At 70.1% G+C, this 55,433-nt stretch carries 57 protein-coding genes and 1 tRNA gene (1 of these 58 running past the window's edge); 18 read left to right on the top strand and 40 right to left on the bottom strand.

Annotated elements, in window-relative coordinates:
• On the top strand, positions 1–1,359 hold the 3' portion of the coding sequence (locus ACZ45T_RS16310) for a glycosyl hydrolase family 18 protein (RefSeq protein ID WP_468441669.1). Its footprint begins 540 nt before the window's first position; only the last 1,359 of its 1,899 coding nucleotides appear in the window; the start codon falls outside the window, past its left edge; its stop codon occupies positions 1,357–1,359.
• Positions 1,360–1,447: 88 nt separating this feature from the next.
• Here ACZ45T_RS16310 and ACZ45T_RS16305 read toward each other — a convergent pair whose 3' ends face one another.
• The 25 genes from ACZ45T_RS16305 to ACZ45T_RS16185 all read right to left on the bottom strand — a co-directional run bounded on the left by ACZ45T_RS16305 (position 1,448) and on the right by ACZ45T_RS16185 (position 27,694).
• Positions 1,448–1,894, bottom strand: a complete 447-nt coding sequence (locus ACZ45T_RS16305) for a DUF2550 domain-containing protein (RefSeq protein ID WP_468441667.1) — start codon at positions 1,892–1,894, stop codon at positions 1,448–1,450.
• A 159-nt stretch (positions 1,895–2,053) separates the two neighbouring features.
• Positions 2,054–2,425 (bottom strand): F0F1 ATP synthase subunit epsilon, encoded by a 372-nt coding sequence (locus tag ACZ45T_RS16300; protein WP_030008701.1) that lies wholly within the window; start codon positions 2,423–2,425, stop codon positions 2,054–2,056.
• 140 nt (positions 2,426–2,565) lie between these two features.
• Entirely contained in the window at positions 2,566–4,008 is a 1,443-nt protein-coding gene (gene atpD / locus ACZ45T_RS16295) for a F0F1 ATP synthase subunit beta (protein ID WP_468441665.1), read from the bottom strand.
• The gene (locus ACZ45T_RS16290) at positions 4,008–4,925 is read right to left on the bottom strand and encodes a F0F1 ATP synthase subunit gamma (RefSeq protein ID WP_468441663.1); all 918 of its coding nucleotides are present in this window, start codon (positions 4,923–4,925) and stop codon (positions 4,008–4,010) included. Before ACZ45T_RS16290 ends, atpD begins: the two co-directional genes overlap by 1 nt.
• 20 nt (positions 4,926–4,945) lie before the next feature.
• Positions 4,946–6,541 carry a F0F1 ATP synthase subunit alpha gene (gene atpA / locus ACZ45T_RS16285; RefSeq protein ID WP_401177804.1) on the bottom strand — a complete coding sequence of 532 codons (1,596 nt, stop codon included), beginning with the start codon at positions 6,539–6,541 and terminating at the stop codon, positions 4,946–4,948.
• Positions 6,542–6,671: 130 nt separating this feature from the next.
• The gene (locus tag ACZ45T_RS16280) at positions 6,672–7,487 is read right to left on the bottom strand and encodes a F0F1 ATP synthase subunit delta (protein WP_468441660.1); all 816 of its coding nucleotides are present in this window, start codon (positions 7,485–7,487) and stop codon (positions 6,672–6,674) included.
• A complete protein-coding gene (locus ACZ45T_RS16275) occupies positions 7,484–8,023 on the bottom strand; it encodes a F0F1 ATP synthase subunit B (RefSeq protein ID WP_328927680.1) in 540 nt (179 codons plus the stop codon). Before ACZ45T_RS16275 ends, ACZ45T_RS16280 begins: the two co-directional genes overlap by 4 nt.
• A gap of 43 nt (positions 8,024–8,066) precedes the next feature.
• Positions 8,067–8,300: an ATP synthase subunit c family protein gene (locus ACZ45T_RS16270; protein WP_072483720.1), complete on the bottom strand. Its 234-nt coding sequence runs from the start codon at positions 8,298–8,300 to the stop codon at positions 8,067–8,069.
• Between the two features lie 81 nt (positions 8,301–8,381).
• The gene (gene atpB / locus ACZ45T_RS16265; protein ID WP_468441977.1) at positions 8,382–9,221 is read right to left on the bottom strand and encodes a F0F1 ATP synthase subunit A; all 840 of its coding nucleotides are present in this window, start codon (positions 9,219–9,221) and stop codon (positions 8,382–8,384) included.
• Between the two features lie 210 nt (positions 9,222–9,431).
• The gene (locus ACZ45T_RS16260; RefSeq protein WP_468441658.1) at positions 9,432–9,869 is read right to left on the bottom strand and encodes a hypothetical protein; all 438 of its coding nucleotides are present in this window, start codon (positions 9,867–9,869) and stop codon (positions 9,432–9,434) included.
• A gap of 274 nt (positions 9,870–10,143) precedes the next feature.
• Entirely contained in the window at positions 10,144–11,490 is a 1,347-nt protein-coding gene (locus ACZ45T_RS16255) for an MraY family glycosyltransferase (RefSeq protein WP_468441975.1), read from the bottom strand.
• A gap of 104 nt (positions 11,491–11,594) precedes the next feature.
• Complete coding sequence (locus ACZ45T_RS16250) at positions 11,595–12,824, bottom strand: serine hydroxymethyltransferase (protein ID WP_468441656.1); 1,230 nt, start codon at positions 12,822–12,824, stop codon at positions 11,595–11,597.
• Between the two features lie 261 nt (positions 12,825–13,085).
• Positions 13,086–13,742 (bottom strand): arsenate reductase/protein-tyrosine-phosphatase family protein, encoded by a 657-nt coding sequence (locus tag ACZ45T_RS16245; protein ID WP_468441654.1) that lies wholly within the window; start codon positions 13,740–13,742, stop codon positions 13,086–13,088.
• A complete protein-coding gene (locus tag ACZ45T_RS16240) occupies positions 13,739–14,386 on the bottom strand; it encodes an L-threonylcarbamoyladenylate synthase (RefSeq protein ID WP_468441652.1) in 648 nt (215 codons plus the stop codon). The genes ACZ45T_RS16245 and ACZ45T_RS16240 overlap by 4 nt, the downstream gene beginning before the upstream one ends.
• 49 nt (positions 14,387–14,435) lie before the next feature.
• Entirely contained in the window at positions 14,436–15,281 is an 846-nt protein-coding gene (prmC, locus tag ACZ45T_RS16235; protein WP_030295285.1) for a peptide chain release factor N(5)-glutamine methyltransferase, read from the bottom strand.
• A gap of 48 nt (positions 15,282–15,329) precedes the next feature.
• Positions 15,330–16,409, bottom strand: coding sequence for a peptide chain release factor 1 (prfA, locus tag ACZ45T_RS16230; protein WP_468441649.1), 1,080 nt, complete (start codon positions 16,407–16,409; stop codon positions 15,330–15,332).
• Between the two features lie 117 nt (positions 16,410–16,526).
• Complete coding sequence (gene rpmE, locus ACZ45T_RS16225) at positions 16,527–16,745, bottom strand: 50S ribosomal protein L31 (RefSeq protein ID WP_030708126.1); 219 nt, start codon at positions 16,743–16,745, stop codon at positions 16,527–16,529.
• Positions 16,746–16,941: 196 nt separating this feature from the next.
• Positions 16,942–18,042 carry an LCP family protein gene (locus ACZ45T_RS16220; protein ID WP_468441647.1) on the bottom strand — a complete coding sequence of 367 codons (1,101 nt, stop codon included), beginning with the start codon at positions 18,040–18,042 and terminating at the stop codon, positions 16,942–16,944.
• Positions 18,043–18,392: 350 nt separating this feature from the next.
• A complete protein-coding gene (gene rho / locus ACZ45T_RS16215) occupies positions 18,393–20,498 on the bottom strand; it encodes a transcription termination factor Rho (protein WP_468441645.1) in 2,106 nt (701 codons plus the stop codon).
• Between the two features lie 493 nt (positions 20,499–20,991).
• Positions 20,992–21,918, bottom strand: coding sequence for a homoserine kinase (thrB, locus tag ACZ45T_RS16210; RefSeq protein ID WP_030008669.1), 927 nt, complete (start codon positions 21,916–21,918; stop codon positions 20,992–20,994).
• 324 nt (positions 21,919–22,242) lie between these two features.
• The gene (gene thrC / locus ACZ45T_RS16205; RefSeq protein ID WP_468441643.1) at positions 22,243–23,313 is read right to left on the bottom strand and encodes a threonine synthase; all 1,071 of its coding nucleotides are present in this window, start codon (positions 23,311–23,313) and stop codon (positions 22,243–22,245) included.
• 6 nt (positions 23,314–23,319) lie between these two features.
• Positions 23,320–24,612, bottom strand: a complete 1,293-nt coding sequence (locus ACZ45T_RS16200; protein WP_468441641.1) for a homoserine dehydrogenase — start codon at positions 24,610–24,612, stop codon at positions 23,320–23,322.
• Positions 24,613–24,735: 123 nt separating this feature from the next.
• Complete coding sequence (gene lysA, locus ACZ45T_RS16195; RefSeq protein ID WP_468441639.1) at positions 24,736–26,127, bottom strand: diaminopimelate decarboxylase; 1,392 nt, start codon at positions 26,125–26,127, stop codon at positions 24,736–24,738.
• A gap of 19 nt (positions 26,128–26,146) precedes the next feature.
• Positions 26,147–27,124, bottom strand: a complete 978-nt coding sequence (nrtL, locus tag ACZ45T_RS16190) for an ArgS-related anticodon-binding protein NrtL (protein ID WP_468441637.1) — start codon at positions 27,122–27,124, stop codon at positions 26,147–26,149.
• Between the two features lie 72 nt (positions 27,125–27,196).
• Positions 27,197–27,694: a response regulator gene (locus tag ACZ45T_RS16185; protein ID WP_468441635.1), complete on the bottom strand. Its 498-nt coding sequence runs from the start codon at positions 27,692–27,694 to the stop codon at positions 27,197–27,199.
• Positions 27,695–27,777: 83 nt separating this feature from the next.
• Between ACZ45T_RS16185 and ACZ45T_RS16180 the strand changes: the two genes are divergently transcribed.
• From ACZ45T_RS16180 to ACZ45T_RS16150, 7 genes are all read left to right on the top strand, one after another.
• Positions 27,778–27,849, top strand: a tRNA-Arg gene (locus ACZ45T_RS16180).
• 146 nt (positions 27,850–27,995) lie between these two features.
• A complete protein-coding gene (locus ACZ45T_RS16175; RefSeq protein WP_468441633.1) occupies positions 27,996–28,385 on the top strand; it encodes a WXG100 family type VII secretion target in 390 nt (129 codons plus the stop codon).
• Between the two features lie 32 nt (positions 28,386–28,417).
• Positions 28,418–28,717, top strand: coding sequence for a WXG100 family type VII secretion target (locus ACZ45T_RS16170; protein ID WP_468441631.1), 300 nt, complete (start codon positions 28,418–28,420; stop codon positions 28,715–28,717).
• Complete coding sequence (locus ACZ45T_RS16165) at positions 28,717–30,432, top strand: RNase A-like domain-containing protein (protein WP_468441629.1); 1,716 nt, start codon at positions 28,717–28,719, stop codon at positions 30,430–30,432. The genes ACZ45T_RS16170 and ACZ45T_RS16165 overlap by 1 nt, the downstream gene beginning before the upstream one ends.
• Positions 30,433–30,447: 15 nt before the next feature.
• Positions 30,448–31,101, top strand: a complete 654-nt coding sequence (locus ACZ45T_RS16160) for a hypothetical protein (RefSeq protein ID WP_468441627.1) — start codon at positions 30,448–30,450, stop codon at positions 31,099–31,101.
• Positions 31,098–31,424 (top strand): RNase A-like domain-containing protein, encoded by a 327-nt coding sequence (locus tag ACZ45T_RS16155; RefSeq protein ID WP_468441625.1) that lies wholly within the window; start codon positions 31,098–31,100, stop codon positions 31,422–31,424. Before ACZ45T_RS16160 ends, ACZ45T_RS16155 begins: the two co-directional genes overlap by 4 nt.
• Before the next feature lie 10 nt (positions 31,425–31,434).
• Positions 31,435–32,070: a contact-dependent growth inhibition system immunity protein gene (locus ACZ45T_RS16150; protein ID WP_468441623.1), complete on the top strand. Its 636-nt coding sequence runs from the start codon at positions 31,435–31,437 to the stop codon at positions 32,068–32,070.
• A gap of 122 nt (positions 32,071–32,192) precedes the next feature.
• Here ACZ45T_RS16150 and ACZ45T_RS16145 read toward each other — a convergent pair whose 3' ends face one another.
• Positions 32,193–33,113 carry a DEAD/DEAH box helicase gene (locus ACZ45T_RS16145; RefSeq protein ID WP_468441973.1) on the bottom strand — a complete coding sequence of 307 codons (921 nt, stop codon included), beginning with the start codon at positions 33,111–33,113 and terminating at the stop codon, positions 32,193–32,195.
• Here ACZ45T_RS16145 and ACZ45T_RS16140 point away from each other — a divergent pair.
• The gene (locus ACZ45T_RS16140) at positions 33,112–33,498 is read left to right on the top strand and encodes a hypothetical protein (protein WP_468441621.1); all 387 of its coding nucleotides are present in this window, start codon (positions 33,112–33,114) and stop codon (positions 33,496–33,498) included. The genes ACZ45T_RS16145 and ACZ45T_RS16140 overlap by 2 nt on opposite strands.
• Before the next feature lie 340 nt (positions 33,499–33,838).
• Here ACZ45T_RS16140 and ACZ45T_RS16135 read toward each other — a convergent pair whose 3' ends face one another.
• The 5 genes from ACZ45T_RS16135 to ACZ45T_RS16115 all read right to left on the bottom strand — a co-directional run bounded on the left by ACZ45T_RS16135 (position 33,839) and on the right by ACZ45T_RS16115 (position 38,718).
• Positions 33,839–35,374 carry a phosphorothioated DNA-binding restriction endonuclease family protein gene (locus ACZ45T_RS16135; RefSeq protein WP_468441619.1) on the bottom strand — a complete coding sequence of 512 codons (1,536 nt, stop codon included), beginning with the start codon at positions 35,372–35,374 and terminating at the stop codon, positions 33,839–33,841.
• Between the two features lie 251 nt (positions 35,375–35,625).
• Positions 35,626–36,192: a hypothetical protein gene (locus tag ACZ45T_RS16130; RefSeq protein ID WP_468441617.1), complete on the bottom strand. Its 567-nt coding sequence runs from the start codon at positions 36,190–36,192 to the stop codon at positions 35,626–35,628.
• Positions 36,185–37,414: a hypothetical protein gene (locus ACZ45T_RS16125; RefSeq protein WP_468441615.1), complete on the bottom strand. Its 1,230-nt coding sequence runs from the start codon at positions 37,412–37,414 to the stop codon at positions 36,185–36,187. Before ACZ45T_RS16125 ends, ACZ45T_RS16130 begins: the two co-directional genes overlap by 8 nt.
• Positions 37,411–38,262: an ABC transporter ATP-binding protein gene (locus tag ACZ45T_RS16120; RefSeq protein ID WP_468441613.1), complete on the bottom strand. Its 852-nt coding sequence runs from the start codon at positions 38,260–38,262 to the stop codon at positions 37,411–37,413. Before ACZ45T_RS16120 ends, ACZ45T_RS16125 begins: the two co-directional genes overlap by 4 nt.
• Positions 38,263–38,280: 18 nt before the next feature.
• Positions 38,281–38,718, bottom strand: coding sequence for a hypothetical protein (locus tag ACZ45T_RS16115; RefSeq protein WP_468441611.1), 438 nt, complete (start codon positions 38,716–38,718; stop codon positions 38,281–38,283).
• Positions 38,719–39,034: 316 nt separating this feature from the next.
• Between ACZ45T_RS16115 and ACZ45T_RS16110 the strand changes: the two genes are divergently transcribed.
• Together ACZ45T_RS16110 and ACZ45T_RS16105 are read left to right on the top strand one after the other, a co-directional pair.
• Complete coding sequence (locus ACZ45T_RS16110; RefSeq protein WP_468441609.1) at positions 39,035–40,027, top strand: XdhC family protein; 993 nt, start codon at positions 39,035–39,037, stop codon at positions 40,025–40,027.
• A gap of 50 nt (positions 40,028–40,077) precedes the next feature.
• Positions 40,078–40,473: a DUF6479 family protein gene (locus ACZ45T_RS16105; RefSeq protein WP_468441607.1), complete on the top strand. Its 396-nt coding sequence runs from the start codon at positions 40,078–40,080 to the stop codon at positions 40,471–40,473.
• Positions 40,474–40,526: 53 nt separating this feature from the next.
• Here the strand turns inward: ACZ45T_RS16105 and ACZ45T_RS16100 are convergent, their stop codons facing one another.
• Complete coding sequence (locus ACZ45T_RS16100; RefSeq protein WP_468441971.1) at positions 40,527–41,411, bottom strand: ATP-dependent DNA ligase; 885 nt, start codon at positions 41,409–41,411, stop codon at positions 40,527–40,529.
• Positions 41,411–42,295 carry a non-homologous end-joining DNA ligase gene (gene ligD / locus ACZ45T_RS16095; RefSeq protein ID WP_468441605.1) on the bottom strand — a complete coding sequence of 295 codons (885 nt, stop codon included), beginning with the start codon at positions 42,293–42,295 and terminating at the stop codon, positions 41,411–41,413. Before ligD ends, ACZ45T_RS16100 begins: the two co-directional genes overlap by 1 nt.
• A 36-nt stretch (positions 42,296–42,331) precedes the next feature.
• Between ligD and ku the strand changes: the two genes are divergently transcribed.
• Complete coding sequence (ku, locus tag ACZ45T_RS16090) at positions 42,332–43,414, top strand: non-homologous end joining protein Ku (RefSeq protein WP_468441603.1); 1,083 nt, start codon at positions 42,332–42,334, stop codon at positions 43,412–43,414.
• 180 nt (positions 43,415–43,594) lie between these two features.
• On the opposite strand, the gene ACZ45T_RS16085 is transcribed toward ku, so the two are convergent.
• The gene (locus tag ACZ45T_RS16085) at positions 43,595–44,410 is read right to left on the bottom strand and encodes a nuclease-related domain-containing protein (RefSeq protein ID WP_468441601.1); all 816 of its coding nucleotides are present in this window, start codon (positions 44,408–44,410) and stop codon (positions 43,595–43,597) included.
• 185 nt (positions 44,411–44,595) lie between these two features.
• On the opposite strand from ACZ45T_RS16085, the gene ACZ45T_RS16080 reads away from it, so the two are divergent.
• From ACZ45T_RS16080 to ACZ45T_RS16070, 3 genes are all read left to right on the top strand, one after another.
• Positions 44,596–45,228 (top strand): hypothetical protein, encoded by a 633-nt coding sequence (locus ACZ45T_RS16080; protein ID WP_468441599.1) that lies wholly within the window; start codon positions 44,596–44,598, stop codon positions 45,226–45,228.
• A 118-nt stretch (positions 45,229–45,346) separates the two neighbouring features.
• Positions 45,347–46,084, top strand: coding sequence for a hypothetical protein (locus tag ACZ45T_RS16075; protein WP_468441597.1), 738 nt, complete (start codon positions 45,347–45,349; stop codon positions 46,082–46,084).
• On the top strand, positions 46,081–47,340 hold the full coding sequence (locus tag ACZ45T_RS16070; RefSeq protein WP_468441595.1) for a histidine kinase dimerization/phospho-acceptor domain-containing protein: 1,260 nt from the start codon (positions 46,081–46,083) through the stop codon (positions 47,338–47,340). The genes ACZ45T_RS16075 and ACZ45T_RS16070 overlap by 4 nt, the downstream gene beginning before the upstream one ends.
• Before the next feature lie 64 nt (positions 47,341–47,404).
• On the opposite strand, the gene ACZ45T_RS16065 is transcribed toward ACZ45T_RS16070, so the two are convergent.
• The 3 genes from ACZ45T_RS16065 to ACZ45T_RS16055 form a co-directional block, all read right to left on the bottom strand.
• A complete protein-coding gene (locus ACZ45T_RS16065; RefSeq protein ID WP_468441593.1) occupies positions 47,405–47,674 on the bottom strand; it encodes a hypothetical protein in 270 nt (89 codons plus the stop codon).
• A 10-nt stretch (positions 47,675–47,684) separates the two neighbouring features.
• On the bottom strand, positions 47,685–48,398 hold the full coding sequence (locus tag ACZ45T_RS16060; RefSeq protein ID WP_468441591.1) for a TetR/AcrR family transcriptional regulator: 714 nt from the start codon (positions 48,396–48,398) through the stop codon (positions 47,685–47,687).
• 137 nt (positions 48,399–48,535) lie between these two features.
• Positions 48,536–49,468: an AurF N-oxygenase family protein gene (locus tag ACZ45T_RS16055; protein WP_468441589.1), complete on the bottom strand. Its 933-nt coding sequence runs from the start codon at positions 49,466–49,468 to the stop codon at positions 48,536–48,538.
• A gap of 167 nt (positions 49,469–49,635) precedes the next feature.
• Between ACZ45T_RS16055 and ACZ45T_RS16050 the strand changes: the two genes are divergently transcribed.
• Entirely contained in the window at positions 49,636–50,742 is a 1,107-nt protein-coding gene (locus ACZ45T_RS16050; protein ID WP_468441587.1) for a ferritin-like domain-containing protein, read from the top strand.
• A gap of 86 nt (positions 50,743–50,828) precedes the next feature.
• Here the strand turns inward: ACZ45T_RS16050 and ACZ45T_RS16045 are convergent, their stop codons facing one another.
• The 3 genes from ACZ45T_RS16045 to ACZ45T_RS16035 are packed head-to-tail and all read right to left on the bottom strand — an operon-like array spanning position 50,829 to position 54,179.
• Positions 50,829–51,308, bottom strand: coding sequence for a DUF3291 domain-containing protein (locus ACZ45T_RS16045; RefSeq protein ID WP_468441585.1), 480 nt, complete (start codon positions 51,306–51,308; stop codon positions 50,829–50,831).
• Positions 51,309–51,351: 43 nt separating this feature from the next.
• Complete coding sequence (locus ACZ45T_RS16040; protein WP_468441583.1) at positions 51,352–52,812, bottom strand: penicillin-binding transpeptidase domain-containing protein; 1,461 nt, start codon at positions 52,810–52,812, stop codon at positions 51,352–51,354.
• A complete protein-coding gene (locus ACZ45T_RS16035) occupies positions 52,809–54,179 on the bottom strand; it encodes an FtsW/RodA/SpoVE family cell cycle protein (protein ID WP_468441581.1) in 1,371 nt (456 codons plus the stop codon). Before ACZ45T_RS16035 ends, ACZ45T_RS16040 begins: the two co-directional genes overlap by 4 nt.
• A gap of 95 nt (positions 54,180–54,274) precedes the next feature.
• Here ACZ45T_RS16035 and ACZ45T_RS16030 point away from each other — a divergent pair, with 95 nt between their 5' ends.
• Both ACZ45T_RS16030 and ACZ45T_RS16025 read left to right on the top strand, forming a co-directional pair.
• Complete coding sequence (locus ACZ45T_RS16030) at positions 54,275–54,682, top strand: DUF6325 family protein (RefSeq protein ID WP_468441579.1); 408 nt, start codon at positions 54,275–54,277, stop codon at positions 54,680–54,682.
• Positions 54,682–55,206: a hypothetical protein gene (locus ACZ45T_RS16025; protein WP_468441577.1), complete on the top strand. Its 525-nt coding sequence runs from the start codon at positions 54,682–54,684 to the stop codon at positions 55,204–55,206. Before ACZ45T_RS16030 ends, ACZ45T_RS16025 begins: the two co-directional genes overlap by 1 nt.
• The last annotated feature ends 227 nt before the right edge of the window (positions 55,207–55,433 follow it).

Here is a 55,433-nt window from a genome sequence, read left to right as displayed (position 1 = left end):
GACACCTCGCTGACCCTGAGCTGGTCCCCGGCCACGGACGACAAGGGCGTCAAGAACTACGACGTCTACCGGGGCTCCGCCAAGATCGCCACCGTCACCGGGACCAGCTACGCGGACTCGGGCCTGACCAAGGGCACGACGTACAGCTACAGCGTCACCGCCCGCGACACCATCGACCAGACCGGCCCCTCCTCCGGCTCGGCCTCGGTGACCACCACCGGCGGGGTCATTCCCCCGGACCCGGGGGGCAAGGTCAAGCTCGGCTACTTCACCGAGTGGGGCGTCTACGGCCGCAACTACCACGTGAAGAACCTGGTCACCTCGGGCACGGCCGCCAAGATCACCCACATCAACTACGCCTTCGGCAACGTCCAGAACGGCCAGTGCACCATCGGTGACGCCTACGCCGACTACGACAAGGCGTACACCGCGGACCAGAGCGTCGACGGCGTCGCCGACACCTGGGACCAGTCGCTGCGCGGCAACTTCAACCAGCTGCGCAAGCTGAAGAAGGCCTACCCGAACATCAAGGTGCTGTGGTCCTTCGGCGGCTGGACCTGGTCCGGCGGATTCCCGCAGGCCGCGGCCAACCCGACCGCCTTCGCCCAGTCCTGCTACAACCTGGTCGAGGACCCGCGCTGGGCCGACGTCTTCGACGGGATCGACCTGGACTGGGAGTACCCGAACGCCTGCGGCCTGTCCTGTGACACCAGCGGCGCGGCCGCCTTCAAGAACCTCATGCAGGCGACCCGCGCCAAGTTCGGCGCGAACAACCTGGTCACCGCGGCCATCACCGCCGACGCCTCCAGCGGCGGCAAGATCGACGCGGCCGACTACGGCGGCGCCGCGCAGTACGTCGACTTCTACAACGTCATGACGTACGACTTCTTCGGCGCCTGGGCGGCGCAGGGCCCGACGGCCCCGCACTCCCCGCTCACCTCGTACGCGGGCATCCCGCAGGCCGGCTTCAACTCGGCCGACGCCATCGCCAAGCTCAAGGCGAAGGGCGTCCCCGGCGCCAAGCTCAACCTCGGCATCGGCTTCTACGGCCGCGGCTGGACCGGCGTCACCCAGGCGGCGCCCGGCGGCACCGCCACCGGACCGGCCCCGGGCACGTACGAGCAGGGCATCGAGGACTACAAGGTGCTCAAGACCAGCTGCCCGGCCACCGGCACCATCGCCGGCACGGCCTACGCCAAGTGCGGCAGCAACTGGTGGAGCTACGACACCCCCGCCACCATCGCCGGGAAGATGACGTGGGCCAAGCAGCAGGGCCTCAAGGGAGCCTTCTTCTGGGAGTTCAGCGGCGACACCACGAACGGTGAGCTCGCGAACGCGATCCACACCGGTCTCCAGTAGAGCCGGTAAGCCGGTAGGGCCGGTAAAGACCGAAGCCGGGAGGACGGGTCCGCCCCCGTCCTCCCGGCTTCTTCACGTCTGAAATGCCTCAGGCCACATTGACCCTCTGCCCCGGAGGCGCGGCTTCCAGCCAGGCGAGGAACCCGGTCAGCGCGTCCTCGCTCATCGCCAGCTCCAGGCGCGTCCCCCGGTGGACACAGCCGAGGACGACGGCGTCGGAGAGCAGGGCCAGCTCCTCCTCGCCCTCGGGGGCGCGGCGGGCGATCACCTCGATGGAGGACCGCTCCAGCAGTCGGCGCGGACGCGGGGAGTACGAGAACACCCGGAACCAGTCGATCTGGTCACCGCTGTAGCGCGCGACCCCGTAGACCCAGCCCTTGCCGGAGATGTCGGGCGCCTCGGCCACACCCCAGCGCAGGCTGCAGTCGAAGGTCCCGCCGGAACGCTGGATGAGCCTGCGGCGCAGCCCGAAGACAAACAGCCCGATCACCACCAGGGCTACGACCAGGCCGCTCACAAGCAGAGCGAGGAGCATCTTCACCGACCTCCTCGCTCATCGACACACAACGAAAAACGACCTGCATCGCCTCAGCCGCGACCCGGTCTGGAATGTTCCAGAACGGACCGCGGCTGAGGTCTGCCGAGTACCGGCGGTCGCCCCCCGGTACTCAGCGGTTCAAACTCCGACGGGTGTTCAGCCCGTTACGGCGCGCAGCCGGACATCCGCGCGACGCTCGGCGGCCGCATCGGCCTCCGCCTTCGCGCGCTCCAGTGCCCGCTCCGCACGCTGGACGTCAATCTCGTCCGCGAGCTCGGCGATCTCGGCCAGCAGGGACAGCTTGTTGTCCGCGAACGAGATGAAACCGCCGTGCACCGCGGCGACGACAGTGTTGCCGTCGCTGGTGCGGATGGTCACAGGGCCCGATTCCAGCACACCGAGAAGCGGCTGGTGACCGGGCATGACGCCGATGTCGCCGGACGTGGTGCGGGCGACAACAAGGGTGGCCTCGCCGGACCAGACATTGCGGTCCGCCGCGACCAGCTCGACGTGCAGCTCAGCAGCCAAGGTGGCTCCTCGGGTCACCACCCGGCGGGTCAGCCGGGTGTTGGGTCAAATTCTAATGGGCGTGGGGAGAGGGACGGGACACACCCGCCCCTCTCCGTGAAACCTTCGAACCGGATGCGCTCCGTGAGGAGCGCGCCGGATCAGGAGACGCCCAGCTCCTTGGCGTTGGCCTTCAGGTCCTCGATGCCACCGCACAGGAAGAACGCCTGCTCGGGGAAGTGGTCGTAGTCACCGTCGCAGATCGCGTTGAACGCGGTGATCGACTCGTCGAGCGGAACGTCCGAACCGTCCACACCGGTGAACTGCTTCGCCACGTGGGTGTTCTGCGACAGGAAGCGCTCGACGCGACGGGCACGGTGGACAACGAGCTTGTCCTCCTCGCCCAGCTCGTCGATACCGAGGATCGCGATGATGTCCTGGAGGTCCTTGTACTTCTGGAGGATCCCCTTGACGCGCATCGCCGTGGCGTAGTGGTCCGCCGCGATGTACCGCGGGTCGAGGATGCGGGACGTCGAGTCCAGCGGGTCCACGGCCGGGTAGATGCCCTTCTCGGAGATCGGACGGGAAAGAACCGTCGTCGCGTCGAGGTGGGCGAAGGTGGTCGCCGGCGCCGGGTCGGTCAGGTCGTCCGCGGGGACGTAGATCGCCTGCATCGAGGTGATCGAGTGACCACGGGTCGAGGTGATGCGCTCCTGGAGGAGACCCATCTCGTCGGCCAGGTTCGGCTGGTAACCCACCGCGGAGGGCATGCGGCCGAGCAGGGTCGACACCTCGGAACCCGCCTGGGTGTACCGGAAGATGTTGTCGATGAAGAACAGCACGTCCTGCTTCTGCACATCGCGGAAGTACTCCGCCATGGTCAGACCGGCAAGGGCGACGCGCAGACGGGTGCCCGGGGGCTCGTCCATCTGGCCGAAGACAAGCGCCGTCTTGTCGATGACGCCCGAGTCGGCCATTTCTTCGATGAGGTCGTTGCCCTCACGGGTACGCTCACCGACGCCCGCGAAGACCGACACACCGTCGTGGTTGTTGGCGACGCGGTAGATCATTTCCTGGATCAGAACGGTCTTGCCGACACCGGCACCACCGAACAGACCGATCTTTCCACCCTTGACGTACGGGGTGAGAAGGTCGATGACCTTGACGCCGGTCTCGAACATCTCGGTCTTCGACTCGAGCTCGTCGAAGCGAGGGGCCTTGCGGTGGATCGGCCAGCGCTCGGTGACCTCGGCGTTCGCCTCGGGGTAGTTCAGCACCTCACCGAGGGTGTTGAACACCTTGCCCTTGGTGAAGTCACCGACGGGAACGGTGATGCCCGCGCCCGTGTCGGTCACCGGGGCCTGGCGGACCAGACCGTCGGTCGGCTGCATCGAGATGGTACGGACGAGGCCGTCACCCAGGTGCTGCGCGACCTCGAGGGTCAGGGTCTTGAGCTTGCCGTCCTCGGCCGGGTCTGCGACCTGGACCTTGAGGGCGTTGTAGATCTCGGGCATGGCGTCGACGGGGAACTCCACGTCGACGACCGGGCCGATGACCCGGGCGACGCGGCCCGTGGCGGCGGCCGTCTCAACAGTGGTCGTCATTACTTGTCACTCCCCGCGGTCGCGTCAGCCATGGCGCTCGCGCCACCGACGATCTCGCTGATTTCCTGGGTGATTTCGGCCTGGCGGGCCGCGTTGGCAAGCCGGGAGAGGCTCTTGATGAGATCCCCGGCGTTGTCGGTCGCCGACTTCATCGCGCGGCGGCGGGCGGCGTGCTCGGAAGCGGCCGACTGCAGCAGTGCGTTGTAGATACGGCTCTCGACGTAGCGCGGCAGCAGGGCGTCGAGGACGTCCTCCGCCGACGGCTCGAAGTCGAACAGCGGAAGGATCTCGCCCTTCGCACCGTCCTCGTCCGGAGCCTTGTCGAGGCTGAGCGGCAGCATCCGGCCGTCCACCGCGTTCTGCGTCATCATCGACACGAATTCCGTGTAGACGACGTGCAGCTCGTCGACGCCGCCCTCGGCCGTTTCCAGCTGGATGGCCTCGATCAGCGGTCCGGCGACGCGCTTGGCGTCGGCGTAGGCCGGGCTGTCGGTGAAGCCGGTCCACGAGTCCGCGACCTTGCGCTCGCGGAACCCGAAGTAGGCGACACCCTTGCGGCCGACGATGTACGTGTCGACCTCCTTGCCCTCAGCACGCAGCCGCTCGGTGAGCCGCTCCGCCTGCTTGATGGCGTTCGAGGAGTAGCCGCCGGCCAGACCGCGGTCGCTCGTGATGAGCAGGACCGCGGCGCGCACCGGCGCCTCGACCTCGGTGGTCAGGGCGTGCTTGGTGTTCGAGCCGGTCGCCACCGCGGTCACCGCACGGGTGAGCTCGGTCGCGTACGGCATCGACGCCGCCACCTTGCGCTGCGCCTTGACGATGCGCGAGGCGGCGATCATCTCCATCGCCTTGGTGATCTTCTTGGTCGCCGTGATGGCACGGATGCGACGCTTGTAGACCCGGAGCTGCGCTCCCATGAGTCAGGTCCCTTCCGTCGTCACTTGGAGACGTTGACGGCCGGTGCGTCCTCGCCCAGGAGCTTGCCGTCCGAGGTCTCGAACTGGCGCTTGAAGCCGGCGATGGCGTCAGCGATCGACGTCAGGGTGTCGTCCGACATCTTGCCGCCGTCGGCGATGGAGGTGAGGAGGTCCTTGCGCTCGCGGCGCAGGTGCTCCAGCAGCTCCGACTCGAAGCGACGGATGTCGGCGACCGGGACGTCGTCCATCTTGCCGGTGGTACCGGCCCAGACGGAGACGACCTGCTCCTCGACGGGCATCGGCTGGTACTGGCCCTGCTTGAGCAGCTCGACCAGGCGCTTGCCGCGCTCCAGCGAAGCCTTCGAAGCGGCGTCCAGGTCGGAACCGAAGGCGGCGAACGCCTCCAGCTCACGGTACTGGGCCAGGTCCAGGCGCAGACGGCCGGAAACCTGCTTCATGGCCTTGTGCTGGGCGGAGCCACCGACGCGGGAGACCGAGATACCGACGTTCAGCGCCGGGCGCTGGCCCGCGTTGAACAGGTCGGACTCCAGGAAGCACTGGCCGTCGGTGATGGAGATGACGTTGGTCGGGATGAACGCCGACACGTCGTTCGCCTTGGTCTCGACGATCGGCAGACCGGTCATCGAACCGGCACCCATGTCGTCGGACAGCTTCGCGCAGCGCTCCAGCAGACGGGAGTGCAGGTAGAAGACGTCACCCGGGTAGGCCTCACGGCCCGGCGGGCGGCGCAGCAGCAGCGACACGGCGCGGTAGGCGTCGGCCTGCTTCGACAGGTCGTCGAAGATGATCAGGACGTGCTTGCCGGCGTACATCCAGTGCTGGCCGATGGCGGAACCGGTGTACGGCGCCAGGTACTTGAAGCCGGCCGGGTCGGACGCCGGGGCGGCGACGATCGTCGTGTACTCGAGCGCGCCGGCGTCTTCCAGGGCGCCGCGAACGGACGCGATGGTCGAGCCCTTCTGGCCGATGGCGACGTAGATGCAGCGGACCTGCTTGTTCACGTCGCCCGAGCGCCAGTTGTCGCGCTGGTTGATGATCGTGTCGACGGCCAGCGCGGTCTTGCCGGTCTGACGGTCACCGATGATCAGCTGACGCTGGCCACGGCCGACCGGCACCATCGCGTCGATGGCCTTGTAGCCGGTCTGCATGGGCTCGTGGACCGACTTGCGGACCATGACGCCGGGGGCCTGCAGCTCGAGGGCGCGGCGGCCCTCGGTCGCGATCTCGCCGAGACCGTCGATCGGGTTGCCGAGCGGGTCGACGACGCGGCCGAGGTAGCCCTCGCCGACGCCGACGGAGAGCACCTCACCGGTGCGCTGCACCGGCTGGCCCTCCTCGATACCGCTGAACTCGCCGAGGACGACCGCACCGATCTCGCGCTCCTCGAGGTTGAGGGCGAGACCGAGGGTGCCGTCCTCGAACTTCAGCAGCTCGTTCGCCATGGCGGAGGGCAGGCCCTCCACCTTCGCGATGCCGTCGCCGGCAACGCTGACCGTTCCGACCTCCTCGCGCGAGGCCGCGTCCGGCTGGTACGACTGGACAAAGTTCTCCAGTGCGTCCCGGATCTCCTCCGGCCGGATCGTGAGCTCCGCCATCTGGGTTCCCTGCTCTCCTTGTTGGGCCTGAAGCTTCTTAGGGGTCTGGGGGCGACCCCCAGGAATCTTCTGCAAGTTCTGCACGGCCCAACCGGGCCGCTAGGAATGCTTTTGTTCTTTTGGTGGCTGGTCAGCCGGCCATGCGGCGGGACGCCTCGGAAAGGCGGTCCGCGATGGTGCCGTCGATGACCTCGTCGCCGACTCGCACCGAGATCCCGCCGAGGACCTCGGGGTCCACGTCGAGGTTCAGGTGCATCTGGCGGCCGTACAGCTTGGCCAGTACCGCGCCGAGACGCGCCTTCTGCACGTCGCTGAGCGGAACTGCGGTGGTCACGGTGGCGACCATGCGGTTGCGGCGCTCGGCGGCGAGCGTGGAAAGGGACTCGAGTCCCGCTTCCAGGCTACGTCCACGCGGACGGGTGACCAGACGCGTGACCAGACGCTCGGTGACGGCGTTCGCCTTGCCGCCGAGCAGGCTGCGCAGCAGCTCGCTCTTGGCGGCGATGGTGGCCGTACGGTCGGTCAGCGCGGCGCGCAGCTCCGTGTTGGAGGAGACGATCCGGCCGAACCGGAAGACCTCGTCCTCGACGTTGTCGAGAGCGTCGCCCTGCTGGGCCGCCGTGAGGTCGGCGGTGGCCGCCAGCTCCTCCAGCGAGTCCACCAGGTCACGGGACTGCGACCAGCGCGACCGGGCCATTCCGGACACCAGGTCGAGGGTCTCCCCGCCCACCTGGCCGGCCAGCAGTCGGCCCACCAGCTCGGCCTTGGCCTCGCCGGACTGCGCCGGGTCCGTAATGACCCGACGCAGCGAGACCTCACGGTCGAGCAGCGCGGTGACGGCTGCCAGCTCACCGGCGAGCTTCGCCGCGTCGACGGACGTGTTGTCCGTCAGCGCGTCGAGACGCTCGCGCGCGGAGGCCAGCGCCTCGCGGCTCGCTCCGTTCATCGGGCCGCCTCGGCCTTCTCCTCAAGCTCGCTGAGGAAGCGGTCGATCGTGCGGCTCTGCCGGGCGTGGTCCTCAAGGGACTCGCCGACGAGCTTTCCGGCCAGGTCGGTGGCGAGCTTGCCCACGTCCTGGCGCAGCGCCTGAGAGGCGGCCTTGCGGTCTGCCGCGATCTGGGCGTGGCCGGCAGCGATGATCTCCTCACGCTGCCGCTGGCCCTCTGCGCGCAGTTCTTCCTTGAGCGCAGTGCCCTGCTCCAGCGCTTCCTGGCGCAGGCGCGCGGCTTCGTGCCGGGCTTCGGCGAGCTGGGCCTTGTACTGCTCCAGCACGCTCTGAGCCTCGGTCTGAGCGGCTTCCGCCTTCTCGATACCGCCCTCGATCGCCTCGCGGCGCTCTTCCAGAACCTTGTTGATGTTCGGGAGGAGCTTCTTCGCGAGGAAACCGAAGACGATGACGAAGGCGATCAGACCGATGACGAGCTCGGGGATCGGCGGAAAGAGCGGATTTTCCGTCTCTGCCGCGAGAACCAGGAGGTTCACATCAGTGCCTTTCGTCTAGTGGGCTGTTCGTCGAGACCGAGGATCAGGAGGTCGGGTAGACGAACGGCATGACCAGACCGATCAGGGCGAGCGCCTCACAGAAGGCGAAGCCGAGGATCTGGTTGGCGCGGATCAGGCCGGCAGCCTCGGGCTGGCGGGCGAGAGCCTGGGTGCCGTTACCGAAGATGATGCCGACGCCGACGCCGGGGCCGATGGCCGAAAGACCGTAACCAACGGAGCTGAGGGAGCCGGTGACGGCGGCAAGGGTCTGGGACATGCCAGTTCTTCCTTCTCTTTCACGGACCGGTGGGGGTTGGCCACCGGACGAATACGGGGGGCGGAGCGGGGCGGGCCTGGCTCAGTGGTGCTCGGCGAGCGCGCCCTGGAGGTAGCTGCAGGCCAGGAGGACGAAGACGTACGCCTGGACGGCCTGGATGAAGAGCTCGAAGGCGGTCATCACGATGACCATCACGAACGAGACACCCGCGTAGGCGATGCCGATGCCGTTCAGCAGGTACCAGCTGGCGATCGTGAAGAGCAGCAGCAGGGTGTGACCGGCGAACATGTTCGCGAACAGTCGGACCGCGTGGGTGAAGGGCCGCACCAGGACGTTCGAGAAGAACTCGATGACCATGACGAGCGGCAGCACGCCGCCGAGGCTCTTGTCGTAGCCCGTCAGGTTCTTGAGGCCGCCGACGAAGCCGTGGCGCTTGAACGTGACGCTCATCCAGATCGCGTACACGATCAGAGCCAGGCCGGCGGGGTACGCGATGATCGACGTCACCGGGAACTGGGCCACCGGAATGATCGACCAGAGGTTCAGGACCCAGACGAAGAAGAACAGCGAGACCATGAAGGGGACGTACTTCTCGCCCTCCTTCTTGCCCAGCGTCTCGTACACGATGCCGCGGCGCACGAAGTCGTAGCCGGCCTCGGCGACCATCTGGAGCTTGCCGGGGACGACCTTCGGCTTGGCGAAGGCGGCCCAGAAGAAGCCCACGATGATGACGGAGCCCAGGAGGGCCAGCAGCATCGGCTTGTTGAAGTACGTGCTGGTCAGGCCAGGCTCGCCCCACAGCGGCTCGAAAAGGAACGAGTGCAGGCCCGGGCCGGGGAAGCCACATCCGTCGAAGATGTGACAGTCGGTCTCGAAAGCGAGGACCTGCGTCGGGTCAGCACTCACCGCGGGCTCCTTCAGCGTGGCGCATAGGTACGGCAACCTCGTTGTGTCGGCGCGGCGCGCAGCCGCGGTTCGGCACTGGACTGGTGTAACGGATGGTGGGGCGGCAGTCAGGCATCGAGCCTCGCGATGGGACAGGCGTCAGCTCAGATGCCCGCGCCCGCAGTGCCGCAGTTGGCACCGGACGATAGCAGGACACCGTAGGCGCACTTATCCCGACCCTACCCTTCACGACTTGGACCCCGGATTTTCGGGCTTGTCGCCCTTCACCGAGTCCGGTTCGACGTAAAGGATCTTGGCCTTCATATGAGCACGGGTCTGCGCACCGATCCACACGAGGGTGGTGGCGACGAGCGAGATCGCGAAGGCCCTGGGGTTGAACAGGGTGGTGTTCTTGAACGCGGCGAGAAAGACGAAGAGCAGCAGGATCTGGGTCGCATAGAGCATGAGCCCCATGGCCTGGAAAAGGTGCGGAAGTGATTTCGCCGTGCGTTGCAGAACGACGAATCCGATGCCCATGAACAGCATCACGACCAGCGTCGCGACGATGGCACCGACCGCACCCTTGCCGCCGACGACCAGCCCGCTGATCAAGGCGGCTACAGCGCCTGCGACAGCGGTGGGTACGGCAGCTTGAAGGAGGGATCGGACGTCATCTGACCGCATGGCGGTTTGCTCCGCGTGGTGGTGGGGGCACTGGACTCGTACGGGACGAGCGTAAGCCCGGTCCGAGAGAGAACCTCGGGCCAAGGGACCGTCGCACTACGGTCCTTCGGCTCTGTCGCCGGGTTTAGTGAACGGTATCACAAACTATTTGATGAGAGCTTTACCTGCCGGGTGTGCTGACTGTCACACATGAGAGGGACCCTGCGCGTGTGTGCAGGACAGGCGGCCGCCTTGCGTGGTAAAGGGGGTTCATGTCCGACATGCGACCCGGCGGTCAGCGAGTGGATTCAGCCTTACGCCGGTCGGGAAAGCGCGAACGGGGGCCCACGGCGGTCGCTCCGTTGACGCCGGAGACACCCACGGCGATCGGCCTGACGGGCTCCGGCTCCGCACCCGAGACGTCCTGCGCGGCCGCCTCGGCGGCTGCCTCGGCCGCCCGTGCGGCGTGCCGGTAACGCGGCGGAACCAGGCCCTCCGCCCACCGCGGGGTACGCGGTGTGAAGCGCGGCAGGAGCAGCAGGATCAGCCCCACCGCACTCAGCGCGGCGATCGCCAGGACGATCCACATCGAGCTGGAATGCACCGAATACGCGACCGCGCCGAAGGCGATCAGCCCCGACCAGAAGTACATGATCAGGACCGCGCGGCTGTGCGAATGCCCGAGTTCCAGCAGCCGGTGGTGCAGGTGCCCGCGGTCCGCCGCGAAGGGCGACTGGCCCTTCCACGTACGCCGCACGATGGCCAGGATCAGGTCCGCCACCGGGATCGCGATGATCGTCAGCGGCAGGATCAGGGGCATGAAGACCGGCAGCATCGCGTGGGTCGCGTTGCGCTCACCGCCCGCGAACAGGGCCATCGCGTCCGGGTCCACCTGGCCGGTCATCGAGATCGCGGCCGCGGCGAGCACCAGGCCGATGAGCATCGAGCCGGAGTCGCCCATGAAGATGCGCGCGGGATGCATGTTGTGCGGCAGGAAGCCGAGGCACATGCCCATCAGGATCGCGGCGAAGAGGGTGGCGGGCGCGGCCGCCTCGATGCCGTAGCCGAACCAGATCCGGTACGAGTAGAGGAAGAACGCCGCGGCGGCGATGCAGACCATGCCGGCGGCGAGGCCGTCGAGGCCGTCCACGAAGTTCACCGCGTTGATGGTGATCACGACGAGGGCGACGGTGAGCAGATTGCCCTGCCACTGGGTGAGCGAGACCGAGCCGATGAAGGGGACCGGGATCCACAGGATGGTCAGACCCTGCATGACCATCACGCCGGCGGAGATCATCTGCGCGCCGAGCTTGATCAGGGCGTCGATCTCGAACTTGTCGTCGAGCACGCCGACCAGCCAGATCAGGGCCGCTCCGGAGAGCAGCGCCCGCGGTTCGTTCGACAGCTCGAAGACGCCGTTGAGGTTCCGCAGGTGGTCGGCGACCAGCAGGCCGGCGCACAGACCGCCGAACATGGCGATGCCGCCCAGCCGTGGTGTGGGCTCTCGGTGCACGTCGCGGGCACGGATCTCCGGCATGGCCCCGGCCGCGATCGCGAACTTCCGCACGGGCCCGGTCAGCAGGTAGGTCACCGCGACCGTGACGCAAAGCGTCAGCAGATATTCACGCACGGGCTGCCCCAGATGTATCGCCGGCCATCTCAGCCCCACACATTAGCTGCGATGTCCCCTCCCCCGAGGACGCGAGGGGGCGGTATCCCGGTTGCGGTACACCCCTCTTGTCCCGCTTACTCCCCGTAAGGGGGAAATCCCAGCGTGAGCTCATTGACCTCCGTACGTGTCTTCGCGGCGTCCCCGTGCAGCGCGGCGGCGAACAGCGCGGCGATCCGGAGCATCTCCGCCTCCCCCATCCCCTGCGTGGTCACCGCGGCCGTCCCCAGCCGCACGCCCCGCTGGTCCCCGTACGGGAGGGCGCAGGTGTCGAGCACGATCCCGGCCGCGGCCAGCCGGCCGCGGGCGGTCGGGCCGTCCATGCCGAGCGCCGCGGGGTCGGCGGTGATCAGGTGCGTGTCGGTGCCGCCGGTGGTGATGGCGAACCCGCGCTCCTCCAGCGCGCCCGCCAGCACCCGGGCATTGGCGACGACCCGGTGGGCGTAGGTGGTGAAGGCCGGGCGGGCCGCCTCGCCGAACGCCACGGCCTTGGCGGCGATGGTGTGCATCTGGGCGCCGCCCTGGGTGAAGGGGAACACCGCCCGGTCGATGCGCTCGGCGAACTCGGCACCGCACAGGATCATCCCGCCGCGCGGCCCGCGCAGCACCTTGTGCGTGGTCGCGCAGACGATGTCGGCGTAGGGCACGGGGCTGGGCGCGGCCCCGCCGGCCACCAGCCCGATCGGATGGGCGGCGTCGGCGATCAGATAGGCCCCGACCTCGTCGGCGATCTCCCGGAAGGCGGAGTACTCGGGGTGGCGCGGGTAGGAGATCGACCCGCACACGATCGCCTTGGGCCGGTGCGCGCGGGCGAGGTCCTGGACCTGCCGGTAGTCGATGAGCCCCGTCTCGGCGTCGACCCCGTACCCGACGAAGTCGAACCAGCGGCCGGAGAAGTTGGCGGGCGAGCCGTGGGTGAGGTGCCCGCCGTACGGGAGCCCCATCGCCAGCACGGTGTCCCCGGGCCGCAGCAGCGCGGCGTACGCGGCGAGCACGGCGGAGGAACCCGAATGCGGCTGCACATTGGCGTGCTCGGCCCCGAACAGCGCCTTGGCCCGCTCCACGGCCACCCGCTCGGCCAGGTCGGCGTACTCGCACCCGCCGTGGTAGCGGGCCTCGGGGTACCCCTCGGCGTACTTGTTGGCGAGCGCGGACCCCAGCGCGGTGAGCACGGCGGCGGAGGTGAAGTTCTCGGCGGCGATCAGCTGCAACGTACTGGCCTGCCGCTGCCGCTCCCCGGCGAGTACGTCGGCCATCTGCGGGTCCTGCCTGCGCAGCAGGTCCGTGGGCTGGGTGATGACGCTCATGGCGCGACTCCAGGGGGGTACCGGGTACCAGCCACTGTAGGCCGACCACGCACATGGCGCCTCGCGGCAGGCCGTCTCCTGGGGCTCCACCCCAGACCCCGCTCCTCAAACGCCGGAGGGGCTGGATTTTGGCTGTGCTACGCCGACATTTTCAGCCTCGCCGGCGATTGAGGCGCGGGTCCGGGCAGAGCCCGATCTTTCAGCCTCGCCGGCGATTGAGGCGCGGGGTCCGGGGCAGAGCCCCGGCAGCGGCGCCAAAGGTCAACGTGAAGCAGTGACGCCCGTCAGGGCCGTCACCACAGGGTCCAGCGCCTGGTTGATCTCGTCGCCGATCGAGCGGAAGAAGGTGATCGGCGCCCCGTACGGGTCGTACACCTCGTCCGCGTCGGGCGACGGCGCCAGCAGCCACCCCCGCAGCGCCGCGGCCGCCCGCACCAGCGCCCGCGCCCGCTCCGCCATCCCGTCGTCCAGCGGCGGCAGCGTGGCCGGGTCTATGGCCCGCACCAGCCGGGTGAACTCCTTCAGCGTGAAGGTCCGCAGCCCCGCCGAGTGGCCCATCGAGATGACCTGGGCCCGGTGGTCGCGGGTGGCGGTCAGCACCAGGTCGGCGCGTATGACGTGCTCGTCCAGCAGCTCCCGCCCGGTGAATCCGGTCGCGTCGGCCCCGAAGTCCGCCAGCACGGCGGCCGCGTTCGCCTCCATGGGCGCGCCCTCGTGGCCCCACGTGCCCGCGCTCTCCACGATGAGGTCGCCGGTCACGAGACCGCCCAGCCGGTGGGACAGGGCGTGCCGCGTCAGCCGCTCGGTGATGGGCGAGCGGCACACGTTGCCGGTGCTGACGTGGAGTATGCGGAAGGAGTCTCCCCCAGCTACCGCTGGGTGGTGCCCCCTGGCTATGCCACGCCCCTCAGGGCTCACGGGGCGACCTCGAGGTCGGGTACGACCTCCCGCAGCTGTTCGGCGGTGAGCGCCCCCTCGCGCAGCAGGACGGGAACCTTCCCGGTGACGTCGACGATCGACGACGGCTGGATGCCGGGCGTCGGCCCGCCGTCCAGGTACACGGAGACGGAGTCCCCGAGCATCTCGCGTGCCGCGTCGCAGTCCTCGGGCGCCGGCTGCCCCGACAGGTTCGCCGAGGACACCGCCATCGGGCCGACCTCGGTCAGCAGCTCGATCGCGACGGGGTGCAGGGGCATGCGCACCGCCACGGTGCCGTGGGTGTCCCCCAGATCCCACGCCAGCGAGGGCTGGTGCTTGGCGACGAGCGTGAGCGCGCCCGGCCAGAAGGCGTCGACGAGCTCCCACGCCTGCTCGGAGAAGTCCGTGACGAGGCCGTGCAGGGTGTTCGGGGAGCCGATGAGCACCGGGGTCGGCATGCCGCGGCCCCGCCCCTTGGCGGCGAGCAGGTCGTGGACGGCCTCCGGGCTGAAGGCGTCCGCGCCGATCCCGTACAGGGTGTCGGTGGGCAGCACGACGAGCTCGCCGCGACGCACGGCGGATGCGGCTTCGCGCAGGCCCGTCTTACGGTCCGTCGCGTCGTTGCAGTCGTATCGCCGGGCCATCAGCGGGCCTCCTCGTGCAGCAGGGGGGTGGCGGGAATGGTCGCGCCGGTCACGGCAGTGCCTTGCGCGCGGTCGCGAAGCGGGGGCGGTTGTTGAGGTCCGGGTGGTCGGCCGCGTCGGCCCAGCCCCGCTCCTCGGCGAAGATCCACGGGACCTGGCCGCCCTGGGTGTCGGCGTGCTCGATGACGACGATGCCGCCGGGCCGCAGCAGCCGGTGGGCGGTGCGCTCGATGCCGCGGATGGTGTCGAGGCCGTCCTCGCCGGAGAAGAGCGCCATCTCCGGGTCGTGGTCCCTGGCCTCGGGGGCCACGTACTCCCACTCGGTGAGCGGGATGTACGGCGGGTTGGAGATGACCAGGTCGACCTGGCCGTCCAGCTCCGGCAGCGCGCTCAGGGCGTCGCCCTGGTGGACGGTGACCCGGGAGCCCTCGGCGTTCTTGCGGGTCCACCGCAGGGCGTCCTCGGACAGCTCGACCGCGTGCACGCGCGAGCGCGGCACCTCCTGCGCCATGGCCAGCGCGATGGCACCGGAACCGGTGCACAGGTCGACGATCATCGGCTCGACCACGTCCATCGCCCGGACGGCGTGTATGGCCCAGTCCACGACCGATTCGGTCTCGGGCCGGGGCACGAAGACCCCGGGCCCGACCTGGAGCTCCAGGTACCGGAAGAAGGCGCGGCCGGTGATGTGCTGGAGCGGCTCGCGCGCCTCGCGGCGGGCGACGGCCTCCCAGTAGCGGGCGTCGAAGTCCGCGTCCTTGACGTGGTGCAGTTCCCCCCGCTTGACGCCGTGCACGAAGGCCGCGAGCTCCTCCGCGTCGAAGCGCGGTGAGGGCACGCCGGCGGCGGCCAGCCGCTGGGTGGCCTGGGCCACCTCGGCAAGCAGCAAGTTCACGCTGGTCCTCCGGGCTGCTGTCGTACGGGGGGTGAAGCAGGGTTCAGATCAGTGCGCGGCCGCGAGCTTGGCCGCGGAGTCGGTGTCCACGCAGGCCTGGATGACCGAGTCGAGGTCGCCGTCGAGCACCTGGTCCAAGTTGTACGCCTTGAAGCCGGTGCGGTGGTCCGAGATCCGGTTTTCCGGGTAGTTGTACGTCCGGATCTTCTCGGAGCGGTCCACGGAGCGCACCTGGCTGCGGCGCACGTCGGAGGCCTCCTGCTCGGCTGCCTCCTGGGCGGCGGCCAGCAGGCGCGAGCGCAGGATGCGCATCGCCTGCTCCTTGTTCTGGAGCTGGCTCTTCTCGTTCTGGCAGGAGGCGACCACACCGGTGGGCAGGTGCGTGATGCGCACGGCCGAGTCGGTGGTGTTGACGGACTGGCCGCCGGGGCCGGACGAGCGGTACACGTCGATGCGGAGATCGTTCATGTTGATCTCGACCTCGACCTCCTCGGCCTCCGGGGTGACGAGCACGCCGGCGGCGGAGGTGTGGATGCGGCCCTGGGACTCGGTGGCCGGAACCCGCTGGACGCGGTGCACGCCGCCCTCGTACTTCAGGCGGGCCCACACGCCCTGGCCGGGCTCGGTGGCGCCGTTGCCGCCCTTGGTGCGGACGGAGACCTGGACGTCCTTGTAGCCGCCGAGCTCGGACTCGGTGGCGTCGATGATCTCGGTCTTCCAGCCCACGCGCTCGGCGTAGCGCAGGTACATGCGCAGCAGGTCGCCGGCGAACAGCGCCGACTCGTCGCCGCCCGCGCCCGCCTTGACCTCGAGGAGCACGTCCTTGTCGTCGCTGGGGTCGCGCGGGACCAGCAGCAGGCGGAGCTTCTCGGTGAGCTCCTCGCGCTGCTGGGTCAGCTCCTTGACCTCGGCGACGAAGTCCGGGTCGTCGGCCGCGAACTCCTTGGCCGTCTCGATGTCCTCGGCCGACTGCTTCCACGCACGGAAGGTCGCGATGATCGGGGTCAGCTCCGCGTAGCGCTTGTTCAGCTTGCGCGCGTTGGCCTGATCGGAGTGGACCGAAGGGTCGGCGAGCTTCTTCTCAAGATCGGCGTGTTCGCCGACCAATTCCTCGACCGCCTCGAACATCGGGGGCTCCTGTGGTGAAAGTACGAAAGGGGTGACTTGGCAGACCGACGACAAAGGCGCCGGTCCGGCCGCCCCCGAGTGGACAGGGGGCGACCGGAGACCGGCGCCTGGGTCGCGCTACTTCTTGGCCGCACCCTTGCCGAAGCGCGCCTCGAAGCGGGCCACGCGGCCACCGGTGTCGAGGATCTTCTGCTTGCCCGTGTAGAACGGGTGGCACTCGGAGCAGACCTCGGCTCGGATGGAGCCCTCGGTCAGGGTGCTACGGGTGGTGAACGACGCGCCACAGGTGCAGCTGACCTGGGTCTCGACGTACTCGGGGTGAACATCGCGCTTCAAGGTGTCTCCTAGATTCGGGAGGGCGCCGGGTCGCAGGAGCCGAATTGCGCACTGCGTGAACCGGGGCCGACAGACCAGTCTGCCAGGACCGGGCTGCCTGTCAAAATTCTGAGGACGCCTCCCTCAACGGAGAGGGGTCGCCATCTATTCCACACCCCCGCGCGATCCGTCCGCAAGCCGCCTGAACAGGGGCTCTCTACTGGACGATGCCGCCGACCGTGCCCTTGTCCCCCATGGAGTTCGCGGTGGCCTCGGCCGGGATCGGCCGGTCCGCCAGCAGGGCGTCCCAGACCAGCTTCGACTCCTTGGTCAGTGGGGCGACGCGGTCGGAATCACGTGCGTCCACGGTCACCGGCAGGGTGATCATGTGCATGTTCTGGGCGTCGATGCCCTGCAGGCCCTGAGCGAAGCCCATGAGGGACTTCACGTCGCCGAGCGCCTTGTCGGTGGTGAGCGCCTTGGTCCCGGAGTCGGCGAGGTCGACCAGGCGCTTGGGGTTGTCGAACACCCCGATGCTCTTGACCTGCTTGATCAGCGCCTTGATGAAGGCCTGCTGGAGCTGTATTCGGCCCAGGTCGCTGCCGTCGCCGACGCTCTTGCGGGTCCGGACGAGACCGAGGGCCTGTTCGCCGTTGAGGTGGTTCGGGCCGGCCGCGAGTTCGAGGTGGCTGGCACCGTCCTTGATCGGCTTGGTGGTGGTCACGTCGACGCCGCCGAGATTGTCGATGATCTTCTTGAAGCCCGTGAAGTCGACCTCGATGTAGTGGTCCATGCGGATCCCCGACATCTTCTCGACGGTCTTGACCGCGCAGGCCGCTCCGCCGATGGTGTACGCCTCGTTGAACTGCTTGCGCGGGCCGCCGGGGTCGGTCTTCCCCTTGCCGACGGCGCATTCGGGGCGGGCGGTCATGGTGTCGCGCGGTATCGATATGACGCTGGCCTGCTTGTGGCCCTCGTACAGGTGGACGATCATCGCGGTGTCGGAACGCGCGGAGCCGCCGTCGTCCCGGCCGTACTCGGAGTTCTCGCCGCCGCGGGAGTCGGAGCCGAGGACGAGGATGTCCATCGAGCCGTTGTCCACGTTCTGCGGGCGGTCGGTGCCCAGGGCCTGGTCGATGTCGACGGTCTTCAGATTGCCGTTGAGCTTGAAGTAGAAGTAGCCGAGGCCCCCGCCGCCCAGCAGGACCACACCCGCGGCGCACCAGGCGACGATGACGAGGGCCCTGCGGCCCTTCGCCGGTTTGCGTCGGCGCCGGCCCGCGGCACGGTGGCCGCCGCCCTTGCTGTCCTCGGTCATGCTCTCCTCAGTCCTGAGTCCGGTCCCCTGGTCCGTTCCGGCCCGCATCCACCTCACGGTTCCTCTGACACAGACGGCCTAACGTCCTCCAGGGTTCCACGGCGGCGGAACCCCCTGGCCGGCGCCGACGAGGTCACCAGCGGGACAAACGCTCCGTGATCCCGGATTCACCTGCGGTCTTGCCGCAGGCCGCGGGAGGGCGCGCCGAGGTTCGGCGGGGGCGGGGGTGTGGCGAAGCTCGCACGGGGCCCCGTACAGCCCCGCAGGGCCGTACGGAGCCCCGTACACGCGCACAGCCGCCCCCGACCGCGGGTGCGGCGGGGGCGGCTGTGGCGTCAGGCGTTCGGACTTCAGTCGTCGTTCTTGCCCGACGGGGTCGTCTTCGCGATCTGCATCAGGAACTCGGCGTTCGACTTCGTCTGCTTCATCTTGTCGAGCAGCAGCTCGATCGCCTGCTGCGAGTCGAGCGCGTGCAGCACCCGGCGCAGCTTCCAGGTGATGGAGAGCTCCTCGCTGTTGAGGAGGATCTCCTCCTTGCGGGTGCCCGACGCGTCGACGTCCACCGCGGGGAAGATGCGCTTGTCGGCGAGCTTCCGGTCGAGCTTGAGCTCCATGTTGCCGGTGCCCTTGAACTCCTCGAAGATCACCTCGTCCATGCGCGAGCCGGTCTCGACCAGCGCGGTGGCCAGGATGGTCAGCGAGCCGCCGTCCTCGATGTTGCGCGCGGCACCGAAGAAGCGCTTCGGCGGGTACAGCGCGGTCGAGTCGACACCACCGGACAGGATGCGGCCGGAGGCGGGCGCCGCGAGGTTGTACGCGCGGCCCAGACGGGTGATGGAGTCCAGCAGGACGACCACGTCGTGACCCAGCTCGACGAGACGCTTGGCGCGCTCGATGGCCAGCTCGGCGACGGTGGTGTGGTCCTCGGCCGGGCGGTCGAAGGTCGAGGAGATGACCTCGCCCTTGACCGACCGCTGCATGTCGGTGACCTCTTCCGGACGCTCGTCGACCAGGACGACCATCAGGTGGCACTCGGGGTTGTTGACGGTGATCGCGTTGGCGATCGACTGCATGATCATCGTCTTGCCGGCCTTCGGCGGCGAGACGATCAGACCACGCTGGCCCTTGCCGATCGGTGCGACCAGGTCGATGATCCGGCCGGTCAGCACGCCCGGGTCGGTCTCCAGGCGGAGCCGGTCCTGCGGGTAGAGCGGGGTCAGCTTCTGGAACTCCGGTCGGCCGCGGCCGGATTCGGGCGCCATGCCGTTCACCGAGTCCAGCCGCACAAGGGCGTTGAACTTCTCGCGGCGCTCGCCGTCCTTGGGCTGGCGCACGGCACCGGTGGTGTGGTCACCCTTGCGCAGGCCGGCCTTGCGGACCTGAGCGAGGGACACGTACACGTCGTTGGGGCCGGGCAGGTAGCCCGAGGTCCGGATGAACGCGTAGTTGTCGAGGATGTCGAGGATGCCCGCGACGGGGATCAGGACGTCGTCGTCGGCGACCTGCGGCTCGCTCGGCGCGAACTCGTCGCGGCCACGACGGCCACGGCGGTCGCGGTAGCGGCCGCGGCGGCCACGACGGCCTTCCTCGCCGTCGAAGTCGTCCTGGGGACCGTTGTCCTGACGGTCCTGACGGTCCTGACGGCCCTGCTGACCCTGGCCCTGGCCCTGGCCCCGGCCGCCCTGCTGCTGGCGGTCCTGACGGTCGGCGCGGTCCTGACGGCCGCCGCCCTGTCCGCCCTGGCCGCCCTGCGCGCCCTGGCCCTGACCCTGGGCGCCCTGGCCCTGGTCGTCGGCCTTGGCACCGCGGTCACGGCGGTCCCGCTGACGGTCACCGCGCTCGGCGCGGTCACCGCGGTCACGGCGGTCGCGACGGCCACGGCCTTCGCCGTCCTGGCCCTGCGCCTGGCCGGCGGACACGGCGGTGGCGGCTTCGGCCTTGACCTCGGCCGGCGCGGTGGCGGCGGTCACGGTCTCGGTCTTCTGCTCGACCTGCACGGCGACGGGGGCCGAGGCCTCCGGGCTGCCGGAGGGGGCCGTGGCCCGACGGCGGCGGCGCTCGCCGACCGGGGCGTCCTCGCTGGCCGGCTGGCCCGGGATCTCGATCTGCGCCTGCGCGGCAGGCTTCTCGGCGGGCGCCTCGGCGGCGGCCTCACCCGTACGGGCCTTGCTGGTGGCGCGGCGCTTCGGCTTGGCCTCGGCGGTGTCGGCGGAGGCCGCGGCCTTGGGGGCACCGCTGCCGGCCTGCGCCTCCTTGATGACCTCGATCAGCTGGCTCTTGCGCATCCGCGCGGTGCCCCTGATCCCGAGGCCCGACGCGACCTGCTGCAGCTCGGCCAGGACCATGCCGTCAAGGCCGGTGCCGGTGCGTCGACGCTTGGGTGCGGCGCCCGCGGCGGGGGCACTGGTGTCGACAGAGGTGTCGGCAGCGCCCATCAGATCGGTGGTGTCGCTCACGAAGGGTCCTTCCCTGGAGCGGACGTCGGCCTGTCTGGCTCGGCGACCGGTTGTGCTGTCCGACAACAGTCCTAGGTGTGGACCGTGCCGGGGCGGTGGTCCGCCGATAGAGATACGGCGGAGAGAAACGTGCGTGGGTGGTTCCGGCGAGAAGCCCCCGAGCTGAAAGCGTGGGAATGTCACGCCGATTCCGGAGCGTGCTCGAAACTGCTGGAAGTGATCAAAGCAGTCGGGGAGGCTCCCGGAAGAAATGTGGTCCCGGAGGGGGACACTGAGCACGGAGCCATGGCGGCTGCCGATGCGCACTTGAGACTAACACTACCGGATCCAATAGATATTCCCCCTCTCAATCACCGGCAATCGCGCTGTTCAGCGCGGGCGGCCTGCCCTGGCCGCCCGCCCCTGGCCGGCTGCGCTTCCGGAGGGCGTGCCCTCCGGAAGCCCCGTCTTCGTGTTCTCGCGAACAGGAAGCCCTGTCTCCCTGGTGAAAGACCTAGCCGCCCTGAGTGCCCAGCGGAAGTACGCTCGCGCCCGCGGCGTCGAGTGCGAGCCGGTTGGCCGCCCACCCCTCGCCCGCGAGCTGCGCGACCTTGTCGGCCGCACCGTTGTCGACCAGCGCGAGGACCGTGGGGCCCGCGCCGGAGATGACCGCGGGGATGCCGTCCGCCCGCAGCCGGTTGACGAGTGCCACGCTCTCGGGCATCGCCGGGGACCGGTACTCCTGGTGGAGCCGGTCTTCGGTGGCCGGCAGCAGGAGCTCGGGACGCCTGGTCAGGGCCTCCACGAGCAGGCCCGCGCGGCCCGCGTTGACAGCCGCGTCCACGTGCGGGACGGTGCGCGGCAGCAGGCCGCGCGCGGTCTCCGTCAGGACCGGCTTGGACGGTACGAAGACCACCGGAACGATGGATTCGGCGGGCTCCATCCGGATGGCCTTGGCACTGCCCCCGTCCATCCACGCCAGGGTGAAACCGCCGAGCAGACAGGCGGCGACGTTGTCGGGGTGGCCCTCGATCTCGGTGGCGAGCTCCAGCAGCGCCGCGTCGTCGAGCTTGGCCTCGCCGCCTATGGTCACGGCGCGGGCGGCGACGATGCCCGCGCAGATGGCGGCGGAGGAGGAGCCGAGGCCGCGGCCGTGCGGGATGCGGTTGGCGCAGACGACCTCGAGGCCGCGCGGCTGTCCGCCCAGCAGGTCGAAGGCGGTGCGCATGGAGCGTACGAGCAGGTGGCTCTCGTCCCGCGGGAGGGTGTCGGCGCCCTCGCCCGCGATGTCGATGTTCAGGCCGGAGTCGGCCACCCGGACGACTACGTCGTCATAGAGCCCCAGGGCCAGGCCGAGGGCGTCGAAGCCCGGGCCGAGGTTGGCACTGCTGGCGGGGACGCGCACCCGTACGGCGGCGGCGCGGAACGCTGGACCGGCCATCGTCCGATGACACTCCTTGTGACTGTGCGAGATCTTCGCTCTTCGCTGGCTCGCTGCGAATGTACTGGAGAACGTACGACACCCGAAGGCCCTCGGGGCAGCACCGCAGTCATATGCGCGGTGGCGGATGTAAGTACAGCGTATCGAAGGAAGGTTCTCTCGCGACATAGGGCGCACAGGAGGCGCACGATGCGTGTCGTCGACTTCGACTGACTTCGACTGGCTTCGGCCGCACTTTTGTCGTCGTACGGGGTGAGTTGCCGGGTTCCTTCACGCCCCCGGGAGGGACTGAAGGAACCCGGCGGGGCTCACATCGTCGTGCGGTCAGACCAGGCCGAGGCGGACCGCGGCGGCCTCGGCGTCCACCGGAACGGTGACCGGCTGCGGAGCGCCGGCGATCGCCCAGTCGGGGTCCTTCAGGCCGTTGCCGGTGACGGTGCACACGATCTTCTGACCCGGGTCGACCAGGCCCAGCTCGGCGGCCTTGAGCAGACCCGCCACCGAGGCGGCCGAGGCGGGCTCGACGAAGACGCCCTCCTGAGCGGCCAACAGCCGGTAGGCGGCGAGGATCTGGCGGTCCGTCACTTCGTCGATGAAACCGCCCGACTCGTCGCGCGCCTGCAGGGCGTACTCCCAGGAGGCCGGGTTGCCGATCCGGATCGCGGTGGCGATGGTGTGCGGCTCCTTGACGATCTCGCCGCGCACGATGGGCGCGGAACCGGACGCCTGGAAACCCCACACGCGGGGCGTACGGGAGGCCAGGCCGTCGGCCTTGTACTCCTTGAAGCCACGCCAGTACGCGGTGATGTTGCCGGCGTTGCCCACGGGCAGCACGTGGATGTCGGGGGCGTCACCGAGCGCGTCGACGATCTCGAACGCGGCCGTCTTCTGACCCTCGATGCGCACCGGGTTGACCGAATTGACCAGCGCCACCGGGTAGTTGTCGGAGAGCGCGCGGGCCAGGTTCAGGCAGTCGTCGAAGTTGCCGTCCACCTGAAGGATCTTGGCGCCGTGCACGAGGGCCTGGCCCATCTTGCCGAGCGCGATCTTGCCGCGGGGCACGAGCACCGCGGAGACCATGCCGGCGCGCACCGCGTAGGCGGCGGCGGAGGCGGAAGTGTTGCCGGTGGAGGCGCAGATGACCGCCTTCGCGCCGTCCTCCTTGGCCTTGGTGATGGCCATGGTCATACCGCGGTCCTTGAAGGACCCGGTGGGGTTCGCCCCCTCGACCTTGAGGTGCACCTCGCAGCCGGTGCGCTCGGAGAGCACCTGCGCGGGGACGAGGGGAGTGCCGCCCTCACGGAGCGTCACCACGGGAGTCGTGTCCGTCACCGGCAGGCGGTCCCGGTACTCCTCGATGATGCCGCGCCACTGGTGGGTGCGATTGCTGCTCATGGGTCCTTACTCCCCTTCAACACGCATGATGCTGGCGACACCGCGGACGGTGTCCAGCATCCGCAGCGCCTCGACGGTCCCGGAGAGGGCGGCGTCGGGTGCGCGGTGAGTGACGACGACGAGGGAGGCCTCGCCGTCCTTGCCCTGCTGCCGCACGGTGTCGATGGAGACGCCGTGCTCGGCGAAGGTGGTCGCGACCTGGGCGAGGACGCCCGGCTTGTCGGCCACATCGAGGCTGATGTGGTAGCGCGTGACGACCTCGCCCATGGGGCTGACCGGCAGCTGGGTGTAAGCGGACTCGCCGGGCCCCGTTGCCTCGGCGAGCTGGTTGCGGGCGACGGCGACGAGGTCGCCGAGGACCGCGGACGCGGTCGGCGCACCGCCCGCGCCCGGCCCGTAGAACATGAGCCGCCCGGCGGCCTCCGCCTCGACGAAGACGGCGTTGTACGCCTCGCGGACGGAGGCGAGCGGGTGGCTGAGCGGGATCATCGCCGGGTGGACGCGGGCGGTGACGGACTCGCCGTCCGCCGCACGCTCCAGGATGGCGAGGAGCTTGATGGTGCAGCCCATCCGCTTGGCCGAGGCGAAGTCGGCGGCGCTGACCTCGGTCATGCCCTCGCGGTACACGTCGTCGAGACGGACGCGGGTGTGGAAGGCGATGCCGGCCAGGATCGCGGCCTTGGCGGCGGCGTCGTAGCCCTCGACGTCGGCGGTCGGGTCGGCCTCGGCGTACCCGAGGGCGGTGGCCTCGTCCAGGGCCTCCTGGTACCCGGCGCCGGTCGAGTCCATCTTGTCGAGGATGAAGTTCGTCGTGCCGTTGACGATGCCCATCACCCGGTTGATCTTGTCGCCCGCGAGGGACTCGCGCATCGGGCGGACCAGCGGGATGGCGCCGGCGACGGCGGCCTCGTAGTAGAGGTCCAGCCCGTGCTGCTCGGCTGCGGCGTGGAGCGCGGCGCCGTCCTGGGCGAGCAGCGCCTTGTTCGCGGAGACGACGGAGATGCCGTTCTCGAAGGCGGTGGTGATCAGCGTACGGGCGGGCTCGATGCCGCCGATGACCTCGATGGCGATGTCGATGTCGCCGCGTTTGAGGAGGGCGGTCGCATCGGTGGTGATCAGGGCCGGGTCGATGCCCTCGCGCACCTTGGAGGGACGGCGCACGGCCACGCCGGCGAGTTCGACGGGCGCGCCGATCCTCTGCGTGAGGTCGTCGGCGTGCGTCGTCATGATGCGAGCTACTTCCGAGCCAACCACTCCACAGCCCAGCAGCGCCACCTTCAGCGGACGCGTACGCATCATTCGACCTACGCCTTTCGATCTTCCATCAGTACCCCGCGCGCGGTTTGCACGCCGGGTGGAACCAGTCTCACTCAATGGACAGCAGTTTCCATCCTCGGTCCATTGAGTGAGACACCTATTTCATCATCCGAGGTCGAGACGCAGGAGATCTTCCTCCGTCTCCCGGCGGACGATCACTCGGGCCTGTCCGTCACGCACGGCGACGACCGGCGGGCGGAGCGCGTGGTTGTAGTTGCTGGCCATGGAGCGGCAGTAGGCGCCGGTGGCGGGGACGGCGAGCAGGTCGCCGGGCGCGAGGTCGGCGGGCAGGAAGGCGTCCTTCACGACGATGTCACCGCTCTCGCAGTGCTTGCCGACGACGCGCGCGAGCATGGGCTCGGCGGTGGAGGTACGCGAGACGAGGGAGACGGAGTACTCGGCGTCGTAGAGGGCGGTCCGGATGTTGTCGGACATCCCGCCGTCGACACTGACGTAGGTACGCAGCCCCTCCAGCGGCTTGATCGTCCCGACCTCGTACAGCGTGAACGCGGTCGGGCCGACGATGGCGCGCCCGGGCTCGACGGAGATACGGGGAGCCCGCAGCCCGGCGCTCTCGCACTCGCGCGCCACGATCTCGGTGAGCGCCTTGGCGATCTCGTGCGGCTCGCGCGGGTCGTCGTCCGACGTATACGCGATCCCCAGCCCACCCCCGAGATCGATCTCGGGCAGCTCCACCCCGTGCTCATCACGCACCGCGGCCAGCAACTGCACGACGCGCTTGGCGCTGACCTCGAAACCGGAAGTGTCGAAGATCTGCGAGCCGATGTGGGAGTGGACGCCGAGCAGCTCGAGGCTGTCGTGCCCGAGCGCGCGCCGCACCGCCTCGGCGGCGGACCCGTCCGCGACGGCGATCCCGAACTTCTGATCTTCATGAGCGGTGGCGATGAACTCATGGGTGTGTGCCTCGACGCCCACCGTCACACGGATCTGCACGGGCTGCCGTACGCGCATCTCGCGGGCGATGTGCGCGACGCGGGCGATCTCCTGGAAGGAGTCCAGCACGATGCGCCCGACCCCGGCCTCGACGGCCCGGCGGATCTCACCCTCGGACTTGTTGTTCCCGTGGAAGGCGATCCGCTCGGCCGGCATCCCGGCGGCGAGCGCGGTCGTCAGCTCCCCGCCGGAACACACATCGACATTCAGCCCTTCTTCCTTCAGCCACTTCACGACGGCCTTGGAAAGAAACGCCTTACCGGCATAGAAGACATCGGCGTCCTTGCCGAAGGCGTGCGCCCAGGCCCGGCACCGCGCCCGGAAGTCCTCCTCGTCGAGGAAGTAGGCGGGGGTCCCGAACTCCTCGGCGAGCTTGGTCACTTCGATCCCGCCGACGGCGACAACGCCGTCGGCGCTGCGCTCGACGGTCCGCGCCCAGACCTTCTCGTCGAGGGCATTGAGATCAGCAGGCGGCGGGGAGTAGTGCCCCTCGGGCAGGACATCGGCGTGACGGGGCCCGGCGGGGTGCGCGGAACGGCTCATCGGTATCTCTCTTCGCAGGTCACAGGCGTGTCGGTGCGTCTATGCCGAGCAGGGCCAGGCCGCCGGCCAGCACCGTCCCGGCGGCTTCGGCAAGAGCCAGCCGGGCACGGTGGGCGGCCGAGGGTTTCTCGTCCCCCTTGGGCAGGACGCGGTGCTGGAAGTCGAGCAGCGCGTCGGCCAGCTCGACGAGATGCCTGGCGAGCCGCTCGGGCGCACGGTGGTGCGCGGCGGCTTCGAGGACGAGGGGACGGTCAGCGAGGGCGCGCAGCAGCTCGGGAGCATCGACATCGCCGACCTCCGCGCGGAACCCGATCTGCTCGGCATTCCATACGAGCGCAACGCTGCGGGCGTGGGCGTACCGCACCCGGAAGAACTCACTGCTCTCGCTTTGCGCGAGCAGCACGTCGGAAAACACGGGGGTCTCGCGGGCGGGCACGGTGAGCATGGCCCAGGCAGCGGCATCGGCCCCGTACCGCGCCACGACGTCCCCGTCCCGCTGGGCGACGGGGGCGATGCGGTCCACGGGCACGTCGCACTCACTGCCGCCTTGGGCGCGGACGAGCCGCAGCACACTCCGGCGTACGACCCGCTCACGCAGCCCGAGGCCGTTTCCGGCATCGGCGGCGACGAGGGCAGCAGCCCCTCCCCGCACATCCCGAATCACGACGTCCCAGACGATCGCGTCCCGGACGAGGGAGGGGGCGGAAGGCGCCGGCAGCACGAAGTTGAGGAACCCGGCGCCGGTGACCTCGACGTGCTCGATCTCCGGCTCCGCGGCGAGCCGGCGGGCCAGTACGTCCGCCACGTCACGAGGCGGGCATCCGGCACTCTTGGCGACCTGAAAGGCAACAGGGGTGGCGTAGTCCCCCACCCCACCGGGCCGGGTCCGCTCGACGACGACCCGCTGCGGAACGGCCCCTTCCGCCGGCAGCTCCCCGTCCGCGACGGCGCAGCGCACGGCGCGTACGACGCAACGGGAGAGGTCGGCGGGGGTCACGGGACCAGCCTAGGCGAGACGCCCTCTCATCCCACGAAGGGTTTCGCCATGTGAACAGCAGGCTGAGAAAGATCAGCCCCGCCCCCTTCCGGCGGGGGCCCCTCTCCTCCCGTCACGCCGATCCTTGCGCTCGACCAGCCGCCGCACGACGCGCACCAGCTCGGCGGGCTCGAAGGGCTTCGCGAGGAACGCGTCCACCCCGGCGGCGATCCCGGCCTCGACCTCCTGCTGCGTGCAGGCGCTCACGATGGCCACGGGCACATCCCTGGTCCGCGGATCGGCCCGCAACTGCGCGGCCGTCCCGAACCCGTCCAGCCGCGGCATGACCACATCAAGGGTGATCACATCGGGACACACGCGATGGACGACGTCCAGACACTCGGCACCATCATTCGCGGTCACGACCTCGAAGCCCTCCAGCTCGAGATTGACCTTGATCAGCTGCCGGATGACCTTGTTGTCGTCGACAACAAGCACCCGACCTGAGGCGCCTGGCACAACTCGAGAGTAGGTCGGCCCAAGCCCCCGCGTCCGGGTTTTCGCCACTTCCACCCCCTGCGGGCGACCCACCCTCCCCTCCCCCGCAAACCGGTTCCTGATCACCCCGGGGAAGCTGGTAGTGTTCAACCCGTCGCAGCAACACCAGCGACCGCGCCCCCGTAGCTCAGGGGATAGAGCAACGGCCTCCGGAGCCGTGTGCGCAGGTTCGAATCCTGCCGGGGGCACTTCGCAGGAAGTGCCCAAAGACCCCGCCATCAGCGCTTTAGCTGAGACGGGGTCTTCGCGTATCCGGCCATGGCCTGGCGATGCGCATCCTCCTCCTTGACGGACCCCGTTGTTAGGGTTGTGCAAGCGATGAAGGGCGGGGGCCATGACAATCGACGCCGATCTGAACGTGTCAGAGGACGGTCTGACGAAGCTCGCCGACGACATGGATTCGATGCAGCGGTACCTCGACCGCCAAGTGCGTCGGATGGACGCGGTCGTCGACCGGATCGAGGCCGGGTGGAGAGGCGAGACGGGCGCTGCGTACCGGGCTCTGCACCGGGCCGCCGCCGAGGACACCGTGCGTATCCGGGAGATCCTCGTCGTCCTCGAGGAGGCCGTACGGATGAGCCGTGACGGGTTCACCCAGCAGGAGCTGGACACCCTCCAGTCGTTTCGCAGGGTGCACAGTGCGGTGGACGTCGCACGCGAGGTGGACAGGCTCTCCGAGGGCACGGCGCCGCCGGTGGCGCACAGCGGCCTGCAAGACATCTGATCACGTTTACTTCGGGGGGAGGGCGGACTTCCATGTCCGACGACCACATAGGGGTCAGTTTCGGCACCCTTCAGGGGCTTGCCCAGGAACTGGAGAGCATCCTTCGGGAACTCGACGAAAAGCTCGAGGCGCTCTACAAGCGCACCGAGAAGGCGGTCCTGAGCTGGGACGGCCAGGCTCGTGAGGCGTTCGTCGACGAACTCGACCGCTGGGACCGCCAGATGCAGGACCTCCAAGCCGCCCAGAGGTGGCTCCACGAGGTCGTGAAGACGGGGCAGACGAACTACACCGCCGCTCATCAAGCCGTGCTGCGCGGGTGGGGGGCGTCCTGATGGCCGGTCCCACGGCGCCCGCTCAGGCAGGCGGGTTCGATGTGACGCCGACCCAGCTGAACAGCGTTGCGGGGAATGTGGTCCTGCAGCAGAACATGCTCAACAAGGCGGCGAACGACTTCCTCTACGAGCTCGTGGAGTACATGGACTGCGGGGGGTACGGGAGTGCCGCGCAGTCCATGTCCGCCGCATACGTGAAGGTGGGGAACCGCTTCCTCGACGTATGGGCCAAGAGCGTCGCCAGTGTCGGGGGCGTCGCGGTCGGATTCGTCACGACGGCGAACAACTACTCCAAGGCGGAAGCGGCCAGCCACCCATCGGGCACTGCCAAACCTGTCCAGTTCCCGGTCCCCAAGGTCATCGACACGCCCCCGAAGTACCAACAGATCACTGATCTGCGGTGGGGTGACATGGACGACTACAGCAGCGGTTTCATCTCGTGGCTGCTGGAGGGCGTTCCGGACTGGGCGATGGACATCGTGCGGGGGCTGTTGCACCACGTCGGCCGATGGGGAAAGGCCGCCGACATCCTTCCCCTTCCCGACTATCTACAGATCGACAAGATCGCCCTGGCTTGGCTCCAGCCGGGGTTCGCCGTCACACAGGTGGAGAGCGCACTGACCGGATTGGTCGGTTCCATCTCGGACCCCAACAACGGCGAGTGGCAGGCCGCGATGCGCCAGTTCACCAGCTCTCTCTGGGGAACGACGGCGTGGGGCACGTCAACGGTGAACTACCAGTGGAAGCACGACACCGCCGGCGGACAGGGCACGGGCAGCCATCCCGTGATGAGTGTGCTCTTCGACACCACTCAGGAAGTCAGCAAGGCGATGCGGGCCTTCGCCGAGTCGGCCGAGAAGATGCGTCACGAGGTCTGGCGCATCTACAAAAAGGCCATCCGGGACGCGCTGGCGGATCTGAAGCAGTTGCCCGATTTCGACGATGTAAAGAAAATCGGCAAGCGCCTGCTCGGCATAGGCAAGGAGGTGGCCATCGGCATCACGCTCAAAGTGGACACCGCTGCGATCAACCGAGCGGTCTCCTTGTACGAAGGCGAACTGCGCGGCGTGGAGAGCCGACTCACCGCGCTGCTGCCGGCCCTCGACGAGGCGTACCGGAGCGCGCCGACCTTCCAGGCGGAGGAAGGCCGGGCTCAGGCCTTCGGTGCGCGCTCGCTGAACGACTTCAAACCGGAGCACCGCTTCACCGTCCCCGGGCAGGATCCGGACAACATGTTCTACCCGCTGGACCTGGCGAACCAGGAAGGCCTCTACGACAGTCATCCCGTCGACAAACACGTCGGCCTGACCGATGACCAACTCAGGCAGCGCCTTCGGGACCAGCCGGGCGCCCCTGCCGCCTCCTCCTTCAAGGATCTCGCCTCCGCACAGAAATTCACCCAAGCAGCACTTGAGGACATCAACAATGCGGATCGCATAGCAAAATGGATCGAGAGCGTCGAAAAGAAGAAGCAGAATAATCCGAATTACGACCCGAACAAATCCGAGATCCCTCCCGTCTATCTGGAATTCAAGGAACCCGTCGGGCGCAGCGTCTCGCGGGATGACTACAATACCGATGGCATGAACGCCCAGGCCACCGACAAGAACTGGGTCCAGGTACGACTTATCTATAAGGAAGGCCTGGAGCCGCCGTTCATCGTCCTCACCGCCATGCCACACAAGGGCCCCCCTGCCACACCCAGCACCCCCTAGGAAGGTCGCAGTCACGTGCAGCCATCCCTTGCCGCCCTCTTCTCGGGCGGCCCAGCACTTCGGCTCATCGATCTGGCCATCTCGGTTCAGGAGTCGGGCGGAAAACTCTCGCTGGACGACGAGATTCGGCGATATGTTCGAGTAGTCGGAAACAACACGACTGCAAATTGGAATTGCTCAGTCTATGCTTCGGCTGCCATCCTGGACTTCGCCAGCGAGTCCATTGCAGCATCCGGCTCACTCGACACGCACCCGCCAGAATTTCGGGAAAAGGTCGTAAAGGCGGCGGGCTCGATGGAACCCGCAGAGTACCTTCACTTCCTTGCTGAAATGGTCCGCATCCTCGACCGCGAACCTCCGCCCGAATACGAGGAACTGCCCATGGCGGGCTGGGAGTTTCTCCAGCTGTTCCCGAACCTGTTCGGGCTCGACGCCGTTCTGATGGACGAGGGAGACCTCCCCTTCGCAGGTATTGTCCAGAGGTTCGTGACCAACGAACATCCGTACTGCTTCGATCGTGCCGTCGGGCTCACCACGGAGGCGCAGCGCGCCCTCGTCCTCTTCCCGGGCGAGCGATGCCTCGAAGGCCACAACCACTGGGGCACCCGCGATCGCATGCGTGAGCTCATCGAGACCATCAACGACCACATGCAGCGGGAGCACGCATGACCCCTGCCGAGAACACGGCACCCCTCGCGAACCGAGCCGCCACCTACCCGGATCGCGAGACGGCCCAGTGGGCCACCCAGCACGTCGTCACCCGCAACGAGCAGACGATCCACCGCTGGCTGGCGCAGTCCACGCGGCAACGCCTCACCATCGAGGCCGCCTGGCCATCGCTCCCCGAGCCGGTCGGCCGGGTCCTGCTCCAGGCCATGATGCTGGCCGGCCGGGACGCGTTCGAAGTGCGCGCGGCCCGCGTCGTACTCAGGCGGAATGCGGCGAGCCCGCATGGCTTCACCGTCCACGGCACCTTCCCGATCTACCTCTAGAGGCAGCCTCGTGTCCCTCAAGCCCCTCGAACACGACCGGAAGTACGGCGAACTCGACCAGGTGATCCAGGCACATCTGGGCCGCACCGCCGATGACGAGGAAGCCCTCACCGCCTACCTCCGGCATTGCTGGCGCACCCGGCCCTGGGCCATCGCGATCGCCGAACACCAGCTCCGCGAGTACGCGCAGAACCCGCCCGGGCGGCTCCGGCTGCGCCTCGGCGAGTTCTATCCCGTGCCGGACGTAGGCCTGCCCGACACGGAGATCCAGAACTGGCTCGTCCGGTTGGCTGACCGGCTGAAGGAGAGCGTGGAGACTGGATCGGCTCCACCCCCCGCCACCCCCCGGACCCACTGGGAGTGGCATGCCCGCTTCCCCGAACTCGGGCAGCTGCTCGGTGGCTGGTTCTCCCAGGACATGCCGGACGAGTTCGAGGACCACGACTCGGCGCTGCAGGACTACCTCGACGGCACCGACCCCGGCCTGATCGCCCAGCTCCGAGGGGAGCTGCACGACCTGCTGTCGCTACCGCTGGACGAGTCGGACTACGCCGTCGCGCTGGCGGAACTGGGCATGGAGGTTGACCCTCCCGCGTCCTACGGCCCCGGCGCCTGGCTCTCCGAACTGGCCGACCGACTCCGCTGAACCGGCTGGGCTGCGATCCAGGGCGCGGCTCAGGACGGATCTGCCATGAACGCGGATGCCGAACGCAGCTTGGGGACCCTCGCGCTCGACTCTGGCGGATATCCCAGGCCGGCCCTCCAAGCTCAGCAGCGGCAGCTCTCCGGCAGCGCGGTGGGGGCGAGGCGGCGCATGACGGCCTGGTCTTCGAGGGTCATGCGCGTGAGAGAACCGGCCAGGACGTCGAAGTAGCGGTGCCGGCTCCAGGCGTCGTGGTCTCCCACGACGAACAGACGGCGGCGGGCGCGGCTGACCGCCACGTTCAGCAGGTTCGGGGTGGACGAGGCCCAGATCCGCGGTCCGGCCTTGGCGCCGGATCCGAGTACCAGCAGGACGACGTCCGCTTCCTTGCCCTGAGTGGTGTGCACGGTGCCGATCCGGTCGCGCAGGACAGTTCGGCAGAGGCTGCGTTTGAGACCGCCGACGACATCGCGGAACGGGCTGACCACGAAGATCTGCCCAGGTTCCAGGCCCTGATCCATCAGTCGGTGCACGATGACGTTCGCTGCCTCGCCCTCCCCAGGGCTCCATTTTCCGTCGGACGTGCCCGCACCGACATGCCACCACACGCTGCGGCGGGCGATCGGGTACTCCTGGTCGTGGTGGACGCCGTGGACCATGAGACCTTCGTACGCAATGTCGTTGCTGATGCTGAACATGGGGTTCTCGCAGCGCCGGTGCACCCGGAGCGGCGAGCCGACCCATACACGTTCCTCTTCCCCTCCACTCGGGGCGGGCAGCCAGGTCCCGTACCGGTTCAAACGGTCCGCCACGCGTTGCGCCGAGGTCCTGGCAGGGGCCCACTCCTCGTCCACTCCGAAGGTTCGACGTAGCCCCTGCTGGCCGGTGTGCGGGAGTGTGACGACCGGCTCCAGTTGGAGGGGATCGCCGACGATGACCGCCCGCTTGGCCCGCCAGAGCGCACCGGCCGGCATCTGGGCGGTCGCCTGACCCGCCTCGTCGATCAGAACCCAGCCGAGTGCGCCGGCGCCCAGCCCCGCGAACATGCGGTCCAACGAGGCGAACGTGGTGGAGACGACCGGAACGGCGAGGGGGGAGGATTCCTCCCACCGCGCCGAGAGCGATCTGGCAGACCAGTCCGGCGCACGGAACGGCGCGGCCCGCGACCCTGTCCACGACGTCGAGCTTGCCGACACCGAGGTCAAGGAGCGTGCGCTCGCAGTCCTCCTTCTCCTCGTCGAAGCCGTCCAGCCAGGTCCGGGCGCCGGGCCCGGGCTTGCGCGCACGGCCCGTGGCCCATGCGCAGGCCGAGAAGACGATGGAGTCCTGGACGAGGAGCCCGTCGTCGGTGACCTCGAAGGCGAGCATCGCGCTGTCTCCGTCGAGGCGCCCGTCGTGATCCTCCTCGCCGCCGCCGAAGACTTCGAGTAAGACGTCCCGTACGGCGGCGATCCGGTAGACCCCGCAGTAGACGGTGTGCTGGCGGGCCATATTCCTGTCCACCGGCCGACGCCGGACCGGGTGCCCCTGCTCCCATGGCAGGGGCGTGCCCGCGTCGACGGGGTACATCCCCTTGCGCGGGTCGGTCTTCCCCACCTGCTGCGGGCTGAACATCTCCACGGCGCGCCAGTACCGCACGATGTCCGCCCTGCGCTGCCGCTCGCCCGCGCTGTCATCCAGCTCCCGCCCCACGAGTTGGATCACCCTAGTGGCCGGCGGCGGGCGCGCGGGAGGCGCGCGCCCGCCGTCCGGGGGGACGAGATCCAGCCGTTTACCAGCTACGAAGACACAGGTCGCGGTGGTATTCGACGTACTCCGGGTCCACCCGGTGCTCGGGGATGAGCGTGAGGGTTCCGACCTGCTTGCCGCTCCTGGTGTTCCGGACGGCCCAGTCCACATCGATGTAGATGCCGAAGTGGTCGAACTGCTTGTGGTGGTTGGGGCAGAGGCAGAGCAGGTTCTCCAGCACGTCAGGTCCCAGGTGTGGGCTGGAGACGCCCTGGATGTGCGCGGCCTCGCTGTAGTGGCTGTCGCGTGTCTCCAACTGCTGGTCGCACACCTGGCACCGGTCCTCGTGCAGGATCTTGACCTCGTCCGGGAGGCTCCGGTTGCGGTCGGGCTCCGTTCCGGTGGCCGGTCGGCGACTGACGGGGCCGGGCACAGCGGGAGCGTCCGGACGCCGTCCACTGGCGCTCTTGTACCCTCCGAGGCCGGCCCGGTCGAGGAGCACGTCCTTGTCGATGCCTGACTCGGCGAAGTAGGTGGAGTGCAGCCGACCGACTGCCCTGGCCCGGGTCAGGGCGCGCTTGAGCTGCTTCGCCGCGTCGCTGCTGAAACCTGCTCGGGCCTTCGCTGCGCGCAGTGCCGCGGCCGTGGGCTTGAACCCGCTGTCGTCGATGCCCTCGACCTCCCACAACCCGCTGCTCCGCAGGTGCCAGAAGGGGTACTCGGGCGTCCTACGGTCATGTGTCCCACCGAACTCGTCCAGCAGGGCGCCCACTTCCGCCTCGAATTCCTCCCAGTGGGCCAACCGCTCGCGCCCGGCCGTCAGCCGGCCGATGGCCCAGAGCAGCGCCAGCGGCTTGTGGCGGGCCGGGTTGCCGTCGGGCTGAACGAAGGTGTTCAGGCTGCCGAGGAGGCGCAGCACGTCCTCGCGCCCGAGCCTCGGTGCGGGCAGCGGCTTCTGTCCCTGTCCCTGACCCTGTCCCTGTCTCTGCTTCGGGAACGCCGGCTGTCCGGACGGTTGCCGTGCATCGTCGTTGGCTTCGTCCAGCAGATGAAGGAGCCGTAGCCGGTCGTCCGCCGACCTCAAAGTCAGGGAGCGAACCTGGGTGTTGCCCTCCTCGTAGCCCAGGCCTTCAAGGATGGGACCCGCCGGCACGTTGATCTCCACGACGTCATCCAGAGCCATCATGTGTTCCCAGGCCCGGCCGTCCTTCTCCAGCCCCCAGATGCGCTCTGCCAGCGCACGGTTCCGGAAGACACTCACGACCGTCGCCCTGGCGATGAACGTGCCGTTCGTGTGGAACAGCACTTCATCACCGGCTTTGCTGCAGTCGATGGCCGTGTTCTTCGAGTGGGCGCCCTTCGCCCGAGTGGCTCCCCAGAAGCGAGCGAGCCCCTGCGGGAACCGTTCGTGCAGTTCGCCGGCCTGCTCTCCGAGCACACCCGCGTACTCGGACAGCCGAATGCCCGTCTCGATCGAATGCGCGTAGTGCTCGCGCGCCTGCTTGCTGCCGCCCCGTGGCTGCAGAAGCCACTGGATCTCCGTACGCCCGCCAGCGGCCTCGCCGCGTACCTGTGCCATGTGATCACTCCCCTTAGCGATCACATTAGTAAAACGGCCGGACAATGCCGGTGGGTTCCGCTGAGATCATCCGAGCGCTGCCGCCCCGCTTGGCCGAGTACTGGGGTCAGCGGTTCGGGTTCAAAGGAGAAGCAGGGCGCGGGTGGTGGGCCGGGGCGTAGGGGCACCTGGCCCGCTGCCGGTGAGGTGCCGGCGGTGTGTTCACCCAGGGAGGTACGGGCCTGGGCCCACCGGTCCCCCCTGCCCGGCGGTCAGGGGCGGGGGCCGCGGACGAGGTATGCCGTGAGGGCCGTTGCCGTGATGACCGTGGTGACGGTCCAGGTGTAGGGAACCGTGCCCGGGAGTAGGAGGAGGGACCAGGGCTCCACGTGGGCCTGGGGTTTGGTGCCGATCAGCCACATGATCATCGGGATGGCCACCGGGGGTGTCCAGGCTGCCGCCGGCGGGAGGAGACAGGAGCCGGAGAAGGCCAGGCCGGTCAGGAGCAGGGTGTTGCGGAAGGCCACGGCCGGGTCGTTGGCGGCGCCGGTGAGGGCGAGGGCCGCTGCGAGGGCGAGGACCAGCGCTGTGGTCGTGGCCCGGATGCGGGTGGCCCTTGGGGTGATCTGCTCCTGGACCTCGGCCGCCGTGGCGAGGACCGAGGGCAGGAAGGCCGCGTAGAGGGCGGGAACCATCGGCCAGAGGGCGCCTTGTACGCCGTCGCGGGCCGGTACGTCGTACAGCCGCAGCGGGGTGGCGAGCCAGAGCAGTGCGCAGAACAGGGCTGCGAGCGCCTGGCGGCGGAGGCGCCAGCGGCGGACGTAGAGGAGGCTAGCCATCGCAGGCGGCCAAGCCCTGGAACGCGGCGCGGGCTACGGAGATCCGCTCGGCGCTGGTGCCGGTGGCGAGCCGGGGGTCCAGGGCCGGGTCCTCGTACGGGGGGACGCCTACGGCTTCGGAGAGCCAGTACCGGGCGTTGACGTGATTGCGTTCCATGACGCTGCCGGGCTCGATGGCGCAGTCGGAGCCGTAGTAGGTGCCCAGGAACATGTCGAGCAGCAGTTCGCGGTCGCCCGTGAGGGTGTCCCGGGAGAGCTGTCCGGTGTTCGTGGAGCTGCGCAGGGCGTCCTGGCGGAAGGAGGACGGGGCCGGGAGGTCCAGTTGCGCCATGGCCCGCACCAAGGGGGTGAGGCTCGTGCGGAGGTGGGGCTCGTACGAGGTGTAGCCGCGGCCGAGACAGATCTCGGGGCTGGCGCCGTGGCAGCGGACATCGCCGGGACGGGCTTCGAGGTACAGGGGGTCGGCCGACACGAGGTGGCCGGCCGAGAGTGCGCACAGCACGGCGGTGGCGGCCGCGGCGAGGAAGTGTCGCGGCCGCAGGCGGTGGAGGGCGGCGCTCCAGGCTCCGGCGAGCAGCGCGAGGAGGGTGGCGGCCACGTAGAACGCCACCTGGGACGTCTGGGTGCCTGCCTTGGGGCGCAACCCGACGAGCGAGCTCGTGGCTCCGCCGACCATCACGAACTCGGAGAGGTCACCCGCGTAAAGGAGGAGGAAGGCGAGGAACACGGCGATCGCCACCATCGGAGCGGCGAGCTTGCCACCGTCACCGCCGAGCCAGCCTGCCGTGAGGCCGACGGCGCATGCGAGGCCGAGGAGTCCAAGTGCGGGCAGGGGGGTGAGGAGTTCGGGAAGGCCGAGGGCGGGTGGGGTACCGGCCCAGGCCACCAGGCCGAGGACCAGGGCCAGCCCGGAGAGGAAGGCCGCGGAGGACCAGGCGAGGAGGGCGGCCCAGGCTGCCGCCAGCATCGCAAGGGGGCGGTGGTGGGCGTTGAGGAAGGCGTTGGCCCGGGAGAGGCGGTGGCCTTCCCAAGCTGCCACGCCTGCCAGCAGCGGGCCGAGCAGCATCACGGTGAAGTTGTACTGGTACACCGCCCACATGGGCTCGTGCCGCCAGGCCATCGAGCGCAGGAGGGTGTTGAGGACTACGAGGAGAAGGAAGAAGGGGAAGGCGGTGCGGCCGAGCGACCGGCGCATGTGGAGGAGGAGAGCGCTGGTGGTCAACGGCCACCGCCCGCAACACCCTGGGCGGAGCTCCCGCCGCCGCTCAGATCGTGGAGGGCCTGTTCCACCGAGCGGGCCGTCGCGGTGGCAGCGCCGCCGTCGGCCCGGGCCATGAGCTCCGTGGGCGTGCCGTCGAAGACGATGCGGCCCTCGCGCAGTGAGACGACCCGGTCGGCCAGCAGCTCGATGTCCTCGGTGTGGTGCGTGCTCAGGACGACGCACCGCGTGCGACCCATGCGGGCCAGGTACGTGCGCAGCTCGATGCGGTGTTCCACGTCGATGCCGGTCGTGGGCTCGTCCAGGAGGAGGACGCCGGGCTCGTGAACGACGGCCTGGGCGATGTGGGCGCGCTGGCGGTTGCCTCCGGAGAGGCCGCGCAGGCGGGCATCGGCAACGTCGGTGAGATTCAGGTCCTCGACCACGTGCTGGATGGCGTCCGCGCGCCGGCTGCGGGGCACACCGCGCAGCCACGCCGCATACGTCACTGCTTCGCGAACAGTGAAGTGGCCCGGGAAGTCGGGTGCTTGGGGAAGATAGCCGATGCCCTCGCGGTAGCGGCGGAGGCTCGTTCGACGGTCCGGTCCCGGGTCGCCGAGCGAGACCGACCCGGCCGTGGGTCGCAGGAGGAGTGCGCAGGCCTTGAGCAGGGTCGTCTTGCCCGATCCGTTGGAGCCGGTGAGGGCGGTGACGCCGGGGCGGAAGGAGAGGGCCGGGATGTCGAGGGCGGTCCTGGTCCGGTAGCGGACCACAAGGTCGCGGACATGGAGGCGGGCGGCGCCGTCGCCGGAGTCGGGGACAGGATCGGATTCATCCGGTGCGCCGTCCCCGCGCCGAGGAGAGTTGATCATCGCGATGTCCTCGGTGTCTCAGTAGTCGAACGAGGGAAGCGCCTGGGCCGAGCAGGTATCGGGAACCGGCCAGCCGAGCTGCACGCACGCCCGGGTGCCTCCCCGGACGGATTTCGCCGTGGCTTCGAGCGGGTGCTTCACGTAGTGGGTGACGTAATACGTGTGGTTGTGCTCGGGCGTATTCAGCTGGTAGACCTCGGCACCGTTCTCGAAGTACCAATGCCCCGTCGTGTAGACCGTGTTGCCGTCCGCAGCGAGGTCCTTCGACATGACCTTGTTCTTCGCATTGATGTTTTGATCGTTGCGGAAGTCGCCGTACGCCGTCGCGCGGGGCTTGCCGTCATAGGACACGGTGATGCTCCCCCAGCCCACGGCTGACGCGGAACCCGCCATGGCCGTGACGAGGAGAACCCCGCCAGTGGCCAGGGCGGCCGTTCGAGGGGTGGTGTGGAGCATGAACACACCTTTCGGAGCAGGGGGTTTCGGGTCGCCCGAGCATGCCATGCGGTATGTGGCTGTTTAGCCCGGATGGGGTGCCAAGGCCCCGATCAGCCCCGAACGGGTGACGTAGGCGTCAACGCGGCGGCGGCACCCGTCCGGCGTGGGCCCGGACGGTTCCGGTGGTCTGTACGAGGGGGGTGGGGTGGGGTCTGTGGGTTTTGGGGGGTGGGTAGGGGTGGGGGGCGTGCTTAGGGTGGGTGGTGAGGCCGCATTGTGCCGTTGACCTGGTGCTTTGCGGGGAGTTGACTCGCAGAAGGATGGGGCGGTGCGGATGCGTGAGCTGGTGGAGACGGCCCGGCTGTGGGTGGCTGAAGGGCGGGCGGCGTTTCTGGCGCGGCCCGTGACCGAGCAGGGGTTCGGGCCGCGGGATCCGGCCGGGGCCGTGCTCCTCGATGCGCGGGGGGAGTGTGTCGGGGCCCTGTACCGGGGGGTGTTCGATGCCGAGCTCGTCGCCGAGGCGGCGGCCATGGAGGCCATGGGCGCCCGGGAGAACGCGCGGGTGTGTGAGGTCTCGGTGGGTGCGGGCGAGGCCGTCGAGGCGCGGCTGACCTGCGGCGGGCAGGCGGAGATCCTGCTGCAGTCGCTGGATTCGGTACCCGCCGAGTGGTGGGAGCTGCTCGGGCAGGGGGCCGGGGTGGCTCTGGTCACGCGGCTGGGCGAGCGGGCCGACCACGTGGTGAGCGAGGTGGTACGGGCCACCGATGAGGCGCGTGATGATGCCGGACGGCGGGCCGGCGAGCTGCTGCGCACGCGGCGGCCCGGGCGGGACGCGCTGTACGGGGAGTCCGGGCTGGTGCTCGTCGAGGCGTACCCGTCGGCCCCGTACGTGGTCATCGGGGGCGGGGGCGAGCTGGCCGACATCATCGCCCGGCAGGCCGCCCTGCTGGAGTGGGGCGCGGAGATCGTGGAGTCGGCGGCGGACGCCGAGAAGGTGCTCACGGATCACCGGGACTCCGCCTGCCTGGTGCTGCTCAGTCACGAGCCGGACTTCGACGTGCCGACGCTGTGCAAGGCGCTTGCGCTGGAGGTTCCGTACGTGGGGGCGCTGGGTTCGCGGCGGACCACGGCGAGGCGCCGGGACGGGCTGGTCGCCGCCGGGGTGGGCGAGGCGCGGCTGGCTCGGGTGCACGGGCCGATCGGTCTCGACCTCGGTGCCAAGACCCCGGCGGAGACGGCTCTGGCCATCTGCGCCGAGATCCTCGGAGTGCTGGGCGGCCGGGAGGCCCAGGGGCTGCGCGACTCGGACGGGCCACTGAGGGGGTAACGGAGTAGCGAAATGCGCATTTCGCCGTCGAGTGCGCGAAAATGGGCGGTATGGACATGATCCTGAGCGTGGACGCGGTCCTCAGCGACATCGCGTGGTTCTTTGTCGTCGGACTGCTCGTCGTCGCCCTGCTGCTCGGCGGATTCAAGCTGGGCCAGCGGGTGCGGGCCAAGGAACCGCCGCCCCCGACCACGGAGGAGCAGCCGCACCTGCCCGACGGCGGGGCCGTACACGAGGTCCGCGAGGAGCGGGACCCGGTGGAGATCCCCGAGGGCGGCCTGAGGCCGCACGAGATGCAGGGCTACGGGAACTTCGGCTCCACCACCTCCGACCACCCGGACGAGGTCCGGGCGGAGCGCGAGTCCGGGTTCAAACACGTGGAGGGACCGGGCCCGCACCCGCAGCCCGGGGCTCCCCCGGACGCCGGGCGGGGTGCCCACGCCTGACCCCTGGACCATCGAACCTCTGGCCCGTGCCTCCCGCGCGGGTCAGAGGTCCGTCAGAGGGTCGTCTTCAGTCGGAGCACCTCGGGGGGCGGGTGGCGGGCCGACGCGTGGCGGACCTCGGCCGTGAGGGGTGGGTCGACGGGGTGGAAGGGGACTTCCCCCAGTCCGATCGCCGTGACCGTGGCCGGCGGGCCGACGGCCTGCGCGCGCGAGGCCACCTCCGCCACCACCTCGGCGCGCAGGGCCGCCGTCAGGGGGCTCGATACGAGGGGGGTCTCGTCCCCGACCGGCAGGACGAGCACCAGGGCGAGCGGGCGCCGCGGGGTGCCCGTGTAGCCGACCACCGCCGCGTCGCGGACGTCCGTGTGCCGGAGCTTCTGCCAGCCGCGCCGCCCGGCCGGGTAGGCCTGGTCCAGCCGTTTGACGACCAGGCCCTCGATGCCGCTGGCGGGCAGGGTCTCGTACCAGGTGGCGGCCAGTTCCGGGTCCGTGGTCATGGGGACCGGCTGGAGGGGTGGGCCCAGGGGCAGGAGGAGATCGACGAGGAGCGCGCGGCGGCGCTCGTACGGGCGGGCGCGCAGGTCGAGCCCGGCCAGTTCCAGCACGTCGAAGGCGGCGTACGAGGCCGGCAGGCTCTGCGCGAGCACGGCGGCCCGGGCCGCGGTGGCCGCCGCCCGCCGCTGTACGAGGGCGAAGTCGGTGCGGCCCGCGTGCCAGACCACCACCTCGCCGTCGAGGACCGTCCCGGCGGGCAGTTGCAGGGCGGCCGTGGCCAGGTCGGGGAAGGCGCTGGTCACGATGCGGCCCGAGCGGGCCTGCAGGACGACGTCCTGCGCCGTGCGCAGGACGACGAGGCGGTGCCCGTCGAACTTCGGCTCGTACGCCAGCCCCGCCCCGCGCGGCAGGGTGCGTACGGCCGCGGCCAGCGCCACCCGGATCACGGCAGCCGCCCCGCCCGGTCGGGGTCGAGCACCGGGCCGAAGAGGTCGCCGTCGCGGGCCAGTCGCGGCGGGATGTCATCGGCGAGGAAGACCAGGTCGGCGGGGGTCCGGCAGGCCGCGACCTCCTCCCAGGAGACGGGCGCGGACACGGTCGGCCGGGCCCGCGCGCGCAGGGTGTAGGGGGCGGCGGTGGTCTTGGCGGCGGCGTTCTGGCTGTGGTCGACGAAGACCTTGCCGGGGCGCAGCGCCTTGGCCATGCGGTGGACGACGAGGTCGGGGAGCTCGCGCTCGGCCTCCTGGGCGAGCAGCTTCGCGTACGCCGACACCTGCGCGGACGGGGTCGGCTCCAGCGGCACGGCCAGGTGCATGCCCTTGGAGCCGGAGGTCTTGGCGTAGGCGTGCAGGCCGTCGGCTGCGAGCCGGTCGCGCAGCCAGAGCGCGGCGGCGCAGCACTCGACGATGCTGGCGGGCGCACCGGGGTCGAGGTCGAGGACCAGGCGGTCGGCGACGGCGGGGCGGCCGGCGGGCCACTGGGGGGTGTGGAACTCGACGACGAGGTTGGCGGCCCACATGAGGGAGGGCATGTCGGCGACGACGACCTGTTCGGCGGAGGGCTCGTCGGAGCGCGGCACGGGGGTGGTCTTCACCCAGTCGGGTGTGCCGGGCGGCGGATTCTTCGTGAAGAAGAGCTGGCCCTCCGGCCCGTCGGGATAGCGCAGGAAGGACACCGGTCGGTCGTGGATGTGCGGGAGGAGGGAGCCCGCGACGATGGCGTAGTAGTGGAGCACCTCGCCCTTGGTGAAGCCGGTCTCCGGGTACAGGACCTTGTCGAGATTGCTGAGCGCGATGCGACGGCCCTCCACCAAAGTGATCGGCGTCATACGATGAGACTGCCATGAAACGGGAGGAACCGGGCTATGCGATCCATCTGGAACGGCGCGATCTCCTTCGGCTTGGTGAGCATTCCGATCAAGCTCGTGAACGCCACCGAAAGCCACTCGATCTCCTTCCGCCAGATCCACCTGAGCGACGGCGGGCGGGTCCGCTACCGCAAGGTGTGCGAGCTGGACGGCGAGGAAGTGCCGGGCGCCGAGATCGGCAAGGGGTACGAGGAGGCGGACGGGTCGATCATCCCCATCAGCGATGAGGACCTGGCGCAGTTGCCGATCGCCACCGCCAAGACGATCGAGATCATGTCGTTCGTACCGGCGGAGGAGATCGATCCGCTGCAGATGGACGCGGCGTACTACCTGGCCGCCAACGGGGCGACGGCGGCGAAGCCGTACACGCTGCTGCGGGAAGCGTTGAAGCGGAGCCGGAAGGTCGCGATCGCCAAGTACGCGCTGCGGGGGCGGGAACGGCTGGGGATGCTGCGGGTCGTCGACGACGTGATCGCGATGCACGGGCTGTTGTGGCCGGACGAGATCCGGGCGCCGGAGGGGGTGGCGCCGGAGGCCGACGTGTCGGTACGGGAGGCCGAACTCGACCTGGCGGACGCGCTGATGGCGACGCTCGGCGAGGTGGAGATGTCCTCGCTGCACGACGACTACCGGGAGGCCGTGGAGGCGTTGATCGCGGCGAAGGCGGGTGGGGCGTTCGAGCCGGCGGAGGCCGTGGTGGAACCGGCCGGGGGGCAGGTGATCGACCTGATGGCGGCGTTGGAGAAGAGCGTGCGGGCAGCGAAGGCTTCCCGGGGGGAGGGGGCCGCTGGTGGGCCCGCCACGGAGGGGGAGGCGGAGGTTACTCCGATTCGGCGGAAGGCGGGGGGTGGGGCCGCGGCTGCGGCTGCACCGAAGGCGGTGGGCGGGAAGAAGTCGACGGCGGCTTCGGCCAAGAAGGCTGCGGCTTCGGCCGCAACGAAGAAGAAGACCACTACGGCCAAGTCGACCAAGTCGGTGGCCGCCAAGTCGGCGGCTGCCAAGTCCACTTCGACCTCCGCCAAGAAGGCGGCCGCGGGCGCGAAGAAGACGGCTACGCCGCGGAAGCGGTCCTCCGCCTGACGGGGTGGCGGGGTGGCGGGGGTGGCCTGCGGCGCTGCTCCCCGCCCCGCCCTTCCACCGTTCCTCCCCCAGCTACCGCTGGGAGGTGCCTCCAGGGGCTCCGCCCCAGACCCCGCTCCTCAAACGCCGGAGGGGCTGGATCAGTGCGGCGGAGACTGGATCAGTGCGGCGGAGGCTGGATCACGCCGGGCTTGTGGATGGGCGCAGCCAGGTTCTCGTGTCGCGGGCCCGGGCGAACAGGGCGTCGATCTCCGGGGGTTTGAGGGTGGTCGGGGAGCCCGCGAGGTCCGGGGTGGCCGTCGGGGGGTGGAGGACGCGGATGTCGCGGACCGTGGGGGCCACTTCGATGCGGGAGGCGTCGACCAGGACCAGGGTCGGGGTGACCGTGGCGGACAGGGCACGGGTGGCGGCGGCCGCCGCGCGGCGGGTCCAGCGGGGGTCCGGGCGGGGTTCCGTGCGGCCGACGGTGAGCAGGAGGTCGCCGACGACCGCGCGCTGGCGGCGGCCCTGGACCGTGCGGACGCAGAAGATCCCGGCCGGGCCGATGAGCAGGTGGTCGATGTGGCCGAGGCCCGGGAGCGGGACGCAGTGCAGGACCCGCCAGCCGTCCGGCTCCAGGGCGTCGAAGGCGTCGCCCATCCGCTGCTGGGCGGACAGGTCCTGGCGCAGGCGGTGCCGGGCCCGGGTCCCCGCCGGGGCGTGGGTCAGCTCCCCCAGCAGGGTCTCGCCCGGGCGGTTCGGGGCCAGGTCCGCGTCCGGCGGGAGGGCGAGGCGCCGCAGGTCGGCCGCCGTGGGGATCGGGGGCGGGCCGATCGAGACCGTGCCGGTCAAGTAGGGGCGCAACACCGCCAGGATGGCCTCGCGCTGATCGTCCGCGAGCACGCTGATCCGGTTGGCCTGCCGGTCGTACCAGGCCACCGCCCGCCCGTCGGGCAGGTTGACGTACAGCCGGCCGCGGCCGGGCCGGCCGCTCGGCAGTACCTTGAGTCCGCGCATCGCCCTCACCCCCGCCGTCCATGGGAGCAGCCGGGGCCGCGCAGGGCAATCCCTCGGTTGTGTAACGACTCCGACGGGACGTTGCGGCTTCGCTGTTACACGTCCGGGGCTCCGCCGCAACGGCCGGCGCCTAGGTTGATCCCACCTGGACACGCCAGGCCCCGACCAGGACGGAAGGACTTCCCGTGAGCACCGTCAGCCGCCGCACTCTCGTTCGCGCCGCCGCCGTGACCGCATGCGCCGGAAGTCTGCTGGCGCTGCCCACCGCCGCCGCCCTGGCCGAGGGGGTGCCCGCGGCCTCGTCCGCGCACTCCGCTGCCCCGCAGCGGATCCTGGTCAAGAGCCTCTCCCTCGCCGACGGGGTGTCCACGGCGAAGGTCTACCGCACGGCCAAGGGCGCCTACCAGGCCGACATCCTGACCGCCGCGGGCGCCAAGGCCGCCACCCTGACGAGCCGTGACGGGATCACCGGGGTCGGTGGCGTCGGGGACCTGCACGCCACGCTGGACTCCGACGGGCGGCTGACCTCCTGGACCGGCGACACCGCCGTGGCGGGCGCCGACCACACCGTCTCGGGCGGCGACGGGCACAAGACCGGGACCCGCAACGGGCAGGTCGTCCCCGCCTCGGCGCAGCGGCAGACGGCCGCCGACCGGCACGAGGTCGCCGTCGGGTCCTCGGACGCGCAGCGCCTGAGTACGCTGGCCGACGGCCCGGGCGACGGCGTGCTGCTGCTCGCGGCCGGTGGCGGTATCGCGGCCGTCGGCGCCGCCGGGCTCGGCTTCGCGATGCTGCGCCGCGGGCGCACCGACAGCTGACCGACCGCTGAACAGCTGACCGATCGGCGCCGCCAGCTTGGGTAAAAGGGGCGTATCTGCGCATATGGTTGACGCGATCGACCATCGTCGTAGCGCGGACAGAAGGGCACAAGCGGCCGTGACCAGGTTTCGCTTCCGTGCGGCCGCGCTCCGCACCCTGCCGGCCCTCGCCCTGCTGCCGCTGCTTCCGCTGCTGGCGGGCTGCGGCGACACCGGCGGGCTGGTCGGCGCCGGTGCCACGCCGACCGCCAGCGGGCCCGTACACCTGTGGCCCGACCGGCGGGGGGCGACCGTACCGCCCGCCGATCCGGGTGGGGCGCCCCCGGAGTACATCCAGGGGATCCCGCCCGTCCAGGACCAGAACGTGCACGCCGTCGACCCGGTGGCCCTCGTCCAGGCGGAGCTGCGGGCCCACCCGAAGACGGACGTCGCCGACGGGATGCCGCCCGAGACCGCGGCCGCGATCAAGGCGTGCACGAAGGACGACGAAGAGCCCGAGTCGTGCCCGGTGCTCAAGCCGTACTACCGGGACCTCACGGGCAACGGCACGGACGAGCTGATCGTCGGCATCGAGTTCCCGGACAAGATGATGTCCGTACGGGTGTACACGGCAGACCCCGACGGGCGGCTCAACCGGATCATGGCGACCACCGAGACCGTCATCTCGGTGGAACTGGCCGGGCGGGACGTGATCCTGCGCGTGCCCAGCGGGAACCACGGCTACGAGCTGATCACCGCCTGGTCCTGGGACGAGAAGCAGCTCACCATGCTGCCGACGCGCGAGCAGATCGTACGGGTGCCCGGAAATCCGAAGCCCCCGCTCACTCCCCAGCCCTCGGCTCCGAGCGCCCCGTGAGACCGCGGCTGCGGCTGCCCGCCTGGACGGCCACGCTGACCTGGAAGGCGGCGTGCTTCATCGTCGTGATGTGCTGCTCGCTGGCCGCCGTACTGGGTGCGCTCGTGCACGTGGAGGTCACCCGCCAGACCGTGGCCACGGCGCGGGAGAAGGCCCTCGGCAAGCTGCACGACGCGTCCCGCGCGTACGAGGCGGGCGAGGCCCTGCCGCCCGATGCGGGGCTGGATCCCGTGGGGTTGCCGCCGGAGCTGCGGGCGCTCGCCGTGGGCGGGCAGCGCGCGACGGTCGTGGCGGACTACCGGGGCCGGCCCACGATGTGGGCGGCGGCGCCGGCGGACGGGCGGGCGCTGGCGACCGCCATCGACTACGGGCAGAGCGCGCGCACGATCAGCGGGCTGGACAACGCGATCATCGGGTCGTCCGTGCTGGCGATCGGCGGGACGCTGCTGGTGGGCGCCTTCGCGGTGACCCGGGTGACGCGGCGGCTGCACCAGACGGCGACCGTGGCGCGCCGGATCACCCAGGGCGACCTCGACGCGCGCGTGGACGACCCGCGGACGAAGGACCCCTCGCGGCACCAGGACGAGGTGGCGACGGTGGCCGCGGCGCTGGACACGATGGCGGGGAGCCTGCAGTCGAAGCTGGAGAGCGAACGGCGGTTCACGGCGGACGTGGCGCACGAGCTCCGCACGCCGCTGACGGGGTTGCAGGCGGCGTCGGAGCTGCTGCCGGAGAGCCGGCCGACGGAGCTGGTGCGCGAGCGGGTACGCACGATGCGGCAGCTGACGGAGGACCTTCTGGAGATCTCGCGGCTGGACTCGGGCAGCGAGGTGGTGGAGACCGATCTGCACCAGCTGGGGCGGCTGGTACGGCGGGTGGTGCGGGCGTCGGGGACGGACACCGACGTGGTGGTCGTCCGGGACGCGCACGTGGAGACGGACCGGCGGCGGCTGGAGCGGGTCCTGGGGAATCTGGTGGCCAACGCGCACAAGCACGGGCGGGCGCCGGTGGTCCTGACGGTGGACGGGCCGGTGGTGACCGTACGGGACCACGGGGACGGCTTCCCCGCATACCTGCTGGCACACGGCCCGCAGCGCTTCCGCAGCGGCGGCAAGGGCCACGGGCTCGGGCTGACGATCGCCGTGGGCCAGGCGGGGGTGATCGGGGCGAGGCTGGAATTCCGGGAGGCGGAGGGCGGCGGGGGGCTGGCGGTACTGACCCTGCCCGCCGCACCTTCCGGCCCCGCCGGCGTTTGAGGCGTGGGGTCCGGGGCTGAGCCCCTGGAACGACGGAACGGCGGCACCGATGGCCCGACCGAGGTCAGCCGCGTGGGGACTTCGTCCACGGCCAGCGGGGCTTCGGCTTCGTGCCCGACGGCAGGTGCCGGTACTTCCAGCCCTTCTGGAGGCCCAGCCGCTTGGAGTAGCCCGCGGGGACGCGTTCGTAGAGCAGCACCGTCGGCGGGCCGCCGTCGGCCGCCGGGACCGGGATCTCGTACCACTTCGGGGGGTGCCCGGTCGGGCCGAGGAGGATCGGGAGGACCCGGCCGTCCATCGGGCCGCCCTCGAACGGGGTCGGTTCGCTTCTCACCCCACCAGTGTCACAGCAGGTGGGCCGCCTCGGAGACCACCGGTATCACGCGGCGGGCCAGGACCCCGACCGGCCCGTCCGCCGATTCCAGGGCGAGGGCGGCACGGGCGGCCGCGGCCGTCTCCGGGTCCGTGGCCGCGGTGGCCGTCAGCAGGGCGATGAACTGGTCCAGCAGCCAGTCCCGGAGGGAGTCGACCTGCGGCTGCTTGCCCTCGTCGATCCAGATGAGGGAGGCCGCCTCGACCGCCGTGATCCACGTACGGACCATCATGCGCAGCCGGGGGCCGGGGGCCGGGACCCCGAGGTGGAAGAGGATCTGGTCCGCTGCGGCCCGGCGGATGCCGTCCACCGTCGCCGTCGTGCGGGAGGTCTCGACGACGCTGCCGCCCTGGAGGAGGGCGGCGAAGCCGGCGTCGTGCTCGTCGACGAAGGCGAGGTAGCGGTCCAGGGCCCGGGAGAGGCGCTGCGTCAGCGGGCCGTACTGCGGCTCGGCGAAGCAGAGTTCGAGGACGTCGGCCGCCGAGCGCAGGGCGGCCTCGTACAGCTGCTGCTTTCCGCCCGGGAAGTAGCGGTAGACGAGCGGGCGCGAGACCCCGGCGGCCTCGGCCACGTCGTCCAGCGAGACGTCCTCCGGCGCCCGGTGCGCGAACAGCGAGAGGGCGGCGTCGAGGAGTTGGGCTCGCCGCTCCTCGACGCTCAGCCTGCGGTAGGCGCGTACGGTCATGTCCGCAGGGTAGCCCCACGGCGTCCGCCCGCGGCCGTCTCTTTCGGATCGCGGCCGGCCCACGAGGCCTGGCCTGACGCGACACCGGGCCCGATCCGAAAGAAAGACAGGCGGCCGGACAGACAGAAAGACGCTCCCTAGGCCAGGAGTCCCGAGCTCTGCCACAGTTTCCGGCCGACTCCGCGCAGTACGCCTATGTCGTCGAGGAAGTCGGTGAGCCGCTTCGCGCCGCTCTGCATGACCTCCCGGCGGTGGCCGCTCGCCTTGACCTGGGCGACGGCTTCGCGGCGGTCGAGGCCGATGTTGTCGTAGACGGCCGGGTTCACGAAGGCCAGCGAGAAGACGCGGGCGGCCTCGCCGCAGCTGATGCGGGTGAGCTCCTGTTCCCAGCGCGGGGCCGTCAGCATCTGGCGGCGCAGTTCCTCGCGGGCGTAGCGGACGTGCCGGGCCTCCTCGATGACGTGGATCCGGGTGACCCCGCGGATGAGCGGCTGGACGCGCTCGTCCGGGAAGGTCAGGCGCTGCATCCAGTCGAGGATCTCCTCGCCGAGGAGGGTGCAGGCGAAGGAGCCGGGGGTGGTGGAGACGGTCTTCAGCACCCGCGCGAGGTTGTGGTTGAGGCGGGAGACCGGGTACGCGGGGGCGCCGGACTTCTGGATCATGCGGGCGAACATCATCGAGTGGCGGCACTCGTCGGCGATCTCGGTGAGTGCGTAGCGGACGTGATTGCTGGTCAGGGACTTGTCGTAGATGTGGCGGACCAGGAGCTGCATCAGGATGATCTCGAACCAGATGCCGAGCGAGCCGAGCGCGGCGGCCTCGTGGCGGGACAGGTCGATGCGCTGCTCCTCCCCCATCTTCCTCCAGAGGGGGGTGTCGTAGAGGGAGAGCAGCTCCGGCGGCCAGTAGAACTTGCCCTCGACCAGAGGGGCGTCCCAGTCGAGTTCCTTGTCGGGGTCGAAGGAGTGCTTGGCCGAGGATTCGAGCAGCCGCTCGGCGATCTGCTCCCGGTCCTTGAGCAGGCCGAGGGCGTCCCTGAGCGCGGCTGGTTCGGTCGTCACGGTGGTCATGGCGGGGACACCTCGTCATCGGGTTACCGGCGGTCATCAGTTATGAGACTGCTTGTCAGCAAGGTCGTCAATCCCCCGCGCACGACTTGTTGACCCGGCGTCTACCAACGTGTGACCCTGCCAACTATCCGGTCCCACACGGCAGTACGTGAGACGAGGGGGCGTCAATGTCGACGCACGAGCTCTACACCACCAACCCGGGCGAGGCCATCTGGCAGGTGCCCGCCACCGGTTCCGCCCGCTTCAGCTGGGAATACGACGACGGCCGCGAGCGGCTCCTCGCCCTCTACCAGAAGGGCAAGGACAAGCAGTGGGACGGCGCCAAGCGCATCGACTGGGACATCGAAGTCGACCCGTACAACCCGCTCGGCACCCCGGACGAGGCCCTGACGCTGTACGGAACGCGCCACTGGGCCAAGCTCACCGAGAAGGACAAGGGCGAGCTGCGCCGGCACTACGCCTCCTGGAACTTCAGCCAGTTCCTGCACGGCGAGCAGGGCGCGATGGTGTGCGCGGCCCGCATCGTGGAGTCGGTGCCGGACCTTGACGCGAAGTTCTACTCCGCCACCCAGACCATGGACGAGGCCCGGCACGCCGAGATCTTCGGGCGCTTCCTGCACGAGAAGGTCGGGATGCTCTACCCGGTCAACGACAGCCTCCAGGCGCTGCTCGGCGACACTTTGCGCGATTCCCGCTGGGACATGCCGTACCTGGGCATGCAGGTGCTCATCGAGGGGCTCGCGCTGGCGGCGTTCGGCATGATCCGCGACACGACCGACAAGCCGCTGCCGAAGCAGATCCTGGCGTACGTGATGCAGGACGAGGCCCGGCACGTGGCGTTCGGGCGGATGGCGCTGCGCGACTACTACAAACAGCTGACGGACGCCGAGCGGCGCGAGCGCGAGGAGTTCGTGATCGAGGGCTGCTACCTGATGCGGGACCGGTTGCGCGGGGTGGAGGTGCTGGAGAACTTCGGCATCCCGAAGAAGGAGGCGGAGCAGTACAGCGAGGAGGCGGAATTCCTGCAGCTGTTCCGCAAGCTGCTCTTCAGCCGGATCGTGCCGTGCGTGAAGGACATCGGGCTGTGGGGAGAGCGGCTCCAGCGGGCGTACCTGGACATGGGGGTCTTCGACATGGGCGACTCCAACCTGGACCTGCTGATGAGCCAGGACGAGGAGATCGCCGAGGCCCTCGACCGCGAACGGTTCGCGGCCGAGGAGGCGGAGCGGGTGGAGGAGGTCGAGGCCGCGATCTCGGACGGGGGCGAGGCGTAGCCGTGCCGGTTCCCGGTGCGGGGTGCGGGGTCCTGCGGGGTGCGGGGCGCGCGGGCCTTTCGGGGCTCCGCCCCGGACCCCGCGCCTCAAACGCCGGCGGGGCTGGAGGGTGCGGCCGGGCTGGAATTTGCCGGGAACGAGGTGCGGAGGGTGAAGGCGTGTGGGGTCGGGCCGTGTTCCCGCAGGTGCAGCAGCCGCTGCTCCGCGTCCACCACCGTGGGTCGCTCCCCCGCCGGGACCCACCACAGGGCCGTCATGGCCTCGGTGACGTGCTCGAACCACTCCCGCCTGCGCGACATCAGTTCGCGGTGACGCCCCTGGTACATGAAGGCGGTCAGCGCGTCGGCGTCGCGCCACACCGACATGTTCACCAGGATCCACTCGTCGCCGAAGAAGGCGATGTCGGTCGCGTCCCCCTCCTCGCTCTGCAGCCGCCACGCGAAGCCGTCCGCCGCGTCGGCGACGGCGTTCACCGGTTCGAGGCCGTCCACGAAGTCCTTCAGTTCCGGTGAGTCCAAGGGGTACTTGAGGCGGGCTATGTTCACTTGGGCGAGTTGGTAGCTCATACCCGTACGGCTACCAGCCCGGAGCGGTCCGCCGCGCGGCATTTCAACGCGTGGACAGCGCCGCCTCCATGACCGCCCGCGCGATCGGCGCGGCGGCCAGGTTCCCGCTGATGTCCCCGCGGTCCGCCGCCGCGTCCTCGACCACCACGGCCACCGCGACCCGCGGCACCGCCTCGCCCTCCGCCTTGGCCCACGCGATGAACCACGCGTACGGGGTCCCCGCGTTGCCGACGCCGTGCTGCGCGGTGCCGGTCTTGCCGCCGACCACCGCGCCCGGGATCGCCGCGTTCCTGCCCGTCCCGTTCTCCACCACCTTCACCATCAGCTCCTGGAGCCGCAGCGCGGTGACCGGGCTCATCGCCCGGCCCAGGCTGCGCTGGCCGCCGCGCCGGACCGGAGAGCCGTCGTCCTGGGTCGTCCGCTCCACCAGGTAGGGGGACTTGAGCTCGCCGCCGTTGGCGACCGCCGCCGCCACCATCGCCATCTGGAGCGGCGTCGCCTTGGTGTTGAACTGCCCGATCGAGGACAGGGCCAGCTGGTCCTGGCTCATGTCGGTGTCGAAGTTCGACCGGGACACCCACGAGGGGACCCGCAGCCCGTCGCCGTTGAAACCGAAGCGCCGCGCCGCGTCCACCATCCCGCGCAGCCCGACCTGTACCCCGATCTTCGCCATCACCGTGTTGCACGACCACTGCACCGCGTCCGCCATCGAGGCGTCCTCGCAGCCCGTGCCCGCGTTCGGCAGCAGGGTGCTGGTCCCGGGCAGCGGGTACGGGTCGGGGGTCCGGGTCGGCGCGTCCACATCGGTGACCACGCCCGCGTCGAGGGCGGCCGCCGCCGTCACGATCTTGAAGGTGGAGCCGGGCGGGTACGTCTCGCGCAGCGCCCGGTTGAGCATCGGCCGCGCCGGGTCCGCGTTCAGCGCCGTCCAGGCCTCCTTGACCTTCGTACCCGTGCCGGCGAGCACGGAGGGGTCGTACGAGGGGCTGCTGACCAGCGCGAGGATCTTCCCGGTGGCCGGCTCGACGGCGGCCACCGCCCCGCGCTTGCCCGCGAGTCCGACGTACGCGGCCAGCTGCATGCCCGAGCGGACGGTGGTGGCGGCGTTCCCGCCGGCCGGGCGGCCGCGGGACAGGTCGTACCAGAGGGGGAAGGCCGAGAGCCCCGGGTCGGTGCCCGCGAGGATCGCGTCCTCGGCCCGCTCCACGAAGCTGGTCCCGTAGGTCTGGGAGGAGAAGCCGGTGACGGGGGCGTAGAGCGGGCCGTTCTCGTAGGTCCGCTCGTAGCGCAGCAGTTGGCCGCTGTCGCGGGAGCCGGTGACGGGGTGCCCGTCGACCAGGATGTCCCCGCGCGGCTGTGCGTAGCGCTCGATGGCGGGGCGTTTGTTGGCCGGGTTCGCGCCGTAGCCGGCCGACTCCCAGACCTGCACGCGGGCGATGTTGACCAGCAGGGCGACGAGCAGGGCCGCGCAGAAGTACGCGCACCAGCGGATGTAGCGGATCACTCGGCCGGCTCCTGTGCGGGGCGGGGTCTGCGGGCGCTGTCGCTGAGCCGGACCAGCAGGGCGACGATGATCCAGTTGGTGACGACGGAGGAGCCACCCTGGGCCAGGAAGGGCATGGCCATGCCGGTGAGCGGGATCAGCCCGGTGACCCCGCCCGCGATGACGAAGACCTGGAGGGCGACGATCGAGGCGAGCCCGGTGGCGAGCAGCCGGCCGAAGGGGTCGCGCAGTGCCAGCCCGGCGCGGAAACCGCGGGCCACGAGGAGCCCGTAGAGGAGCAGGATCGCGGCGAGGCCGACGAGGCCGAGCTCCTCGCCGGCGGTGGCGAGGACGAAGTCCGACTTGGCGGCGAAGCCGATGAGGAAGGACTGGCCGTGGCCGAGGCCGGCGCCGAGGAGGCCGCCGGCGCCGAAGGCGAAGAGGGACTGGGCGAGCTGACCGGGGCCTTCGCCGCGCTCGATGGAGGCGAAGGGATTCAGCCAGTCCTCCACGCGGCTGTTCACGTGCGGCTCGAAGGTCCCCACGGCGTACGCGCCGAGGGCGGCGAGCACCAGCCCGATCGCGATCCAGCCGATCCGTCCGGTGGCGGTGAACAGCATGATCACGAACAGTCCGAAGAACAGCAGCGAGGTCCCCAGGTCCCGCTCCAGGACCAGTACGCCGACGCTGAGCAGCCAGATCGCGAGGATCGGGCCGAGCACCCGGCCGGGGAGGAGGCGCAGCTTCCAGAAGAGCCGGCGGCCGGTGAGCGCGAGGGCGGTGCGGTTCGCGGCCAGGTAGGCGGCGAAGAAGACGGCGAGCAGGATCTTGGCGAACTCCCCCGGCTGGAAGGAGAGTCCGGCGAACCGGATCCAGATGTGCGCGCCGTTGACCGCCGGGAAGAAGACGGGCACCAGCATCAGCACCAGGGCGGCAGCGACGGAGAGGTACGCGTAGCGCTGGAGGACGCGGTGGTCGCGGAGCAGCGCCACCACGGCGACGAACAGCGCCATCCCGAGTCCGGACCAGAGGAGTTGGTCGTCGGCGGTGAGGTGGGTAGGGGTGGTCGCGTCGAGCCGCTGGATGAGGACGAGGCCGAGCCCGTTGAGCAGGACGGCGATCGGGAGCACGAGGGGGTCGGCGTACGGGGCCCTGAGGCGGACGGCGAGGTGCGCGATCAGGGCGGCCGCGGCGAGGCCGGCGGCGTAGCGGGCGGTGGCGGCGGGGATGTGGCCGGTGGTCGCGAGGCCGACGTGGAGGTGGCCGAGGACGGAGATCAGGACGGCGCCGGCGAGGAGCGTCAGCTCGACGCCGCGGCGCATGGGGGCGCGGGCGTCGGGAGGCGGGGGCGGGGCTGGCTCCGCCACCTTTGCCGTCAGAGCGGTCATGCGGCAAACGTAGCAAGCAGACGGATGGTATGTCCGCTTATGTCATAGTGTGCCGAAGAGTCGTCAGAAACGGTCGGAATCAGGAGCCGAGCCTTATGGGACCTGTGGAATTCATCGTCCTCGCCTTTCCCGAGGAGCAGCTGCGGGTACCGGCGGTCGAGGCCGTGATGGGGCTGCGCAAGGCCGGGGTGGTCCGGCTGATCGACGGTCTCGTCGCGACGAAGACGGCGGCGGGCGAGGTGCTGGCGGCCGAGTTCGACGAGTTCGTGGAGCTTCAGGGCCTGCTGACGGGGCGGGACGTGGCACGGCTGATCGGGCCGGAGGACGTACAGGAGGCCGCGGGGCTGCTGGAGCGCGGGAGCTGCGCGCTGCTGCTGGTGGTCGAACACGTGTGGGCCGAGGACGCGGCGATCGCCGTACGGGCGGCGGGCGGGCGGATCGTCGGCTCGGTCCGCATCCCCCTGGACCGGATGGCGCCGGACCCCCGGGCGGGGGTGGCGTGATGTTCATCCGACCGGTGGGAGTGACGGTCCGCTCGGCGGACCGCCCCGCGGGCCGCCCGCTGCTACGGGGCCTGCTGGCGCGGGCGGCGGGAACCGAGGAGGGCACGGTTCCCGCGGACGAGCCACGGCACGGGGTGCAGTGGCGGCCGACGGGACGGATCGAGCCGCAGGAGCGCGGGGAGCGGGAACCGGAGCCGGAGCCGCTGTGGGAGCCGGAGGCCGAGCCGGAGCCGGAGCCGGGGCGGGAGCCGGGGCGGGAGCCGGGGCGGGAGCCGGGGGTGGGGCTGGAGCGGGGGCCGGGGCCGGAGCGGGAGCCGGGGCGGGAGCGGGAGCCGGGGCGGGAGCCGGTGGAGCGGCCGGAGACCGGCCCCCTGGAGTCCCACCCGGAGGAAGCCCCGCCGGGCGGAGCGACACTCCCGGCCGGCCTGGTGGCGGAGCTGACCCAACTGGCCGCCCTGGCCCGCGAGGGCCTGCTCACCCCGCAGGAGTTCACGACGGCCAAGGCACGCCTGCTGCGGGGGTGAGGCGGCGGAATGCCGGCGGGCGGGGTCGGATGGTGTGGGGTTGGCTTCGGTGGGCGGAGCCCGGGCGGGGCGGGATCAGGCTGTGCGGCGGGGTCGGGGGTGGGCGGGAGCCCCTCCGCCGGAATCAGAGAGCTGTATGGGGGTTTCCCGTCAGTCTCATCGTCTCTCCGTGTCGGGCCGGTCCCTCAAGGGCGCTCCCTACGGTCGCGTCGCTACGCGATGGCCTT

This window comes from Streptomyces sp. NPDC030995 (assembly GCF_055571215.1).
This window is presented reverse-complemented; position numbering and strand designations above follow the sequence as displayed.

What these genes read in the sequence shown, in the direction of transcription:
- atpA (WP_401177804.1), bottom strand. Translation starts at nt 6,541, where the DNA reads ATGGCGGAGCTCACGATCCGGCCGGAGGAGATCCGGGACGCACTGGAG.
- ligD (WP_468441605.1), bottom strand. Translation starts at nt 42,295, where the DNA reads ATGACGCCGATCACTTTGGTGGAGGGCCGTCGCATCGCGCTCAGCAAT.
- thrC (WP_468441643.1), bottom strand. Translation starts at nt 23,313, where the DNA reads ATGAGCAGCAATCGCACCCACCAGTGGCGCGGCATCATCGAGGAGTAC.
- ACZ45T_RS16165 (WP_468441629.1), top strand. Translation starts at nt 28,717, where the DNA reads ATGGCCGGTCCCACGGCGCCCGCTCAGGCAGGCGGGTTCGATGTGACG.
- ACZ45T_RS16030 (WP_468441579.1), top strand. Translation starts at nt 54,275, where the DNA reads ATGGGACCTGTGGAATTCATCGTCCTCGCCTTTCCCGAGGAGCAGCTG.
- ACZ45T_RS16250 (WP_468441656.1), bottom strand. Translation starts at nt 12,824, where the DNA reads ATGAGCGTCATCACCCAGCCCACGGACCTGCTGCGCAGGCAGGACCCG.
- prfA (WP_468441649.1), bottom strand. Translation starts at nt 16,409, where the DNA reads ATGTTCGAGGCGGTCGAGGAATTGGTCGGCGAACACGCCGATCTTGAG.
- ACZ45T_RS16050 (WP_468441587.1), top strand. Translation starts at nt 49,636, where the DNA reads ATGTCGACGCACGAGCTCTACACCACCAACCCGGGCGAGGCCATCTGG.
- lysA (WP_468441639.1), bottom strand. Translation starts at nt 26,127, where the DNA reads ATGAGCCGTTCCGCGCACCCCGCCGGGCCCCGTCACGCCGATGTCCTG.
- ACZ45T_RS16170 (WP_468441631.1), top strand. Translation starts at nt 28,418, where the DNA reads ATGTCCGACGACCACATAGGGGTCAGTTTCGGCACCCTTCAGGGGCTT.
- thrB (WP_030008669.1), bottom strand. Translation starts at nt 21,918, where the DNA reads ATGGCCGGTCCAGCGTTCCGCGCCGCCGCCGTACGGGTGCGCGTCCCC.
- ACZ45T_RS16115 (WP_468441611.1), bottom strand. Translation starts at nt 38,718, where the DNA reads ATGCTCCACACCACCCCTCGAACGGCCGCCCTGGCCACTGGCGGGGTT.
- ACZ45T_RS16045 (WP_468441585.1), bottom strand. Translation starts at nt 51,308, where the DNA reads ATGAGCTACCAACTCGCCCAAGTGAACATAGCCCGCCTCAAGTACCCC.
- ACZ45T_RS16270 (WP_072483720.1), bottom strand. Translation starts at nt 8,300, where the DNA reads ATGTCCCAGACCCTTGCCGCCGTCACCGGCTCCCTCAGCTCCGTTGGT.
- ACZ45T_RS16110 (WP_468441609.1), top strand. Translation starts at nt 39,035, where the DNA reads ATGCGTGAGCTGGTGGAGACGGCCCGGCTGTGGGTGGCTGAAGGGCGG.
- ACZ45T_RS16280 (WP_468441660.1), bottom strand. Translation starts at nt 7,487, where the DNA reads ATGAACGGAGCGAGCCGCGAGGCGCTGGCCTCCGCGCGCGAGCGTCTC.
- ACZ45T_RS16200 (WP_468441641.1), bottom strand. Translation starts at nt 24,612, where the DNA reads ATGATGCGTACGCGTCCGCTGAAGGTGGCGCTGCTGGGCTGTGGAGTG.
- ACZ45T_RS16220 (WP_468441647.1), bottom strand. Translation starts at nt 18,042, where the DNA reads ATGACCGAGGACAGCAAGGGCGGCGGCCACCGTGCCGCGGGCCGGCGC.
- ACZ45T_RS16175 (WP_468441633.1), top strand. Translation starts at nt 27,996, where the DNA reads ATGACAATCGACGCCGATCTGAACGTGTCAGAGGACGGTCTGACGAAG.
- ACZ45T_RS16135 (WP_468441619.1), bottom strand. Translation starts at nt 35,374, where the DNA reads ATGGCACAGGTACGCGGCGAGGCCGCTGGCGGGCGTACGGAGATCCAG.
- ACZ45T_RS16145 (WP_468441973.1), bottom strand. Translation starts at nt 33,113, where the DNA reads ATGTTCGCGGGGCTGGGCGCCGGCGCACTCGGCTGGGTTCTGATCGAC.
- ACZ45T_RS16305 (WP_468441667.1), bottom strand. Translation starts at nt 1,894, where the DNA reads ATGCTCCTCGCTCTGCTTGTGAGCGGCCTGGTCGTAGCCCTGGTGGTG.
- ACZ45T_RS16130 (WP_468441617.1), bottom strand. Translation starts at nt 36,192, where the DNA reads ATGGCTAGCCTCCTCTACGTCCGCCGCTGGCGCCTCCGCCGCCAGGCG.
- ACZ45T_RS16025 (WP_468441577.1), top strand. Translation starts at nt 54,682, where the DNA reads ATGTTCATCCGACCGGTGGGAGTGACGGTCCGCTCGGCGGACCGCCCC.
- ACZ45T_RS16240 (WP_468441652.1), bottom strand. Translation starts at nt 14,386, where the DNA reads ATGGCCCGGCGATACGACTGCAACGACGCGACGGACCGTAAGACGGGC.
- ACZ45T_RS16055 (WP_468441589.1), bottom strand. Translation starts at nt 49,468, where the DNA reads ATGACCACCGTGACGACCGAACCAGCCGCGCTCAGGGACGCCCTCGGC.
- ACZ45T_RS16085 (WP_468441601.1), bottom strand. Translation starts at nt 44,410, where the DNA reads ATGCGCGGACTCAAGGTACTGCCGAGCGGCCGGCCCGGCCGCGGCCGG.
- ku (WP_468441603.1), top strand. Translation starts at nt 42,332, where the DNA reads ATGCGATCCATCTGGAACGGCGCGATCTCCTTCGGCTTGGTGAGCATT.
- ACZ45T_RS16035 (WP_468441581.1), bottom strand. Translation starts at nt 54,179, where the DNA reads ATGACCGCTCTGACGGCAAAGGTGGCGGAGCCAGCCCCGCCCCCGCCT.
- atpD (WP_468441665.1), bottom strand. Translation starts at nt 4,008, where the DNA reads ATGACGACCACTGTTGAGACGGCCGCCGCCACGGGCCGCGTCGCCCGG.
- ACZ45T_RS16120 (WP_468441613.1), bottom strand. Translation starts at nt 38,262, where the DNA reads ATGATCAACTCTCCTCGGCGCGGGGACGGCGCACCGGATGAATCCGAT.
- ACZ45T_RS16260 (WP_468441658.1), bottom strand. Translation starts at nt 9,869, where the DNA reads ATGCGGTCAGATGACGTCCGATCCCTCCTTCAAGCTGCCGTACCCACC.
- ACZ45T_RS16155 (WP_468441625.1), top strand. Translation starts at nt 31,098, where the DNA reads ATGACCCCTGCCGAGAACACGGCACCCCTCGCGAACCGAGCCGCCACC.
- ACZ45T_RS16140 (WP_468441621.1), top strand. Translation starts at nt 33,112, where the DNA reads ATGCGGTCCAACGAGGCGAACGTGGTGGAGACGACCGGAACGGCGAGG.
- ACZ45T_RS16290 (WP_468441663.1), bottom strand. Translation starts at nt 4,925, where the DNA reads ATGGGAGCGCAGCTCCGGGTCTACAAGCGTCGCATCCGTGCCATCACG.
- ACZ45T_RS16105 (WP_468441607.1), top strand. Translation starts at nt 40,078, where the DNA reads ATGGACATGATCCTGAGCGTGGACGCGGTCCTCAGCGACATCGCGTGG.
- ACZ45T_RS16060 (WP_468441591.1), bottom strand. Translation starts at nt 48,398, where the DNA reads ATGACCGTACGCGCCTACCGCAGGCTGAGCGTCGAGGAGCGGCGAGCC.